The organism is Flectobacillus rivi (assembly GCF_030056655.1).
In the GTDB taxonomy this organism is placed as follows: Bacteria; Bacteroidota; Bacteroidia; order Cytophagales; family Spirosomataceae; genus Flectobacillus; species Flectobacillus rivi.
This window is the reverse complement of sequence record NZ_JASHIE010000003.1, coordinates 346,028-403,698: the sequence shown is the minus strand read 5'-3', so window position 1 is coordinate 403,698 and position 57,671 is coordinate 346,028. Positions and strand designations below refer to the sequence as shown.

General features: G+C 36.6%; 48 protein-coding genes (1 of these 48 cut by a window edge). 39 read left to right on the top strand and 9 right to left on the bottom strand.

Translation table 11 applies throughout. From position 1 onward, the window contains the following. Nucleotides 1–393 precede the first annotated feature (393 nt). Together QM481_RS06005 and QM481_RS06000 are read left to right on the top strand one after the other, a co-directional pair. Nucleotides 394–1,290 (top strand): SDR family oxidoreductase, encoded by an 897-nt coding sequence (locus tag QM481_RS06005; RefSeq protein ID WP_283381063.1) that lies wholly within the window; start codon nucleotides 394–396, stop codon nucleotides 1,288–1,290. Nucleotides 1,291–1,305: 15 nt separating this feature from the next. Beyond that, nucleotides 1,306–2,229 carry a helix-turn-helix domain-containing protein gene (locus QM481_RS06000; protein WP_283381062.1) on the top strand — a complete coding sequence of 308 codons (924 nt, stop codon included), beginning with the start codon at nucleotides 1,306–1,308 and terminating at the stop codon, nucleotides 2,227–2,229. Between the two features lie 379 nt (nucleotides 2,230–2,608). Here QM481_RS06000 and QM481_RS05995 read toward each other — a convergent pair whose 3' ends face one another. The 6 genes from QM481_RS05995 to QM481_RS05970 all read right to left on the bottom strand — a co-directional run bounded on the left by QM481_RS05995 (nucleotide 2,609) and on the right by QM481_RS05970 (nucleotide 8,683). Further along, nucleotides 2,609–3,145: an NADPH-dependent FMN reductase gene (locus tag QM481_RS05995; protein WP_283381061.1), complete on the bottom strand. Its 537-nt coding sequence runs from the start codon at nucleotides 3,143–3,145 to the stop codon at nucleotides 2,609–2,611. A 143-nt stretch (nucleotides 3,146–3,288) separates the two neighbouring features. Continuing rightward, complete coding sequence (locus QM481_RS05990; RefSeq protein ID WP_283381060.1) at nucleotides 3,289–3,696, bottom strand: type II toxin-antitoxin system VapC family toxin; 408 nt, start codon at nucleotides 3,694–3,696, stop codon at nucleotides 3,289–3,291. Continuing rightward, entirely contained in the window at nucleotides 3,678–3,941 is a 264-nt protein-coding gene (locus QM481_RS05985) for a hypothetical protein (RefSeq protein WP_205691005.1), read from the bottom strand. Before QM481_RS05985 ends, QM481_RS05990 begins: the two co-directional genes overlap by 19 nt. Nucleotides 3,942–4,067: 126 nt before the next feature. Continuing rightward, nucleotides 4,068–5,126, bottom strand: coding sequence for a serine hydrolase domain-containing protein (locus tag QM481_RS05980; RefSeq protein WP_283381059.1), 1,059 nt, complete (start codon nucleotides 5,124–5,126; stop codon nucleotides 4,068–4,070). Between the two features lie 8 nt (nucleotides 5,127–5,134). Then, complete coding sequence (locus QM481_RS05975) at nucleotides 5,135–6,727, bottom strand: hypothetical protein (RefSeq protein WP_283381058.1); 1,593 nt, start codon at nucleotides 6,725–6,727, stop codon at nucleotides 5,135–5,137. A 21-nt stretch (nucleotides 6,728–6,748) separates the two neighbouring features. Further along, nucleotides 6,749–8,683, bottom strand: a complete 1,935-nt coding sequence (locus QM481_RS05970) for a glycoside hydrolase family 127 protein (RefSeq protein ID WP_283381057.1) — start codon at nucleotides 8,681–8,683, stop codon at nucleotides 6,749–6,751. Nucleotides 8,684–8,901: 218 nt separating this feature from the next. Here QM481_RS05970 and QM481_RS05965 point away from each other — a divergent pair, with 218 nt between their 5' ends. The 17 genes from QM481_RS05965 to QM481_RS05885 all read left to right on the top strand — a co-directional run bounded on the left by QM481_RS05965 (nucleotide 8,902) and on the right by QM481_RS05885 (nucleotide 25,755). Then, a complete protein-coding gene (locus tag QM481_RS05965; RefSeq protein WP_283381056.1) occupies nucleotides 8,902–10,077 on the top strand; it encodes a patatin-like phospholipase family protein in 1,176 nt (391 codons plus the stop codon). A gap of 450 nt (nucleotides 10,078–10,527) precedes the next feature. Beyond that, nucleotides 10,528–11,277, top strand: a complete 750-nt coding sequence (locus QM481_RS05960) for a hypothetical protein (protein ID WP_283381055.1) — start codon at nucleotides 10,528–10,530, stop codon at nucleotides 11,275–11,277. A 270-nt stretch (nucleotides 11,278–11,547) separates the two neighbouring features. Then, a complete protein-coding gene (locus tag QM481_RS05955; RefSeq protein ID WP_283381054.1) occupies nucleotides 11,548–12,270 on the top strand; it encodes an SMI1/KNR4 family protein in 723 nt (240 codons plus the stop codon). A gap of 210 nt (nucleotides 12,271–12,480) precedes the next feature. Next, nucleotides 12,481–12,942: a hypothetical protein gene (locus QM481_RS05950; protein WP_283381053.1), complete on the top strand. Its 462-nt coding sequence runs from the start codon at nucleotides 12,481–12,483 to the stop codon at nucleotides 12,940–12,942. Nucleotides 12,943–13,066: 124 nt separating this feature from the next. After that, nucleotides 13,067–13,681, top strand: coding sequence for a hypothetical protein (locus QM481_RS05945; protein ID WP_283381052.1), 615 nt, complete (start codon nucleotides 13,067–13,069; stop codon nucleotides 13,679–13,681). Nucleotides 13,682–13,899: 218 nt separating this feature from the next. After that, nucleotides 13,900–14,586 (top strand): hypothetical protein, encoded by a 687-nt coding sequence (locus QM481_RS05940; RefSeq protein WP_283381051.1) that lies wholly within the window; start codon nucleotides 13,900–13,902, stop codon nucleotides 14,584–14,586. Between the two features lie 73 nt (nucleotides 14,587–14,659). Continuing rightward, on the top strand, nucleotides 14,660–15,301 hold the full coding sequence (locus QM481_RS05935; protein WP_283381050.1) for a hypothetical protein: 642 nt from the start codon (nucleotides 14,660–14,662) through the stop codon (nucleotides 15,299–15,301). Nucleotides 15,302–15,461: 160 nt separating this feature from the next. Then, nucleotides 15,462–15,986 (top strand): hypothetical protein, encoded by a 525-nt coding sequence (locus tag QM481_RS05930; RefSeq protein ID WP_283381049.1) that lies wholly within the window; start codon nucleotides 15,462–15,464, stop codon nucleotides 15,984–15,986. A 13-nt stretch (nucleotides 15,987–15,999) separates the two neighbouring features. Further along, nucleotides 16,000–16,866, top strand: coding sequence for a hypothetical protein (locus QM481_RS05925; protein ID WP_283381048.1), 867 nt, complete (start codon nucleotides 16,000–16,002; stop codon nucleotides 16,864–16,866). Beyond that, entirely contained in the window at nucleotides 16,863–17,708 is an 846-nt protein-coding gene (locus tag QM481_RS05920; RefSeq protein ID WP_283381047.1) for a hypothetical protein, read from the top strand. The genes QM481_RS05925 and QM481_RS05920 overlap by 4 nt, the downstream gene beginning before the upstream one ends. A 97-nt stretch (nucleotides 17,709–17,805) precedes the next feature. Next, complete coding sequence (locus tag QM481_RS05915; RefSeq protein WP_283381046.1) at nucleotides 17,806–18,849, top strand: DUF7638 domain-containing protein; 1,044 nt, start codon at nucleotides 17,806–17,808, stop codon at nucleotides 18,847–18,849. 528 nt (nucleotides 18,850–19,377) lie between these two features. Continuing rightward, the gene (locus tag QM481_RS05910; RefSeq protein ID WP_283381045.1) at nucleotides 19,378–20,013 is read left to right on the top strand and encodes a hypothetical protein; all 636 of its coding nucleotides are present in this window, start codon (nucleotides 19,378–19,380) and stop codon (nucleotides 20,011–20,013) included. A 239-nt stretch (nucleotides 20,014–20,252) separates the two neighbouring features. Further along, complete coding sequence (locus tag QM481_RS05905) at nucleotides 20,253–23,834, top strand: DEAD/DEAH box helicase (protein WP_283381044.1); 3,582 nt, start codon at nucleotides 20,253–20,255, stop codon at nucleotides 23,832–23,834. After that, nucleotides 23,821–24,405 (top strand): hypothetical protein, encoded by a 585-nt coding sequence (locus tag QM481_RS05900; RefSeq protein ID WP_283381043.1) that lies wholly within the window; start codon nucleotides 23,821–23,823, stop codon nucleotides 24,403–24,405. Before QM481_RS05905 ends, QM481_RS05900 begins: the two co-directional genes overlap by 14 nt. A gap of 234 nt (nucleotides 24,406–24,639) precedes the next feature. Then, on the top strand, nucleotides 24,640–24,879 hold the full coding sequence (locus tag QM481_RS05895) for a hypothetical protein (protein WP_283381042.1): 240 nt from the start codon (nucleotides 24,640–24,642) through the stop codon (nucleotides 24,877–24,879). Beyond that, on the top strand, nucleotides 24,879–25,415 hold the full coding sequence (locus QM481_RS05890; RefSeq protein ID WP_283381041.1) for a DnaJ domain-containing protein: 537 nt from the start codon (nucleotides 24,879–24,881) through the stop codon (nucleotides 25,413–25,415). The genes QM481_RS05895 and QM481_RS05890 overlap by 1 nt, the downstream gene beginning before the upstream one ends. Nucleotides 25,416–25,620: 205 nt before the next feature. Beyond that, on the top strand, nucleotides 25,621–25,755 hold the full coding sequence (locus tag QM481_RS05885; protein ID WP_283381040.1) for a hypothetical protein: 135 nt from the start codon (nucleotides 25,621–25,623) through the stop codon (nucleotides 25,753–25,755). A gap of 171 nt (nucleotides 25,756–25,926) precedes the next feature. On the opposite strand, the gene QM481_RS05880 is transcribed toward QM481_RS05885, so the two are convergent. Then, nucleotides 25,927–28,755 (bottom strand): glycosyl hydrolase, encoded by a 2,829-nt coding sequence (locus QM481_RS05880; protein WP_283381039.1) that lies wholly within the window; start codon nucleotides 28,753–28,755, stop codon nucleotides 25,927–25,929. A 483-nt stretch (nucleotides 28,756–29,238) separates the two neighbouring features. Between QM481_RS05880 and QM481_RS05875 the strand changes: the two genes are divergently transcribed. Next, entirely contained in the window at nucleotides 29,239–33,501 is a 4,263-nt protein-coding gene (locus tag QM481_RS05875; protein ID WP_283381038.1) for a T9SS type A sorting domain-containing protein, read from the top strand. Between the two features lie 308 nt (nucleotides 33,502–33,809). Here QM481_RS05875 and QM481_RS05870 read toward each other — a convergent pair whose 3' ends face one another. Together QM481_RS05870 and QM481_RS05865 are read right to left on the bottom strand one after the other, a co-directional pair. After that, the gene (locus QM481_RS05870) at nucleotides 33,810–34,247 is read right to left on the bottom strand and encodes an RDD family protein (RefSeq protein WP_166552768.1); all 438 of its coding nucleotides are present in this window, start codon (nucleotides 34,245–34,247) and stop codon (nucleotides 33,810–33,812) included. Between the two features lie 155 nt (nucleotides 34,248–34,402). Continuing rightward, on the bottom strand, nucleotides 34,403–35,053 hold the full coding sequence (locus QM481_RS05865) for a VOC family protein (protein ID WP_283381037.1): 651 nt from the start codon (nucleotides 35,051–35,053) through the stop codon (nucleotides 34,403–34,405). 141 nt (nucleotides 35,054–35,194) lie between these two features. Between QM481_RS05865 and QM481_RS05860 the strand changes: the two genes are divergently transcribed. The 19 genes from QM481_RS05860 to QM481_RS05770 form a co-directional block, all read left to right on the top strand. Then, nucleotides 35,195–35,872, top strand: coding sequence for a response regulator transcription factor (locus QM481_RS05860; protein ID WP_283381036.1), 678 nt, complete (start codon nucleotides 35,195–35,197; stop codon nucleotides 35,870–35,872). Then, on the top strand, nucleotides 35,869–37,236 hold the full coding sequence (locus tag QM481_RS05855; protein WP_283381035.1) for a HAMP domain-containing sensor histidine kinase: 1,368 nt from the start codon (nucleotides 35,869–35,871) through the stop codon (nucleotides 37,234–37,236). Before QM481_RS05860 ends, QM481_RS05855 begins: the two co-directional genes overlap by 4 nt. Nucleotides 37,237–37,582: 346 nt before the next feature. Then, a complete protein-coding gene (locus QM481_RS05850) occupies nucleotides 37,583–38,998 on the top strand; it encodes a TolC family protein (RefSeq protein ID WP_283381034.1) in 1,416 nt (471 codons plus the stop codon). Nucleotides 38,999–39,059: 61 nt separating this feature from the next. Next, a complete protein-coding gene (locus tag QM481_RS05845) occupies nucleotides 39,060–42,269 on the top strand; it encodes an efflux RND transporter permease subunit (protein WP_283381033.1) in 3,210 nt (1,069 codons plus the stop codon). A gap of 26 nt (nucleotides 42,270–42,295) precedes the next feature. Beyond that, the gene (locus QM481_RS05840; RefSeq protein WP_283381032.1) at nucleotides 42,296–43,393 is read left to right on the top strand and encodes an efflux RND transporter periplasmic adaptor subunit; all 1,098 of its coding nucleotides are present in this window, start codon (nucleotides 42,296–42,298) and stop codon (nucleotides 43,391–43,393) included. Between the two features lie 81 nt (nucleotides 43,394–43,474). Beyond that, nucleotides 43,475–44,023 carry a hypothetical protein gene (locus QM481_RS05835; RefSeq protein WP_283381031.1) on the top strand — a complete coding sequence of 183 codons (549 nt, stop codon included), beginning with the start codon at nucleotides 43,475–43,477 and terminating at the stop codon, nucleotides 44,021–44,023. A gap of 112 nt (nucleotides 44,024–44,135) precedes the next feature. Then, nucleotides 44,136–45,182, top strand: coding sequence for a c-type cytochrome (locus QM481_RS05830; protein WP_283381030.1), 1,047 nt, complete (start codon nucleotides 44,136–44,138; stop codon nucleotides 45,180–45,182). Between the two features lie 66 nt (nucleotides 45,183–45,248). After that, complete coding sequence (locus tag QM481_RS05825) at nucleotides 45,249–45,677, top strand: DsrE family protein (RefSeq protein ID WP_283381029.1); 429 nt, start codon at nucleotides 45,249–45,251, stop codon at nucleotides 45,675–45,677. Between the two features lie 371 nt (nucleotides 45,678–46,048). Then, complete coding sequence (locus QM481_RS05820; protein ID WP_283381028.1) at nucleotides 46,049–47,410, top strand: hypothetical protein; 1,362 nt, start codon at nucleotides 46,049–46,051, stop codon at nucleotides 47,408–47,410. 198 nt (nucleotides 47,411–47,608) lie between these two features. Next, nucleotides 47,609–47,818, top strand: coding sequence for a DUF6132 family protein (locus QM481_RS05815; protein ID WP_283381027.1), 210 nt, complete (start codon nucleotides 47,609–47,611; stop codon nucleotides 47,816–47,818). 103 nt (nucleotides 47,819–47,921) lie between these two features. Further along, entirely contained in the window at nucleotides 47,922–48,806 is an 885-nt protein-coding gene (locus tag QM481_RS05810; RefSeq protein WP_283381026.1) for an alpha/beta hydrolase, read from the top strand. Nucleotides 48,807–48,956: 150 nt separating this feature from the next. Continuing rightward, nucleotides 48,957–50,186, top strand: coding sequence for a hypothetical protein (locus QM481_RS05805; RefSeq protein ID WP_283381025.1), 1,230 nt, complete (start codon nucleotides 48,957–48,959; stop codon nucleotides 50,184–50,186). Nucleotides 50,187–50,400: 214 nt separating this feature from the next. Continuing rightward, a complete protein-coding gene (locus QM481_RS05800; RefSeq protein WP_166552774.1) occupies nucleotides 50,401–51,084 on the top strand; it encodes a response regulator transcription factor in 684 nt (227 codons plus the stop codon). After that, nucleotides 51,081–52,451 (top strand): HAMP domain-containing sensor histidine kinase, encoded by a 1,371-nt coding sequence (locus QM481_RS05795; RefSeq protein WP_283381024.1) that lies wholly within the window; start codon nucleotides 51,081–51,083, stop codon nucleotides 52,449–52,451. Before QM481_RS05800 ends, QM481_RS05795 begins: the two co-directional genes overlap by 4 nt. Before the next feature lie 152 nt (nucleotides 52,452–52,603). Continuing rightward, nucleotides 52,604–53,854, top strand: a complete 1,251-nt coding sequence (locus tag QM481_RS05790; protein ID WP_283381023.1) for a TolC family protein — start codon at nucleotides 52,604–52,606, stop codon at nucleotides 53,852–53,854. Continuing rightward, on the top strand, nucleotides 53,854–54,924 hold the full coding sequence (locus QM481_RS05785) for an efflux RND transporter periplasmic adaptor subunit (RefSeq protein ID WP_166552754.1): 1,071 nt from the start codon (nucleotides 53,854–53,856) through the stop codon (nucleotides 54,922–54,924). Before QM481_RS05790 ends, QM481_RS05785 begins: the two co-directional genes overlap by 1 nt. A 92-nt stretch (nucleotides 54,925–55,016) precedes the next feature. Then, nucleotides 55,017–56,387 carry a magnesium transporter gene (gene mgtE, locus QM481_RS05780; RefSeq protein WP_283381022.1) on the top strand — a complete coding sequence of 457 codons (1,371 nt, stop codon included), beginning with the start codon at nucleotides 55,017–55,019 and terminating at the stop codon, nucleotides 56,385–56,387. Next, on the top strand, nucleotides 56,384–56,683 hold the full coding sequence (locus QM481_RS05775; RefSeq protein WP_283368653.1) for a DUF190 domain-containing protein: 300 nt from the start codon (nucleotides 56,384–56,386) through the stop codon (nucleotides 56,681–56,683). Before mgtE ends, QM481_RS05775 begins: the two co-directional genes overlap by 4 nt. Before the next feature lie 60 nt (nucleotides 56,684–56,743). Continuing rightward, nucleotides 56,744–57,671, top strand: partial view of an efflux RND transporter permease subunit gene (locus QM481_RS05770; RefSeq protein WP_283381021.1) — the 5' end (the start) only. 2,192 nt of this gene lie beyond the right edge of the window; the window shows 928 of its 3,120 coding nt (coding positions 1–928); its start codon is at nucleotides 56,744–56,746; its stop codon lies beyond the right edge, outside the window.

The following is a 57,671-nucleotide window of genomic DNA, read 5'->3' as shown; positions in this document are numbered from 1 at the left end:
GTAGTGAATCTATTTCCTGACCTATTAAAAGAGCGCCGTAGGTGCGACAGATTTCTAGCTTTTAGCTTTCTGTCGCACCTACGGCGCTCAAAAAAGGTTTTTCTCAAGACTTATTGCTACCAAACTGTCGCTCCTACGGAGCTTTTACAAATGGAAACACGAAAATTTTCGTTTATTCAAGCTTAACTAGTTCCAGACTATGTCTCGGACTAGCAATTGCTTCAGTTTCAAAACTGTTTTAAAAAAATAAGTCCAAGACTATTCTGTTTATAGCATTCATCTATATCCTATTAACTAATAATACATTTTCGGTTACAACTATATGCGTTTTTGCTACATGATTCCATGGGGAAAACCTGAATTTTGGGAATCAATTTTAAAGCAAAAACTAACATGAAAGTATTCGTAACAGGAGCTACAGGATTTATTGGCTCGGCAGTCGTTAATGAACTATTAGGAGCAGGACATCAGGTTTTAGGACTCGCTCGTAATGAAACATCTGCACAAAAACTCATCAACGTAGGAGCGGAGGTTCATTATGGTGATTTGAATGATCTAGATAGTATTAAAAGTGGAGCGCAATCTGCTGATGGCATTATTCATTTGGGTTTTATTCATGATTTTACTCGATTTGCAGAAGTTTGTGCGATTGATAGACAGGTCATCGAAACCATCGGTGAAGCTATCATGGGGACAGAAAAACCTTTCCTTGTCACTTCAGGAACAGCAATTGTTGCTCAGCCAGAAATAGTTTCAGAACACCAGCGTATATCGCCTACAAGTCACAATCCAAGAATTGCTAGTGAAATAGCGGTCGATATCATTGCAGAAAAAGGCTGTAAGGTAGCTGTTGTCAGACTACCACCTTCGGTGCATGGCGAAGGAGATTTACACGGTTTTGTGCCGATTCTTGTTAATTTAGCGAGAGAAAAAGGAAAGGCTGGCGTGATAAATGGTGGACAGAATGTTTGGCCTGCGGTGCATCGTTTAGATGCCGCTCGCGCTTTTCGATTGGCCTTAGAAAGTTCTTGGCCAAGTGGGACACGTTTTCATGCTGTAGCAGAGCAAGGTATTGAGATGAAAACCATAGCAGGCTTAATTTCCCAGCATTTGGATGTCCCATTAGTGTCGTTATCGACAGAGGAGGCCGCAGAGTATTTTACTTGGTTTGTGCATTTTGCTTCGTTTAACAACCCCACTTCTAGTGAAATTACCAAAGCAATGTTAAATTGGGAGCCTACAGCTCCAAGTTTGATAGAAGATCTCGAAACAAAGGTTTATTTTCAGTAATAAAGTCTTAAAATCATGCAAAATACGTTGCCCAACAAGATAAAAACCATTTCGGAGTTTCATCAACTTCGAGGATTACCTCAGCCCAAACATCCTTTGATTAGCGTGGTTAGATTTGAGGAATTTCAGGCTTTACGTGAAAAAGGCACAGAAATCTTATTATTCGATTTTTATGCGATTTCATTGAAAAGAGGAATGAATCATCATTACAAATATGGGCAACGTAATTATGAATATGATTTTAATAATGGGATAATGTTCTACATGGCACCTAATCAATTGTTGAGTGTAGAAGTAGACGACCCTGCTAGTCGTCCTAACGGCTGGATGTTGATGATTCATCCTGATTTTATTTGGAATACCTCTCTGGCTACAAATATTAAGAAATACGACTTTTTTGACTACTCTGCCAATGAAGCACTTTTTCTTTCTGAGGATGAGGAGGCTACTCTTAATCAATTGATTGTCAACATACAAAAAGAGTATAATAACCCCATAGATACTTTTAGCCAAGCAATTATTATTTCTCAACTAGAGACACTTTTCAATTATTCTGAAAGGTTTTATCAGCGCCAGTTTATTACTAGACAAAAAGTAAATCATGAAATTTTGGTTAGACTTGAAGATATTTTGAATGAACAAATAAAGGATGAATATTTGCTTTCACAAGGTATTCCCACTGTTCAAGATATTTCCGAAAAACTGAACGTTTCGACAGGCTATCTACGGAATTTATTGAAGCAGCTGACAGGACTTAGTACCCAACAGCATATTCATGAAAAACTCATCAGTAAGGCTAAAGAAAAACTATCGACAACCAATCTGACAGTTTCTGAAATTGCCTATCATTTAGGCTTTGAACAACCACAGTCTTTTAGTCGATTATTTAAAAACAAAACAAATCAAAGTCCTTTAGAATTTCGAGAAAAATTTAATTAAACGTCAGTCCTAAATATCAAGGTAGAAAAGTGAGCCATAGGAGTAGCAAGGATTTTGACATCCATTTGGTGATTTGAGATTGAGTGATTAATTTTTAAATCTACGTTTCATCCGTAGAGACGCAATGCTTTGCGTCTAAAGATGTGTCATTTGGGAATATAGCATCAAAAACATGAGTCATCCCGAATTTTTAGAATTGGGATTATTCTCCAAGTTTTTATCAAAAAAGCGGTCGAAAAATATTTTTTCGACCGCTTTTTTGATGCTACTACGCTAGATATGACTTGGCTTAAGACGCAATCATTGCGTCTCTACTGGTGGAATACAAATTTTTACATAATCACTAAATCGCTAAATTCAGGATGGCTCATGTTTGTTTTTACCATTCAAGTTTGGCTTTTGTATCTGCCAAAATATCTTCCAACGCTTTACCCAATTCTCCGTTGACAATGCCATTTTCAGGGGTAAAGTTCTCGTAAAACTTAGGTAATGGAAAGGTATTGATAATTTCAGCACCAAACATAGGTAATATTTTAATGGCTAGTCCAAGGCTGTTTTGTCCCCCAAAACCGCCAGGAGAGGTGGACAAAAGTAGAATTTTCTTACCTTTCAAAAAGTCATATTGCACTCTTGATGACCAATCAATGAGACTTTTGAAAGCTGCTGTCATACTTCGATTGTGCTCTGCCATTGAGATAATCAAAAGATCTGCGAGTTGTACAGTCGAAATAAAATCCTGCACAACCGCAACGTATTGAGGTTCTTTTTCTATATCAACCGCGAAAGCAGGTAACGGAAAACTATTCAAATCCAGTAAGTTTATATCATGTCCCTCAAAGCTTGAGGCTACAAAATGGGCAAAAGCTTTATTGATAGAGGTTTTACTAATAGAAGCACCGAAAGCGACAATATTCATTTGATTGCGGTTTAAAGGGTTTATGGTTTAGTTTTCTCAAAAATACGATAGAAATTTCTAAATGTTCTATCTTGATGAATACATTTCGTCCTTTCCAACAAACCTGCGTCAGCAACAAATCAACGTGATACTGCTTTAGATATTTAGCTAGTTGCTAACTGATATTTACGAGGATTAATATATCTTAAGGTTGGAATTTTACCGAAGTCAGAATCATTATCAGAGAGTAAAATCAGGTCATAACACATAGCTGTTGAGGCGATAGTTGCATCTGGTAGTTTTGCCTTATACATTTTCCTAATCTCAATAGTCTGTTGCACAATTTCTTCCGATATCCAAAATTCTTGGCAAGCATCAATAAAAGTATTAATTGATGCCAAAAGGTTTTGATTTTTTGGTGCGAAACTCAAAAGTTCTATTCTAGTAATTACAGAAATGTATGCCTGTCCATTATCAAGCACACGATCAAGTAACGTAAGTCCGTGTTCTGAAAGAGTTTCCTCAAAATATTTAGATACAACATTTGTATCAATTAAATATCTCTTTCCCATTCGTTTCTGATATTGTCAAAATGCTTGTGAATTTCTTCTTTGTCTTTATCATCAATATTTTTCCAAGTCCCTCGTAAACTTCCTTTTAATGTACGAGCAGGAACTAGGTTACTTTCCACAGTAGTTTGGTCATTGACTACCTCCTCAGTAAACATGACAAAGACCTTTACTTTATGGGTAAATTTGGGCGTTTCAGTCAATATGATTTGCCCATTATCGTAAACTCCTTCTACGGCTGTAAGCATAATTGTTTCGTTTTAAGGTTACCCAAATATAACATTTTTTCACCATTGTTAATGTTATCCATCACAAACTTGCGTCAGTAACAAATCAACTTGATACTTTACTAGAAAACTCAAAAGAGGGCAGCATTATTTTTGAGAAAGCGCTTTTCTAGCATCTAAGGCAAGCTCATGACTAGTAAAAAATGGTAAAAACCCTTTTTTGAAGCCTGTAACATGGGTTAGGAAAAAGCCATAAACCCCATTGGTTTTATCAATCCATGGATACGCGCCTGCCCATGAAGGACTGCTTAGGAGAGTGGCTTCTCCTTGAGTATTCACTTCTTCTCGCCATTCACCTAAGCCATAAATATCTGTTTCTTTTCGACCTCTTGCCCGCTCGACAAATTCTCCAACTTGAACTTTTGCATTTTTTATTTGGTCAGATTGCATAAAGTCAATGGTTTTTTCAGATAAAATCCTTTTCCCTTTAAATACCCCTTTGTTGAAAATCATGGATAGAAAATTGGTATAGTCCTGAAGTGTCGAGCGAGCGCCACCGCCCAACATGGGCGCATGTCCTCCCGCTGAATCGACTGGGGTAAAATGGGTCTGAGTCATTTCGAGAGGATGAGCGATTTTTTCTTGAAATAATTTTTCCCAACTTTTACCTGTTGCTATTTCTGCCATTCTCCCTGCAACCTGCATTGCTAATCCTCCATACTTGAATTTTGTTCCTGATAAAGTATCGGCAGGTAATGGAAGAATGTTTTCAACAGAGCTCTTTAAGTCCTGCGATATATCGACAGGGTTGCCTTGAGGTTGATAATCAGGATAGCCAGCAGTATGTGATAGAAGTTGCGCTAAAGTCGCCTCACCTTTGGTATCCTTAAATTCGGGAAGCCAGTGGTTTACCTTATCTTCCCAATGTAATTTCCCTTCGTCGACCAAAACCGCAATCGTTGCGGCTGCCAACCATTTGCCAGCAGAGGCAATGAATACAACTCTATTTTTGTCATAATTTCCAAAATAGGCTTGGTAAATCTTTTTATTTTTTTGAAAAACAACGATTGAAGCACCATCATAATGACCACTGTCTACCCAAGTTTGAATTTTTTGTTGAATAGGTACAAAGCGCTTGGGTGTTTTCTGAGCAACAGCTGACCCAAAACACCCGCACAAGTAAAGAATAATAAGGATTTGTTTCATAGAGTGTCTTATTTTTCGATCCAAAAATTTTGTTCAATAGGCTCGGCAGATTGTACTTTTCCAGCAATGCCATATTGCCAAGCCACAACGGTTACTTTGATAGGCATTTTTGATTTTGGGGGAATTTTGGTGAAAATTAACTGCTGATTTTTGATGAATGCAGGACCTTCTTTTACATAAAAAAATACAGGAAGTCCCGCATTTGAAGTTGCTGTTAGAGATACAAAGCGCACCTTCTTTTTAACGTTAGACATAGCTTCAAAAGAAATCTTTTGTGCTATACCTTGTGTATTTTGTAAGGGAAATTTTAGCTCAAATTGCTGTACGGCTGATTTATAATTCTCATCACCTTCGTTATGTGCCAATAGCCAAATCACATTGCTCCGTTTTTTGTTGTTAAATCCCATGCGGTAAAAACTGATTTGGAAGGTAGTATCATCTAGTTTTTTGGCAGGACCACAAATACGGTCTATCATAATCGGTGTTTTGGCGTGATTGATGACAACTGTAGTTTTGGTAGTATCACTAAAAAAAGCTTTAAAACGAAAACTAATACCATCAAACAAAGGCTTGAAAGTTGGTTGATATTGAGCATGATTTTTGGATGGAATAAGTATTTTTTCTTGCTGAATTAAGCCCAAATATTGCATTTTTTTACTTCGAGCTTTTGCATAAAATGCTTCAGTGGCTTGGGCATGTTCTTTGTCAAAACACCAAGATGCTGTGTATCTATTTCCTGTAAATTGCGAATATGGACGTGCTGGAGCAATAGGCAAGGAGTCTTTTCTCCAACGGTCAATCAACCAACCATTTTGGGGATATACAGAACGTAGTGCTTCACCGTTTTTTTTCGGAAGTCGATATTTAACAGCTTTTTCAATAAATAATCCCACATAGTTGACCATGGATTCATTATAATCAAAATGCCCATGTCCAGCGTCTGCAAAGAAAGTAATAGGCGTTTTGGGATGTTTGGATACATATTGAAAACCTGGTTCGATTCGTTTTTCCCACCATTCGTATTCGCCCATAATAAACAGACTTGGCACGCCCTCAATCGTTCTATTTTCCCAATCTGGATTAGCTCTGCCATAGCCAGTTAGATTGGTTTGGGGGGTATCGCCATGAACAGAAACTATGGCTATAGTTCTGGCAGGATTCCACGCACCAAAATTCCAAGGGTAAGTCGCCATAGCTGAGTGCCCCAAGGGAATAATCGGAGCATTCGATAATTCGGTATATCCCGAAACTTTGGCAAGAGCATCCATCATGGTTTGAAAATGCTTTGGAGCATCTTTATGAAAATCGAAAGGAAATTCTAAAACTGGTGTAACCCAAACTTCGGCAAGACCTAACTTGGTAAGCTTTTTCCTGAAATTTTCGTTTTCTAACATGCCTTCTTCTATCATGTTGTGCATGCCGACCACTACGCCTTTCACTTCCTTACAATTCTCAGGAATCCACAGAAATGCTTGAGGATTGGCGTTGGTTTCCTCGCTAATGAGTCCTTCTACGGGAGCTGACCATTGCCAAACTTGTGCGTGTGTATGGGTAGAAAAACCGATAAATAGTAGAAAAAAAATGATGAGTATTTTTTTCATAAAAGAATGATAATCTAATAGTTATTCATGAATCATATCCCAGTACACCACATATCGTTCTCGATGAATATTGTATAGTGGTTGTAAAATAATGCCTTCAGCCTTTGTTTTGAAGGTCAAAGCCTCGTTGGGAACCTTCTCTATCGTCGATGTTATGTTTTGTGGATTTAAGTGTAAACTGGTAATAATATCCGCAGGAATATGGTATTGATATTTGTAATAGTCGTTGTACACACTCGGATCAGAATAGGGGGCAGGGCTGTTCATTTGGGCAGTACCCATTTTACCTGCTAGTACGATTGGACCATACATGATGGCAACTTTGTTGGCGTTATCGTTGGTGGATTTTAGACTAAGCTCCATCGGAAACTCCACTTCGATGATGTCGTTGACTTTCCATTTTTGTGATAAAGAAATGTATCCTCCTGCAAGATTTTTGAGTTTTTGTACCTTTCCATTTAATTTCACTACCACACTTTTAGCCCAAGACGGATAACGAATTTTGATTCCCAAAGGCTGTGTGGGTGCTGCTGTAATCGTGAATTTAGTTTGTCCATTTTGAGGGAAAATGGTTTCTTGTTTTAGGCTAAAGTTTTGTTCTTTCCAATTTAATTCGGAAGAAATAAATAAGTTGACAAGTACCGAATTGGCATCATGATAATAAATACCTTCACCATACTTCGCATGGTTTTCGAAGCCACTTCCCACACAGCACCAAAACGAATTTTCGGGAGTGCTATACACTTTATGCGCCCCTGCCAACATTGGAAGAAAGTAGGCCACCATGCCCGTAGCGGGGTCTTGTTGACCGAGTATATGATTGAATAGCGCTTTTTCGTAATAATCCGCATATTTGACATCACCCGTATGCGTGTATAAATGGCGTGTCAACTTGAGCATATTGTAGACATTGCAGGTTTCGCCAGTGTAGCCTGAAAGGTGTTTGGAAAGTTCGTCGGACTTAAAAAAATGTTCTTTGTCGCTATTACTTCCTGTGGCAAAAGAATGATGATTGATTACGGTATTCCAGAAAAATGCTGCTATGGTATCGGCATCGCCTTTTCCTACAATTTCATAATTGCGAGTCAGTCCTAATAGTTTGGGAATAAAAGTGTTGGCATGTTTGGGGTCAAGCACATCTTTTCCCTCTTTTAATGGGTCAATGGTTTCGTTGTGATAAAAGAACTCAGCCAGCCATTGAAATTCTTTTTTCCCCGTAATAGCATACAAATTATAGAAAGACTCATTAATCCCCCCGAACTCGTTACGAAGCATGATACGTCGTTGTTCAGGCGAAACAGGTTGGAGTTTTTTGTACGCCCATAAGCCCATCTTTTCTGCTATTGATAGCGCTTGTTTGCTGTCACAATACAAATATTGGTCTATTAGTCCTGCATAGATTTTGTGTAAAGTGTACCAAGGCGCCCACACGCTTTTACCAGCCAAATTTCGATTGATTAATTCTTGAGGAAAAGCACTCAAATAGCCCTCTTGATTCAAGGCGGTTTGCACTTCAGCGAGCCCTTTGACTAAAGAATCGGCTTTAAGTTTGTAATAATCATCACCCGTTTGAGCATACATCAATGCCAATCCAGATAACAAATGCCCAGTGGTATGACCTCTCAAATCACAATCGAGCGATTCCCATCCACCATATTTCTTCATGGCAAAATATCCACCTTCATTGGCAGTGTAAACACCTGCATTGTTTCTGAAACTATGAAGTAGTCGTTTGGTATCCAGTTGCTTAATCCATGCTTGTTCACGGAGCATATTTTCTTTAAAACGCCCATCTAACAAACGAATTTGATGTAAATCAAAAGCCTGAATAGGAGAGGATAACTGGTCGTGCAGGACAAACTTGCTATGGTGCTGACCGGGGTAGTGAGACTGAGCCTCAATGGAGTATGAAAAAAGCGAAGCTATTCCAAGAATAAAAAATCCTTTTCTGAACATAGTTACAAGGTTTATTTTCAGAAAAGATGAGTTGACGACCTATTTGATACTCTTTTTTCTTAAGAATTATCTTTCAAATGTGTTTTATGATCTAAAGATTTGTGTTTGAAAAAATGAGATAAATACTATTTTTTGCCAGATAATAAATATAATAAACCTAATTTGCTTGTTTGCGAGAATATTCCCACTTTCAGGTCGAACAATAACACACAAAATTTATGTCAACTGAATCAAAAATTAAAGCACGCCAAGCCCTCAATATTGCTCCAGAAAATAAGATAATTCTTAGTTTTGATGGAGGTGGAATACGAGGCATTTTTACCATTCAGCTCTTAAAAAAAATCGAAGAAATCGTAGGTGCTCCTATCTACGAATGGGTAGATATGGTGGCAGGCACCTCTACAGGAGCGATTATTGCGAGCTTGATTGCAAACAAAAAAACGGCGACAGAGATAGAAACACTGTATGAAGATTTAGCTGCTAATATTTTTAAAGAACGATTGTTGGGTAATCGTTACACAAATCCGCCTCAATTCGATAAAATCAATTATAGAGCTATTTGTAAAGATATTTTTGGTAATAAATCCTTAAAAAACCTAGGCGAATCGTCAGGGATAGATTTATTTTTTACTGCTAAAGATATGGTTGCGGGCGAAGAAACGTTTTTTACTTTTTTTAACAAAAATGAAAACTCTAAAGCGGTAGATACTTATCAGGATGCTCTGATGCGCGCTGTGGTGGAAGCCACCATGTCGGCACCCACGTATTTTCAACCTTTTGAGCGCTTTATCGATGGAGGTACAACCGTGTACAATAATCCAGTAATGGCGGCGCTGATGGAGGCATTTCATTATAATGGAAAAGAGAAATATAGTTCGGACAATACGACCGTTTTTAGTTTTGGCACTGCAAGCTTGTTTAGGTTTGTTCCCCTCGAAGAAATCGCTGAGCCCAAAGGACCAGATGTATTATTTTGGCTGGATTATGTAATGGATGAATCAAGCAAAGATGCGAGTGAAATGCAGGTGAATTTTCTGAGAAGTACACTTATGAAAGGACTAGATTTCCGAAGATTTCAACTTTCTTTGGATCGAAAGTCAATTGAGAAACTACCTAATAAATCACTCAAAAAACTAGACAATATCGATGCTAACTCTATACATCAATTGAGTGACCGAGAGCTAGCAAAAATTAATATGGCAGATGTGAAGATGTTGCCATTAATGAAGATATTGGGCGAAGCCGTAGCAGATTTTGTACATGATAAAAATGGTTTTAAGTCAGACCTTAGAGGTGAGAATAAGTTGGTGACGGGTATGGATAGTAATTATCGAGAAAAACTTAAAAAGCATCTTCAAAAGGCAAGTTGGATAGATCATTTACCAACAGCTTAAGAAAATTTAAACGACATTCTTCATTATACATATACATTTCTTCAAACGTCTTACCAAATGGATATGGTTGATAAATTACGTATATTGACTTTGATTGCTATTGTAAGCTCAAAATGGTAATAGATCAACAAATATATATCGGCACATTTAAGCACATTGCGAATAGACTGAATTGGAAACTGTATTTGGAAGAGGAGGATATGTTGAACTATAAAAATCTAACTAAACACCTGTCTGACAATATATTGAAAGAAGAGCTTCTTTCAATATATTGCATTAAGCCCAATTTTTATGGAATTTTCGTTCAAAAAAATGTTATCACCAAGTCATATCCCTTGGTTATCATTTTAAGCCTAACAAGAGACAACAAAACCGTTATTTTAACATGAAGAACAAACTACTTATTTTTTTCTAATTACTGGACTTCTAAGTTGTAATTTCCCTTCTGAATTGTCGCTGCTTGACAGCGTAAAATCAGCCGACAAGTTTTCAAGAGGCTTTATAGACAAATTAATTTCTGGACAATTGGAAAGTGCTTTCTCTGATATTGAACCTGAAAAACTAAATGACCAAGCAAGAATATTTATAACAAATGTAAGTCAAAATATTAATGGTGCAAAAGTGAAAAAATATTCAATAGTTGAAGAAAATGTAACGTCATTTTACTCTTCCTCTCATGATAAATTTACTAATTACCGACTAGGCTATGAATATGAATTTCAGAACGGAAATAATATTCTATTCATTATGACAATTAAAGAAACAGGAGGTAAATTCTCCATTTTAACCTTCGATGGACAAGTTCTTGAAATACCTCTTGCTGAACAGACCAAATTCTCGCTTGCTAATAAACCCGTTTTAAATTATGTTTTTCTCTTCTTTTTAATAGCTGTTCCAATTTTCATTTTGGTAACACTGGTTTTAATGCTACGAAGTAAAATAATTAGAAAAAGGAAAATTATTTGGGCGTTCATCATTCTATTTGTAAGTACTCCAACTTTTATATTAAACTGGAACACGGATGCTATTGATTTTAGACTATTCAATTTTGCACTTTTGGGTGCAGGATTTGTCAAACCGGCACTTTACTCCCCTTGGCTTTTATCAATTGGGATACCAATCGGTGGATTATTATACTGGTTGAAACGAGAAAACTTGCTGAGAGAATTTGAACAACAAAGCGAAGAGTATAATCAATAGAACGAAATAAAAGCTGTGATCCATGACTTGTCGAGCTGGCACTTATTACATCTACTTTAAATATTTCGGAAAGAAAAGTATTAAAATGTTTTTTTCAAGAATGTAGCTATAAACTTAAAAGTGTATTGATTCACATTCGAGATGAGCTATAACAAAATACAGAATAACAACCTATAAAGGTGAGAAGGTGGGACCTTGTGCGTCAAGTGAGATTCATATTGTATTGGACATTTAAGCATAGAAATGTAACAGTTTCTAAGCCCTCCCTTTATGCCATATAAAAACGATTTCCAGATAATGAACAATCAGTTGGACAACATAAAAGCTAAGCTTGAAAAACTACGACAATTGGATACGAATTTGGAGCTTTTTGGTTCTGAAAAACATAGGTATATCCTAAATCCAACCGTTCAGATAGACGTGATAAAACAGTTTGAAGCGAAGCATAAGATTACTTTACCGAGTGATTATGTTGCATTTTTGACTACACTCGGAAATGGAGGAGCAGGTCCATTTTATGGACTTGAACCTCTTGAAAATGCTGTTTTGGACGACTTGGACTACAAACATAAGGGCAGTGTGTTAAATCCAAGTAAACCATTCCCACACACTGACGCTTGGAATATGGAATTTGAACCTACTGTTAGTGAAGATGAAAATCAGGAGGAAAATGATAGACAATATGAAGAGTTTACAAATTTGTATTTTGATAGAGAACAAATTAATGGCGTTATTGCGATTTGTAATTATGGTTGCGGAATAAGTTTAAACTTAGTCGTCAATGGAAGAGAATATGGGAATGTTTGGACGGATGACAGAGGAAACGATGGTGGAATATATCCAACAATTCAACTTGGTGAAAAAAACAAAATCAAATTTTTAGATTGGTATGAATTGTGGTTGGATAAGTCAATTGCAGAGATGACTTTAAAATTTGACACTAAAGAAAATACAACTATTGGCGTAAAAAAACCTTGGTGGAAAATCTGGTAGAACTAAGGGAAATATAGTCGCTGACACTGACCTGTGGCTATGACTGTTTCGCAAAAAATTGAACGACAGGGGTTAATATTATCTTTAGAAATGTGAGGCTGTGTTCTCCCTATACCCTCAAAGCCTGTCTGTTATAAACCTTTTAATGACAACCCAACCATCGAAACCAAAAGACATATCGAAATTAACGAAGGCTATCAAGGTTTTAACTTGACAGAGTTTGCTATTGAGGTTGAAGAACGATCTAGCAACGACCAAATTGTTGACATCTTTATTCGTTCAAAGCAATTTTCCTTTGATTGTTTGCGTGACTGTGTAAAAGCTGAACCAGAAAAAGGTTATTTGAGACAAGCTTTTGCCATTGACAAAATTAAAATCAATGACTTCAAGAAAACGGACAAACAAGGCGTATTAAAATTTCTTTGTGACTTTATCAACGAACCAGATTGGGGTGATGATAGAAACGCATTTGCGAAACTGCTCGATAGGTATTTTGAAATCCAAAATGATTTTGGAGATAACTATTTTTATATTTTATCAAAGGACTGGTTTGACAAAAACGATGAAAGAGTCCTTGAACCCGAAAGTTGGGTTTATATCTATTACTTTTTGATTATTTCAATAGATAGGAAAGCAAACTCCTTGACATTGATAGAATGGACATACGATTAATTAATTACGAAAAAATGCCATTTCCTGATTATGATCTCAAGCTAGAGGATATTAGTATTTTATCTCGCTGTCATTCTATAAATATTAGCACTGAAATAACACCAATTTAAAATAACCTATAATTATGATAGACAAAGTATTTGCAATTTCTGGAAATAAAATTTCTTCATTTATTATTGATGAAAATTCTCTGAAGTTTTCTAGCCAAAACTTCAATACTTTTACCGCATTTCAAGATGCTTGGAATAAAAAACTATCTCTTGCGACAAAGGTCGAGGTGAAGTATGACTCCATAAAATCAATTAAAAAGGAGGAAAATGATGACGATGTGTATATAACATATAAAGCTATCGGCGGAATTTCAGTGGATTGTGTGTTTAGCTTTAAATACAAAAATGAGGATGAAGTTCTATTCAATTATTTTATTCGAGAACACTTTTATCAAAAGGTCGATGAAGCATTAACTCCATTTAAGGCTATTCAAAATTACTTAATTGGACTTTTCGCAACCGTTGGAGTAACTGTGTTTTCTTATTATGAAGCCATTGGTATAGCAAATGGAACAGTCGAAGAGGCACATAGTCGTAAGACGCGTCAGTTTAACAATATTATAGAGCTTCTTGGAGATAAAGGCGTAATTTTAATTGGAACGGGAGTCTCTTTATTCCTACTTTACAAAATTTGGACACGCTATAAAAATCCACCTAACCAAATCAAATTTGTTCCTCCAAATAGATAAATAGCAACTAAGAGTAGACTGCATGAACCTCAACTTTAGACTTACAGGACGGCGCAAAGATGATGGACAAACGGTAACAAAATTAATTATTTTGAGGTAGCAATGGGATACTGAGAAATACCACTATTAGTTTGTGGCGAGAGGATAGCAGCAAGTTGTTTTAAATCTCCACTGTAGCTAGTAACAAAATGTTATATCAATTTTAAAAGACCATATAAATGGGAAATTTTTTAGCACTTTCATCAATCATTGGTAAGACAAAAAACGAAGTAATTACCAGCTTGACAAATTATGCCATTTCTGTTAATGGTGGACTTCAAGAAGAAAGTAACATTGACTCATCTACTGACAACTGTTGCATCATCGACGAGGAAAATGGGAATGTGAGTGTTTTCTATCCAAATGGCTATTCAGAATGGGATGACAGTTCGGCTTATTTCTCAAAAGAATTAAATGCGACAGTATTCTCATTTCATATTCACGATGGAGATTTTTGGATGTATGTTTTGTATAATAATGGACAAATAATTGACCAATTCAATCCTATTCCAGATTATTGGGATGAAACCATTTCGGATGAAGAAATGGAAAGCTGGAAAGGGAATGCTAATATTCTTGCTCAATATTTAAAGAATGTAACACCAAGCGACATTGACAAATATTTAGTTAAGTGGGACTTGGAAGAAGAAACAGAAAAAGCATATTCTACAGACGAATATGGACAGGAAGAATGGCAACTAATAGACTTTATGAATAAATTAAGTTTGCCATATCCTGTTGATTTCGACGGTAATCCCAAAGGTCTAACTTTTAAGCTTTGGACAAAGCAACTCAAGCTTACAACTGTAAAAAATAAAAGCAATACGACAGCAATCAAGAATGAAAAACCTTGGTGGAAGTTTTGACAGTTTTTGCTGCAGATGACAAAAAACGGCTAGTAATATAGATACTCACTAAAAGAGAAAACAGGAATTAAAATTGAAAGAATTACAAAACATTTTGCCAATTGAACTTGAAGAAGCATTTTCATCTGCGGAATTTGAGAATGATGGTGGGTTAGAAATATGCTCTATTGAATACTTAGAAAATGAACTTCTTTTTAATTTTTCATTTTATTTAGACGAACTTGAAGAACGGCAAAGGCAGTATTGGCAACTTAAAGTAAACGGCTACATAGAAAGTAAAATTGATAATTTCGGCAACTTTATGACTTTTTATTCAGAGCATAATTTACTTGCAGAATTTCAAGATGTAGAAACTGAATTATACTTTAAAAGGAAAGGAGATTATCCAGAATTGTTACTAACAAGTATTTTCGAATTACATACAATTGTTTTCGACAACTTAATTCCAATTGAAAAATTTATTCAAGAAAGACAACTATTTCAGCTATGTAAATCAGAAACAGGACTTTTCGCAAAAGGACCAAAAAGTATTCTAAGCTTTTATTTTGACATGTTACAAAAAGCAGGAAAAGAACCTTACTATTTTGGTGAGCGAAAACCTCAATTTTGGAACGGACAAAAATGGGCAGAATATAATAGTGATTTAAAATTAGTTTTAAGTGGCGGAACATACATAATTGGAGAGGAATTTAATTTCATGAAACTGAATAGATAAAAATGTCTACCAAGACAAGGTTTGGCAGTATGGTGGCTTTCGTTCCTCACAGACAGTTTTGTACTACTAACTTGCTTTCGTTTGAGCTGGATTTTTTCAAATTTTACCAAAATGCAAAGCCCCAATCATTAGCTGTACTACCAATATAACATTGAAGATAATGCCTCCATTTTATGACATATACGGAATTTCCAAAAGTAGGGACAAAGAAACGATAGAGCTTTTCTTGAACTTTTATTGTCAGCGAGAATTAATTGAGAATTTCGAAGGAAAAGGTGTTGAGGTAGCAATCTATTCCAATGAAAAATATGGAGTGAAAGAAACCTATATACCAGTGAATACGCTGAGTGAGGTAATTGACTATGGATTAAGTCATCCAAATCTTGGGTTTGCTTTTTACATTGGAACAAAATCTAATTATAAAAAGGATATCGATGGAGTTATCTTGAAATTCACTTTTGATGATAAAATCATTTTCGGTATATCTATCGAAGAAAATAGTCTCACAGATGAAGGACAATTAATTGATAATTATGATAAAGCCCTTGAAATCCAGAAGGAGATTCAAGAACTTACCAACTCTACAAAGACATGTATCCAGTTTGAATATGCTCCTGCTGATGATGAGGAGGAGTTTGATAGTGATATTAAACATTGGCAAATTATGAACGAATCGAAACGATAGCCATAAGTACATTATGAAAAAATACACTCACTTCTACACTTTACTTTTATGGACACTTTCATTTTTCAAAGGGTTTTCGACTTCACAATTACCAGACCTACTGATTTATAAAGGAGATACCATTCCAATTTATGCAAATCCTCTCGAACAACTTTATGAGAAAAGTAGCTCACGCCCCAACTTTTTTGGAAGTAAGCATGAGTGTACTTCAACTAGCTGCTGGCGAGGTTATTATGCTGAATGGGAGATTATTAACAACGCAATTTATTTAACAGGTATTTTTAGTTGTTGCGAAGAGCATCGTGAAACTAAGGCAGACTTAAAAGCTTTGTTTGGCGAGAAGTGTATTAACGGTAAAGTCAAGGCAGTTTGGGTAACTGACACTTTTATTTCGCCACAAGGAAAACTGTTACATTACGTTCACATGGGTTATGGTTCCATATACGAAAAGGAATTAGAATTTCAGTTTAAAGAAGGGAAACTTTTGGGCATAAAATCTTATGATAATTCAAAATCTCGAACTTCTATTTACAAAGTAGACCACAAGAAATTATTTAAGTTCATTGACAGACAAATAAATTGGAGCATTTTACCAAAGAATAAAGGGAAAATAAGAGTATTTGTGCAGTTTTCGGCAAATATCTATGGATTGATAGATCGTGCAGAGGTGATTCGTGGTTATAACAAAGACTTCGATAAAGAAGCAATTAGAATTGTCAAGTCAATTCCCCAGTGGGATATTTTATATAGTCATGGTAAATTCATTCGTATGAATCATATATTGCCAGTTATATTTAACTATGAAAAGAAAGGGAATTATCGAGCTAAAAAAACTAAGAATTACCTATATTTTCACAGATCCTATAAAGCCATCCGATGATAAATCTAAGAGAACTAACCTTTTGGTTGTCGATTTTTGCCGCGTTGACATCATGCAAAAATGACAAAAGTAGTAATGAGTTTAAATTTCCGCCATTAACTGAAACATTGAAACTTGCGGAGCACTATTATTCTCCAGCAGGGATGACGACGCCACAAACGTACGTTGAAGCGGTTCGGAAGTTTGGTGAAAATATCGATGTAAATGATACCACAACTAGAGAAAATGTTTTTATAGATGACTTTAACGGTAGTGATACTTTATACAAATCTTTAAGAGAACATGATGGATTGAAATTATTGGTAGACAATACAAAATTAGTTTCGGTCAACCTTTATCAATGGGCATTTCCACCATTTATTTTTGAAGAGTTGCTAGAAGCAGAAAAGCCAAAATCAAAAAAACAAAAATTAATAGATAGCATAGTTTATCAGGCAAAACTAAAAACATGGAAGGATAATCAAACGATGGTCAAAGGCTATCCCGTTTATATAGTTAACCCCACTAATAAAACAATTAGGGTGGAGGAGCAAGACGGAAGGTTAATGATTATACAAGAAGCAAAAGATAAGAATGGCAACTGGAGACCTATTGAATTTTGGCAGTTTAGTAGTTGTGGAAATAGTTATGGAGGCGTCGCATTAAAACCTAATTCCTATATTTTTACAAAGATAGTTGCATACAGAGGAGAATTTGAAACAACCTTACGCTTAAAAATGCTCAATGATACTATTGTATATTACTCTGAACCGTTTAAAGGAAGTATCAATTTAACCCAGCTGGACACAGCCTTAATTAAACAAAATGTTAGTCCGCAAAACTTTTTCAATAAAAAGAAATAGAAAATAAAAACATTTGCCACACATGGTCTTAGGTGGTTAAATCAAGTACAGAGCCTCTGTCAAAATTTGATTAATATTAAAATAAACCATTTAACTAATGAAACTATTTGATAAAATATTCAATTCCAACAAGACAACGCAAACAGTTGACTTGACAACCATCACAAGGACAGAAGTTCTGGAAGGGTTTTCTATCCCAGGAATGATACACAATATTCATTATCACTTTACTGACTTACAGGTGTATAGTGACGGACTTATTAATTGTTGGGGAATGGTTGACCTATCTATGTTCCAAGACAAGTTAAATAAAGGCTGGGTTGTTCCCTCAATTCCAGACGGAGAAGCAATTTCTATTTATAATTTAGGTAACTGGAATATTGAGCAAGGAGAATGGCAACATACCAAGGAAACACTGTATGATTATGTTTACTCACTTATAAAACAACTTAATCCGACACTCGAAAATTTACAAAATTATAACGGCAGTGATTCAAAAAAGGTAGGCAATGTAAATGTTGCAAAGCATTCTACCTCGACAGCCCTACCTTATCATTATGATGACCCAAACTCATTTTTTCGAAAAAGAATTAATGGAGAAAAATTTCATTTCTTTTATCGAAATGATGATAACAAAACATATTTAGCAGAATTATCTATTTATAAAAGTGGATACATAGAGATTACAAATTTACCTAAGAAGAAAATACACAAACTAGAGGACTTAGATGCCTTAGCTCAGAATGGTACGCTAACAACAGATCTGAAAATCGGAGAAACGGTTTTAATTGTGAATTTAGGGTCATTTAAAGTCGTTTCGGGGAGCGGAATTGATATTAAATTCAAACTGAACGAGCTAGTTGATAAGTTCAACGAACTAAACGGTAGCGAAAATAGTATTGCCAAATGTGCGAGAATATTTGAGGTGTACAAACAAAACCCGACCAAAAAATTACGAGACGATTTAAAAGCGGCGTATGAAGCAGTTCCAGAACATCGAAGAATTTTCGTTGGGACAATGGATACAAAAGACTACGAAGTTCGTCAGGTAATTTATGGCGACATTGTGAAAAAAGAATGGGAGGAGGATTATGGGTATGAGTATCCGTATGACGATATGCCCAAACCAATAGATGAATAAGAGTAAGACCGCAAATAAGTTTTAATTATTTTACAAACTCTGTCGCTAGTGCTGGCTTCCAAGCCAGTACTCACTCAATCTAAGGATTCCGATCCTATTGGTAAGTATAATGGTTTCCTAGTCACAATTGAAGATTTTGAACAGGATGGAAATCAATTTTTATTTCTATATATTTGAATTGTACTTTAGCTACACCGCTAAATCTCGTCTATTGCTAACAAAAAAAATTGATACTATGCACTTACAAGAGACTCTACAAAATCACAGAAATTCACTTCATGAGCGACCAAACTACGCTGAGGATATGGCATTAAAATATATCTTGATAATAAAATCCATATAACTCGTATTGCAATTGGCGGTGTCTAAAGTTGGGGCACACCAAACTTTATTGCATTTCATAATTTTTAACTTCATATACAAAATAGTGGAGTATTTGAATGATTCGATAAGGTATTGTACCAATAATGAACTTTGGCATTCCCAATATCAAATCACTATACTCACTCACCCTTTAACTACAATTCTATGAAAACTTTAGCCATTACACTAGTGACAATATTTATTTCACTGACTTCATCATTAGGGCAAACCTCAAAGGACAGTTTGTTTGTCTTTATCGGAGAAAAAATTGAAGTGAAATACACACCTGAAAAGTCTTTGTCAGATACAGTAATTATGGGCAAAGATACTGTGATAACAGTGGGTATAAGTGTTGACAACAGATATAGAGCAAAATACAAAATATTACAAGTAATCAATGGTTCTTTCAGACAAGACACTATTACATTTTTTGCTTATGACCATTATGGCGAACCTGCATTTTCCAAGTTCAAGACAGTTCTTCTTTTTGTTTCTCCTCACAAAGGCGAGCTATATCATGAAAAATACCAATATTTTGATTTGTATTTGACGGCTGATAATAAATGGGCAAGTCCGTATTCGCGTAGATACACTAATGATTATTACAAAGACAAGGTTACTATTAGACCAGAGAAAATCTTTTTTAAAGAAGAAGTCTCGTCTCCAACTAGTCATTTATCAGAAGACCAACGAAAAACTTTGTTTCCTAAACCATATTTTGACATTAAGAATGGTAATGCAATCGCTATCTATGGCAATTATGTGGATGATTTAGTCAAACTCAAAAAACAGACAAATTGAAAGCGAAATGATATTATTGGAAGTCGTGGTTATCTGAGCGTTTAACCTTGCTGTAGCGAGTTGTTGAGGCGGAAACTCGCTACGGATAGCTTCGATAATATACGTATATTGACTTTGGTTAAGAAAATGCTTAGTATACTTCAAACCTTCGCTTATATTCCATATTGGTTGTATAGACGCAATAAGTTTTAATTATATTGCAGGTATAAACTTGTTTGCGTTACCTTAAAAAACAACCAATGCAAAAAAAATACACCGCAAATTATGCTTTCACTAACCCAAATTTTGTGATACAGAATTTGGTTGAAAACCCGATAAAGTCTGAATACTTATCGGTGTACTTTATCGTGAAAAACCTTTTGCAACGTGGCTTTCCGACAATTCTCTCAAAATATCTGCAAAACGAAATAGGCGAAATTCATAAACAAGGCGACTTTAAAGAACCGTTTTTGTTTATTGACACCGAAACACCGATTTGGCATAATACGATAAAAGGCGACACAGCAAATAACTATTTTCCCGCCAAAACATTTTTTGAAAAACTTATCCCTGAACACTTTGGCGAATATGCTTTTGTGCAATCTCTTATTTTGCCCGAAGTTGAGATTAACGAGTTAGTAGGTGAATACAATAAGGATTTTATCAATCAACAAGTTGATTTCTTTTTGCCACAAGTAAAATTAGTGATAGAAATTGACGGACAGCACCATAAAAATAATGATGTTACAAGAGCAAAAGACAACATTAGAGATACTTATTTGACATCAAAAGGCATTAAAACAGTCAGAATTACGACTACTGAACTAAAAAATTCTTCATTCAAGTCAAAAATCGATGAAATTATCAAGCATTTAGCAGAAAACGAAAAAAAACTTCTTTTCTACAAAAAAGCCTATGCCAAAATAAAAGACAACACTATTTCAGATTATGAATACCGTACAAAGTTTTTGCCAACTGCAATTATTCGTTTTCAACTATTAGTTTTAGACCTTCTAATAAACGATTACATTTCAAACAATGACACAGTTTGGAAATTTAACATTTTAGAAAGAGATATAAAAGGTTTTGCTGATTTAGCCATACAAGACTTGTTTTTGTGGCTTGAAAACCTTTGCCAACTTCGCAAGTTAGATTTTCAAAAGCCCAAAATTGAAATCAAAACATATAGCCAAGAAAGCAAAGTGACTTTTCATAAGGGCTTTATTCTTATTGATTTTAGCCTTTTCAAAAGATATACAGACGAAAACGAACTAAACTCCGAAAAAATTTATGTCAGAACCGACTATTTTGGTGCAGAAAAAAATTATTTTAGGGCAAGCACAGCCGAGCCACTCAAATATGAAATAGTAAGTGATAACGAGCAGGATAAAAGAGCTTTACGTTTTTTCTTACAAAATATCTTTGAAAAACCCGATTTTAGAGATGGGCAGTTCCCTATTATCGTAAATGCTTTGCAACGAAATGATACGATTGGACTTTTGCCCACAGGTGGCGGTAAATCAATCTGTTATCAATTACCTTGTTTGTTGCAACCAAGCATAAACTTTGTGGTTTGTCCCATCAAATCTTTGATGTACGACCAACAAGACAACTTAAATAACTCATTAGTAACCAATACCAATTTCATTTCAGGTGATTTAACTTCTGCGGAAAAAGAGAAAATCCAATTTGATTTTTCGCAAGGTAAATATTTGTTCATTTGGGTTTCCCCTGAACGATTTCAGATTAAGACGTTCAGAGAATACTTATCTTCTGTAATTGCTAACTTTTCTATTGCGTATGCAGTCATAGACGAAGTACACTGTCTATCGGAGTGGGGACACGATTTTAGAACTTCTTACTTGAATTTAGCCAACACGATAGAAAAATATTGTCCTGATACTAAATTTATTGGACTTACAGCGACAGCTTCTGTAAATGTATTAAAAGATGTAAAAATTGAGTTTAAATTAAAAGATGAAAACGTAAAAACTCTTTTAGATTACAGCCGAAAAGAGTTACATTTTGAAGTAATCAATGACGAAGGGCAAAAATGGAATGTTCTAAAAGATAAATTAGACGAACTAAACCGTACAGAAGATTTTTTAGATTTTCAGGATAAAGCAGGTTTAGCATTTACGCCTAATGTAAATGGTGAGTTTGGGTGCTACACTATTTCAAATAAAATAAATACGATTTACAAGAAAAAAGTAATGTGGTATTCTGGTGATACGCCAAGTTTTAGCACAAAAATTTTAGTTGATAACATAGTAGCAGGAAATGCCGAAAAGGTAAAAGAAAGAGTGCAAAAACATCTTGAAGATGAAGGTTTTGAAAAACATTTAATTGATAAATGTTTGAGTGAAAAACTTTACGAAGTAAAAGGCACTAAAAACCCAAAATGGTTTCAAGTTTTGATGGGGCAAGATTTGCCTGTAATGAATGAAAATGACTTTAAAAAATACAAAAAAGACGTTCAAAAATCATTTAAGAAAAATGATTTTCCGTTAATGATAGCCACCAAAGCCTTTGGAATGGGCATTGATAAACAAAATATTAATTATACATTTCATTATGGTTTGCCTAGTTCAGTAGAAGCCTTGTATCAAGAAGCAGGCAGAGCAGGCAGATGGGATAAAAACGACAAGAAAAACAAAGATAAGAAAGCCAAATGTTTTATATTTCATTCTCACGAAACTTTTGACAAACAAATAGTTGATGAAATTTTTGCACCCGAAACAAGTATTACACGAATTGCAGAAATTAACAAAGAGGTTGGTTTTACAGGGAAAGATATTTTTCGCATTATATTTTTGTTCTTGCAGGGACAAAGAGATATACAGGAAGATTTTATTATTATCAAATTTTTGATTGATACATATTATCAAGCCAATACAACCAAAAAGATATTTTGGAATAATGCTAAAAATGACTTGCGAACATACAGCCAAAGAGTGTTCAACAAAACTGTTTATGCAAACGAAAATGAAATACAAAAAGGCATTTACCGATTAAGTTTATTTGGCATAGTCAAAGATTGGACAACAGATTTTGTTACTCATTATGAAGTTGAATTTAACCAAATAACAGACAAAGATATACTAGATAGTTTGGCAAAGTATATTCACAAATACGAGCCATTGACTGATGTAAAAAGTAATGTACAAGCAGTTAATAAAACTACTATAACAGATAAATCAATATGGTATTTGTTGCAATGGACTTGGGACAATATCGTTTATACACGTAGACAATCCATAAAAACCTTGTCTGATTGGTGTTCCGAATTTGATAGTAGCGAAGCATTTAAGGCACGTATTGATACTTATTTTAAATTTACGGAAACGACTTTTATCATTCAGCACATTGCAGAAAACCCGAAAGAGTTTGAAAAATGTTTTGAATTGTTTTACAAAAAAGGCAAAATCCTAAACAAAAAAGAAATCGAAACTTTAAAAGACAGTTTAAGCCGTTTTTTAGAAAGTTATCGTTCAAATGTTGGCTTAAATTTGATTAGTGGTTTTATTCGTTTATTCCTTAATGATTACGAAGATACAGACGGAAAGCCACGTTTAGAAAATGCAATTTCACAATTCAAAGACTTGTTTTCAGCCAAAGAACAAGACATAATTATTGAGAAAATGATAGATTTAGGCTTGTATCTTTCAGAAGATAATAAGTACGAGTTAGCAAAATCAATTACAAAGTTCTACCCTGAAAAGTTGGAATTTTTGGCAGATAAATTTAATATTATGTACTTGCTTGGAGATGTTTTAACAGACAAGTTGAAAGCATTGAAAATAACAAACCAACGATTTTATGAACAACTTGCAAAAATTTGATAGCACTTTAGCAGAGTTTGACAAAGAAGTGTCAAAACTTAAATCTATTGGTGAAGTTCATCAAGAAATCAAGAAACTTGCTACTGAATACGAAACCGTTGTTTCTAAAATTCAGGACAGCAATAAAACTTTACAGTCTGTTTTGAAACAACACCAAGACTTTCAAAACGAGATTAAAAATAATATTACCGAAATTGAAAATCAGTACAGCAAAAACAAATCCGACATTCAAAGCCTTTTAACATCAAAACTTGATGAAATAAAGCAACAAAATAAGGCTTTTGAGAAAAGTGTAACCGAAATTGTAGAGAATTTACGAAAAGAAAATAAGCAATTTTATCGTGATTTTGAAGAAACGGTACGCATAAAACTTGCAGAAAATAAATCAGAAATAAAGCAACTCATTGAGCAAGAAACTATCAAACTCAAAGATATTTTTACATCTGAACTTGACAAACGAACAAGCGAAATTATCAACCGACAAAAAAGCCTACTTACAACAATTTGGTTAAGTTCGGGGACAATAATTTTAGTACTTATCTTTATCATTTACAGACTTTTGAAACACTAAAAGCGTGGAAAAAGAAAGGCTAACGCACAACATTGCATTTGGGTAAGTCGGGCAGAAGTTCTAAATTGAACTTTTGTGTTTTTTATTAACTTTTGTGCTTGTTGGGGCAATAGTGTTATCTAGTCCCGCCCTGCACAAATGTTTTTCCGTTGGCGGCAAGCATAAAATTATACCCATAACAAACGGCGAAGCTGAAAACCGATTAGAGTAGGCAGTTAAATAAAATTTAATCTTATGAGAACAGGAATGAAAGTCCTACTAATTTTTGGATTATTTATGATTTATGGAGCAATATCGCTGGCATTAAAAGGTGGAGATAGTAGCAGAGCAGGTGTTGGAGGTCCAATTGGGTTAATTGTTCTATTCGCTTGTTTTGCGGGAGCAAGGGCTATTTGGAAATATAATCCAGACAAGGATAATGAAAAACAGTCTGATGGGAAAGATAAACATCAACTTGATAAAAATAACTCTTGATGTTTAAGGATTATTATGCAATTCTTGAAATTGAAGAGAATGCAATACATGAGGAGGTTAAGTCTGCATTCAAAAAGCAGGCTTTGAAATGGCATCCGGACCGAAATATTGGTCTGGATACTACGATACAAATGCAAGAAATCAATGAAGCCTACTTAATTCTCAAAGATAGTGAAGCGAGGTACAGATACAATCGTGAGTATATGCGTTTCAAAGAATTTCAACAAAAAAGAGACGAACAACAAAAAAATAATTACGAAGAGAAATTTAGAGAAAAATACAAAGGAGATGGCACCCATACAAATAACTCCTCTGATCATTATAAAGTTTACGATGAAATATTAAATAATTGGATGAACAATGCTAAGCAACAAGCCATTGATTTAGCAAAGCAAACAATTGAAGACTTAAAAGGAATGACATCTGTTGGTGTAAGAGCTGTAGCAAAAGAAGCAAAAAATCAGTTTATTTACCAGATAATTGGTGGTTTGTTGCTTTTTTTTATATTTATGATAACAAAATCTTGCAATAATTGATGACAAAAAGAAATATCTGTCACCAACATAGGTAGCTGTTGCACAACTCATTTTTTCCTAAAAATACTCTTATAAAATATCATTCTATACCTCTTTTAAAGCGATTTAAAGGAGGTATGTTTGTAAAGGAAGGTCAAAGAACTCCATCCCATCCATAAATCCTCACCCCATCCAATCTACCAAAGCAATTACCCCCCCAAAAAAAATGGAAATAGACTTACACCAAAAGAAACTTTCCTTTTGCGATGAATACCAAATAAATGTTGATGGACAACCAACGTATTTTGCTGCTAGTAAGCCATTTCGTTGGCTTACGAAGATGAATATTTCACATCCGTAGTAAGTGTCTCACTGACCAACTTAAGCCAGCAAAACTCTCATATACTGCTTTGGATTATCATAAAAATAATAAAAGTAGTCCGCTGTGCTACCGCGAGTTGTCGAGTGGGACACTCGCCACGGATGGAAATTTGCAATTCACAATTCATCATTAACAATTCCGCCCTAACGCTTACTCAACTCGTTTTACTTCAATCAATCGCACTGGACCAACTAAACCTGATGGTTTTGGCGACCATTTTGAAGCGTCAAAAAGACCTTCCTTATTACGATTTTCGGCTAGTCTGGCCGCCATGTTGATGTTATAATACTTTTTCCAAGGCATTCCATTTTTGTCCATCCAAGCCATACGGTTCGCCATCAAATTCGAAACTTGTATTTCCAACGTGTTTTGGTCTTGTAATAGGTTCGAAGGAATCTCAACGGTGTATTGTGGTCCTATCAAAATTGCCACAGGTTTACCATTTATGATGACTCTCGCAGTTTCGTGTACTTCTCCCAAATCCAACATCCAGTGTTGCGCATTGCCAGATGGTTTAGCAAAAGTAGTTTTGTAGCTGGCTGTTCCCGAAAAACGATTCAATGCCTCCTCCGACCATGTAGTCCATGAGCTTAAGGTCGAAATCGTTCTGGTAGCAGGAAGTTCGGGACCGCCTTCTACGAAACTAACTTGCCAGTTGTCTTTAAGTTCCTGAGCTTTTTCTGCTGGTGCGAAAAACGGATATTCTTTTCCTTTGAGAAGATTTGGCGAAACTTTTACGATAATTGACTCATTGGGTTTGAGCGAAACAAATACAGAAGTCCCCGAGTCAGTTTTTTGTACTTTCCCAATGCCTGACTCGCCAGTCATCGGGTTGAAAATAGCAGTGCTAACGCCTTTTCGTTGTAGATTTACCCAACCAGAAAAGCTTATTTTATTCTTATTCCAAACGAAGTAGATGGTTTCGTTCCCCATTTTTTTACGAATAAAAGACAACCCTTGTTGAGATAAGGTTTCCTCTTTGACGCCGTGAAAAGCCAAGAGTTTTTCAAATGATTCTCCTACACTTATTTGTCCCAAGCCCACTTTAGCATTCTGAATCGATTCGTTTGTAGCCTGTAAGTGAATACTGTTTTTGATTTGAGAAAAAGTCTTTTGTTTTTCCTCCAAATTTCCCCAACCTGCTACCGATTCAGGTAGTGCGTCGATAAACAAAATCTTGGCACCTGCTTTTGCCAAGGCATTCAGTTTTTGCATGGTTGCCAAAGGTATATATGTACATTTGGGCACTAGAATCACCTTATAGTTGGCATTTACCGCTTGAATTTTTCCGCCAGAGGTGTTGAGCTTTTGTAGTTGACTGTCAGAGATAAAATCGTAAGTATAGCCTTTTTCTAACAAATTTTCAGCCAAATGAGAGAGTTCTGGCAAACCCAATTCTTTGCCTAAACCGTCGTAGTGACGCAACAGCGATTTGCTTGGTTTTGACCAACTATCCGAAATAGGGAAATAGACAAGCACATCATTGTCGGCAGTAGATTTTTGTAAAAATGACTGCACACGAGTAACATATTGATTGATACTGGCGAAGTCTTTCCACCAAGGATTGGCAGGTGTAAACTCCGTTGCGGCATAAAATAATCTACCAGGCCAAGGTTCATTTTCAGGAGAATAGGCAGTTCCATGATAAAAAATATGGTTAATACCCCCTAAAAACATCAAATCAATCGCCTTTTTTACGTCGGAAAGATTTGAGACAAAGTGCTCGTTGAGCCAAGTGGCAGTTTCAGAAGCAACGAGTTTTTTACCTGTCAAGTTAGCGGCGGAACTCGCAAATTTGAGTCTTGGTACTTCCATGCCCTCTGCTTCAGGAATGTCAGCAGCTACGTACAAATCCAAAATATTGGCAGGGGCACCATGACTTTGGTTACGGATAATCTTATGGTTTTTATGCGACCAAAAACTCCATACACCCATGTACTTTTCCAAGATTAAGTCAGAAATCGTTTCACGATAATCACATAGAATACGAGCATTTTTTTCTGGGGTGTCTTTTCCGAAAAGCGCAGGTAGAAAATTCCTTAAATCATAGCCTCTGCGTTTTTGAAACTCATTGAACATATCAGGCGTCCAATCGCTTTCGCCTTTAGCATCGTCGACCTCATAAGAATCGTTGAAATAACCTCGGAGGTAGCTGATATCGGCATTTTTGAACGCTTTGTCAAAATAAGTAAGATAGTTTTGGATAGCTTTGGTCGAAAAATGGTCAATCACTTCGCCTTCGCCACCAGGTCCAGCACGCTCAACTTGTTTGCCATGCAATCCCATGAATAAAGCCAATAATTTCCATTCTCCTTGGGGAGCAGTCCAGTTTAATTTTCCATTTTTGTCAACCTTATCGGTCAGATTCAAAATTTCATTTTTATCAGAATAAGCCATCAAAACCTGTAACGGAATTGGGTGCTCAAAACGGATTTGCTCAACAAAATCTTTCTGTAAGTTGGGGTTGAGATAATAAGGTTCTTTTAGGTCTTTGAGATTTAAAGACTTATTTCCTGCCTGAAGTAAAGGCTTTTGGATATATGTCACTGATTCGGATAGCGTTTGACCTTCCTTCAAAGTCCAAGATTTTTCGGCAACATATTTACAAGCATCATCAAGACTTACCCACGGTCCACCAAAAGGCCAGCCAGAGGCATTAGCCAAGTCGACCCCCATGCCCAATCGCTTACTTTCAGAAAGTGTATGTTCAAACACCTTCACCCAATCAGGAGAAAGGTAATTGATGAATTCCTTTTCTTGATTTTGGACACCATAAATAACCGTAACCTCAGTACCTCCAAGTCCCACTTGTTTGTATTTTTCTAAGGCTGCTGTTAATCCTTTGGGCGTCACTTGACTACCATTCCACCACCAACGTGTCCAAGGTTTGGTTTCAGGAGTAATAGCAGGCCATTGAGTTTGGGCATGGCTCATGATACCAAGCCCCAGAAGAGGTAAGATAAGTGTTTTTTTAAGCATAAGTTTATTATTTAATAAATCAGGTTTTCTTTGGGCACAAACAGCGTACATACAAAATTTTGTACACTATTTACCACCTCTAATCTAAAAGGATAAGAAAGGGTATTTCTAATGAAAGTAGGGAAGGATAAAAGCTGTAAAGAAAATGAGTTTGAGTGATGTTATAGAAATAATTGTGGTTAGTGAAGAAATTAGATATTTTATGTACTTTTATGGTATGTTTTATCGCTAGTCTAATTTATAAAATTTAATGGATTTTTCTCTGGTTTAGGTATCGCCATAATGGTTTCTATTACTCTATTTCGCTACACCATTTATCTGCAAGTATTTACACTGCATTAGGTGAAAGATATAAGGAATTAGAAAATCGTTTTACCTCAGTGTAGTCCAAAAACAATGTAATCCACATATATGCGCAAATTTCTACTAATACAGCTATTCATATTTGGCTGTTTTCTACAGGTTTTTTCACAAAGCCTAGTTATGACAAAAATGCTCCAACCTGCTCAGAGTACTCTTTGTGCAGGGGCGAAATTTATCATCGCTTACCAAAAAACAGGTAATTTTAACTCTGATAATAAGATTAACCTACAGTTTGTTGACTATTACAGCAGTAGTAGAGTAATCCTAAATATCGATACTAAAGATTCTTCTGGTTATTTGGTAGGAGTGTTTCCTGATTTCTTACGAATTCCTGAGTTAAACTACTATCTTTCTGATAGTTATAGCTCTATGACATTGCGAATTGCATCTACTTCACCTGCAGTGGTCTCTGCACCATTGGTTTCATATTCGACTTTCTCACTTGGAATTCGCCCGAGTATCAGAATAGATACAACAAGTACAACTATTGCGCGAGACAAAGTTTTACAACTCAGAATATCTGGCAGTGCTACAAGTCCATTTTCAATTACGACCTCTGAAGGTACAGTGTATTCAGTGAGAAATTATTGGCTATCGTTCGCAGATGAAAGGGTAAATACTTACCCTAATAAATCAGGCGATTTTTATATTAAAGAGGTTTCAAATATTTGTGGGATAGGAACGTCCCAAGGAAAGGTAAAGCTTTCAGTTTCGGATAATTCATTGTATATCTCCAATTTATCCAGTACAACATATTGTACAGATGGTAATATCAAGCTCAGTATTGAAAAAAGAGGAACATGGAATGCAGATAATAAATTCATGATTCGATTTATAACTAGCAATAACCCTGCTCAGTATTATGATGTGGAGGCAAAAGAATCAGATGGGATTGTTTCTGCAAAAATTCCTGGACTAGTACCACGTACCAGTTTTAATTTAAGTGTGGTGGCTACAAGCCCTTTCACTATTTCACCTGCTCATACAACATCAGTGAATGTAAATGAAGGCGCAAAAATTGATATTCAGTCCGACGCAAAGACTGTTAGATATGGTAGTTTGGCTTATCTCAATCTCAATTCTAGTGGTCTTTCACCTATCAATTTTGAGTTGACGGACGGGTTTAAATACAATATCGGTTACACAGGATCCATTACCTCAATTCCTATTTACCCTACCAAAACTTTAGATTATAAAATTAACAAGTTCACAAGTGAATGTAATACTGGGGAAGGTGTTAACGTAAGTAAAGTGACGGTAACGGATGCTATTAAAGTTGAAGAAATATTAACTAAATCGGTTTGTCCTTCAGGGGTGTTTAAAGTGAGATTCTCTAGTCAGCCAGTAATGGAGGTCAATACACCCATAAATATGGCTCTTTTGTTTAGCGATGGAAATAAAACAGCACTTACAGGGAAGGTGACAGAGGCTGGTTTAGCGGAGTTTACTTTTCCGAGTTCAAACCCGAATGAAGGCAAAACCTTTACTTTTGGTCTTTTCCCCAATCCGTTAATAGGTTCAACATTCGAGTACGGAGCTACTCGATGTCTTTTCAAATCAATCCCCAAATTTGCCTACAGTAATACTAGTAACCCTTATATCATTGAAAAACCAAGCTGGGCTTATGGCAGTCTTGGTTTTTCAGGAGGAGGAAGTATTGAATATGAAGATAATTTTGGTAAAAAATCTACACTCTTTATGCCCGAAGGTGGTGTAGCCTATTTTAATTTCAAAGTCTATGCCTCAGATAATATGACATATAAAGTCAATAAGGTATCGAATGAATGTGGGGTGAATAATGATATAAAACTGAGTTTGGATATTCAAGTTTTAAACCCTGTAAAAAGTCTAAAACTCCTAGCTCCATTTGGTCAAGGTTCAACCATTTGTGCTGGGTCTACACAGGAGTTAACCTTACAGCGGTATGGTACTTTCGATGCTGGTGCAAGATTTTATTTGGATTATTTAGATGATTCAGGTTTTATAGTTGAGGCTGGCGTTGGTGAGTTTATTAATGATAAGTTGTCATGGATAGTACCCTCAAAGTATTCCACTATCAATTTACAGGTAAGAGCCTCTGCTCCCTACACTACGGGCGAGAGGTATCTTGTGGAGGTTGGGGATATTCCGACTTATTCTGGACCAAAAGAAATTAATGCCATTGTGTCTAATAGCAATTATTACAGCGGGACGTTAAGATTGGATAACAAGCTGTACACTACAGCTGTGTTTGCTAATGGACAGAGAGTATCGGGATATGGAGGTTACTTAGGTTATTCCTTTGATGTAGTGAACTCTGGTAGTTTTGCAATCAAAAAACTGACGAATGGCTGTGCCACAAAAGATGTTGATATCAAAATAAATGTGAGATTGGCTGACAGAGTAGTTGAGTTTAGAGGCATCAACTACAATGTTACTGCATGTGCTGGTAAAAAAATAGAGCTTAGATATACCGAGATAATGACCAGACCATCAAACCGTGTGGCAAGTTATAAGTTAATGCTCTTTAAAGCGGATGAAACCTTATATTCTAAGCAAGCTATTCTGACAGGAATCAAACAGAGTCCTTTTGAAGTAACTTTACCCCAAGACCTAGCAGAGGTTAATTACAAGTTCCGATTAGTTGATGAGTCAGATTCACTCTTGTATAGTTACGCAAAAGAAATTCGAATTCAAAAGGCTCCTAATGTATCTGTTGTTTTGGCTAATAATCAAAAAGATATTGAGCTGAGTTATGGTGAGTCGATTCAACTTAGTATTGTCGATAATGGAAATTCAACTTTTGAAGGTGTTATAAGAGGAAAGACTGGCGAGGCATATCCTATTGATTACTCTAATTATAGTTACATCAAACTTTCACCTAGTTACTCTACAGTTTATACTCTACCTTCAGTTTCAAATCAGTGTGGAGTACAAGATTTGAATTTTTCTCTTAATGTACGAGTGAAGCCTCAAATTAACTGGTCAGTTATAAACCAAAGTTCGATTGGCTTAAACAATATCTGTCGTAATGATAAGCTTCAGATTAATTTAGCTTCTTATGGGGATGTGGATACTACACAACTTTATAAAGTGTCACTTTTTACGTCTGAAAGTGGCGCTTCTGTATACTATGAAATCGCAAAGATTAAACCTTATGGTCGATACTCTTTATCAATTCCAGCCAATGTTCCACTTGGTTCTTACGCGATGGTTTTACAAAATATTTCAACGCAAAAAGTTGATTTTAGGGGTTCGTGGTATGGTACTTTACTAGAGGTGCCAGAACTTACCATCGCAGGTAATGTCACCACAGTAGCCAATCAGTCAGTTATTTTGACTGTGAAGTCTACAAGTACTGCAGAAGGATACTATTTGTTTAGTAGCAATCCAGCGTTTGAATTAAGTAATGGATCGATTGGCAAAATCACGAATTGGAGTAAGCAAACAGGTTTTATAAGTTTTGTATCCCAAAAATCTGAGACAATTACCTTAAAATCAGTATCTAATCAATGTGGTGTTGCTTCAGGTAAGGGTTCTGCAACTATTACTGTTTTACCTGAATCTGCCAAGTATATTTTAACCTTGGGTTCAACCTTGAATAATGGTTATAGCTACCTTTGTGCAGGAACAGAAACAAATGTAGGTTTCAAATTAGTAGGTATTACTGGTGCAAATCCTAGTCTTGGACTTGAAATGTCAGATAGCTCAGGGGTTAATTTTAAGGAGATTGAGATACTTGGAGCCTCATATACAACAAATACCATATCCTTTAAAATTCCGAATAACACTCCTGCTGGACAAAACTACCGTTTTAGAGTAATTTCAAAAGAAAGTGGAATAAGCTCAACTACGAGTGTTAACCCTCTCGAAGTAATAAAATCTCCTTCAGCCTCATTTGATACCACCGTGTATTATTTCTCACCAGAAAAGAAGGTTGATTTAAAAGTAAAATTGATGGGTAGTTTTCCTGTAAGTTTTAAATTAGGTACAGATGAATTAAACGCAAAAGACTTTAGCGCACCATCCTCGCCATATACTGTTACTTTGAATCCTACGAGTCCAACTAAGTTTAGATTGTTCAAAGTATCTGACTATTACTGTAGCACAGGAATCATCGGTTCAAACTCAACGGTTAGTCTGGAAATAGTCACTGGCTTCGAAGACATCCAAAAGCTGGGTGTCACTGTTGGACCAAATCCAGCGACAGATTTTGTTATGATTAATACCGATGAAAATGGTATTAAGGCTGAATTAGTTGATGTTGCAGGAAATGTGGTTTCTGAAACAAAATTGCAGTCTGGCAGTAATCAACTTGACCTCAAAAACTACCCGAATGGGATGTATCTGTTGCGCATTAGCAAAGATCAGAAGGTGGGAATATTTAAGTTGATGAAGTTCTAAGTACGTTATTTGTTAATTGTATATTAGTTATTTGAAGGAGGGTATATTCAAAAAATTAAATCTTTCCTTATACTTAATTGATGTTTTCAGAATAGCGTAAACCTGAGTTATCCCGAGCTTTAGCATTGGGATTATTCTCCAAGTTTTTATCACAAAAGGCGTTCGAAAAACTAATTTCGAACGCCTTTTGTGGTGCTATTATGCTAGAAATGACTTGGCTTAAGACGCAATCATTGCGTCTCTACTGATGGAATACAAATTTTTGTATAATCACTCATTCTCTCAATCTCAATTCTCTCAATTTGAGATTATTTCCAAAACTTATAGTTACCCATCGTAACGGTTGTACCAGCAAATCTGTCGCCAATACGTTGTACTTTTTTGGAATAAATAGCAGAAATAATGGCGCCTAATCCAAGTGTTAGATAAAAATCGAATATCACACCAAGCCATCTGAAAAAAGCATGTTTGGGCTCAATCATTTTCCCGTTGAGTAGCCTTACCCTAAGCCCACAAATGAATTTTCCTAGGGTAAACCCAAAGGAGAGATATTCGAAGAATAGTTCATACAGTACACAAAATGGAATAAACAAAATCATCTCTTGAAGACCCGTAAATAATCCATCATGAGGTACGATAGCGTCTCGGTTGAGAAAGTCATAAAACTTACCAAAACAGTAATTTAGAAAGATAAGGTCAATGAGTCTAGCAAGTGCGCGAAGTAAGATTATTTTAGTTTTTTGCATGGGTTATTTATTAAACAAATCGGTAGGTCCATCATCATGGTGCTATCAATGCTATGTAGTCTTGATAAATGAGATTTCGTGATAAGATTTTAGAAATTAGACAAAACGATTTCTTTTTTCATCAGAAACCAATAGACTTTTGCTTACGAACTGAACTAAAAATCCAACCTATGTATTTGATTCTCTACCGTAAATTTAATCGAAACGCTATTCTTTTGTGCAGGATGTTGGGTAGGGTACCAATTTCTTCCTGTTCTGGACAAAATTAATAAACCATTGTGGTCACCTAAGGCTGTAAAGTCAGAAAGAATTGGACCTTTTTCAAAATAGTTCAATCCATATTCTTGAATTAATTCTTCTGCAAGAGTCAAAGGCTCATCACTTACCAAGCCAATTTCACTAACACATCGAATTAAATTGCTTGAAAAGCTCTCTGAACTATGATCATTCAGGTCTTTACGGGCAATAAATTCTAAAATATTGCCATTATTGTCATAAAAATAGACAGCCTGAGCATTCCAATCTTCAAACTTTGTAATAGATTGCTCGTTGGTATCTAGAATTACTTCAACTTTGCTTTGTAACCAACTTAAGGCTGATTCTACTTGGTTTTGTGGAATGTTGAAAGCAAAATGATAAATTGTGTTAAAGGATAGGTTTTCGGTAAAACGTATTAGCGAAGTTCCAACCCTGAAAGTCACTTCATGTTGATTTTTTGTTACTACTTCAAAATCGAGAAGCTCTTGGTAAAAAGCAGTAGTTTTTTCAAGATTGTTAGTGAGAAGCTCAATAGAAATAATGTCCATTTTTTGAAAAAGTTTGGGGAGGTTGTTTACCTATTTTAAACCTTTTAGCAGGTAAATCGTTCCAAGAACTCAGGAAAGGTTTTTTACTTTCGTGCTCCTTTTTATGATGTTTTTACAAAATTTACACTCAATCAACAAGTTATGCATGTATTACTAGTGGAAGATGACCCCAAATTGGCAGGGTTTATTCAGAAAGGTTTTTCTAGCGAAAATATTAATTTAGATATAGCTTACGACGGTTTGATTGGTCAAAGAATTTTGTCACAAAAGCCCTACGACGTAGTAATTTTGGACGTAAATCTACCAAGTATCAATGGATTTGAGCTTTGTAAGTTTGTTAAAAATAATTGGGCATCTACTCCCGTGATGATGCTAACCGCATTGAGTACCATCGAAGATAAAGAGATAGGATTCAATGCTGGTGCTGATGATTATTTGGCAAAACCCTTTGAGTTTAAAGAGCTGTTACTGAGAGTTAAGGCGCTTGGTCGTCGGAATATGTTTGTTTCTAAACCAAGCAAGATTCTGGAAATTGCTGATTTGAAATTGAATCTGGATACGCAAGAGGTAACTCGTTCAGGTAAAAAGATTGAACTTACCAAACGTGAATACGATTTGCTGGAATATCTGCTACTCAATAAAGGCAAAGTCGTAAGTAGGGTAGATATCTTGGAAAAAGTCTGGGACTTAAATTTTGATACAAATACCAACGTCATCGATGTGTATATTACGTATCTGAGAAGGAAGTTAGATAAAGATTTTGAACCAAAACTGCTTCATACTATTATCGGTAGAGGCTATTCCCTACGAGAAGAATGACCATTAAGCAACGAATCATCATTGCCTTCCTCTTTGTAGTGTCGGCTATTCTCATCTTATTTTCTTTGTATGTGTATTATTCTTATGAAAGCTACAGAGAAAATTTGATGCACGACCGTCTGATTTCGAGAACGGAGGCCACAAAACGCTTTGTAAAAAGTCTGAGTCGATTCAAAAAGGAGTTTTTTTTTCCTTTGAGCGAGCAATACGAGGCAGTGTATGATGACAAAAATAAAATCGTTTATACATCAGATGCCAATCATGATTATTTTCCTGAAACAAGTCTTCTTAACCAAATTAGGGCAGAAAAAAAAGTCTATTTTACCTATAAAAATACTCGCTTGGGTTATCCTAAAGAAGGCTTAGGAATTTCCTATTGGCAAAATGGAAGAATATTTGTAGTTATCGTCACCGCCTACGATTTGCATGGACATAACATGAGCGATACATTACGGTACTCCATTTTGATTGGCAATCTCCTAGCGTGGATTATTATTAGTTTGACGGGGTATTTTTTTTCAAAAAGAGCTATGCAACCTTTCGACCGCCTCAATGCTCAGTTGGGAGAAGCGGCCATTTCTGACTTTGGTTTTCGTATCAAAAACTTTGAAAATGAATATAATGAAGCTTCTGTTTTAGCGGATGCTATCAATCAATTATTAGAAAAAATTCAAAAACTGGGAGAAAACCAAAAACGCTTTATTTCGTACGCTTCACACGAATTACGAACCCCTTTAACCGTAACCAAAGGGGTATTACAGACTTCTCTAGCGTATGACCAAAGTGAAGACGCCCAGAAAAACAGTATTCAAGAAGCCCTTACGCAAGTGGATAGAGCCATTGATTTGTCCAATAACTTGTTGTATTTGACAGAAGTAGAATCTATTTCATCCCCGATTTTTATGCACTCAATCAATATCCTCGAATTACTTATGGATACCATTGATGTGATTAATCAGAAATACCCCAAACAACCACTTAATTTCAAAATTGACGATTCCTTCACCGAGTCAGAGGAGGGGGAACTTGTCAATGGAATGTTCCATTTGCTTCGTTCAGCGCTCATTAATGTGTTGGATAATGCCTGTAAGTATTCAAACAAGAAACCTATATCTGTTATCCTTTCTAAGGAATCTCATTTCTTAAAAGTTGAAATCAAGGATCAAGGTATTGGCATTTCGAAGGAAGATATTCAAAATGTATTTTTGCCAATGATGCGTGGTAAAAACAGTACACATATTCAAGGCTCAGGCATTGGGTTGACTTTGGTTAAGAAAATTATTGAAATCCATAAAGGTAAATTCGATATTCAATCAGAAATTAATCAAGGCACCTGCGTATGTATTTTACTGCCCATTGTATAAAATGAGGTTGTTCGTTAATTGTTTATTAGTTAATAGATTTTTGTTCAACAAACTTGAAATAACTAGTTCAAGACTTAGTCTTTGACTTATTTTTTTTTAATAGTTTTGAAACCGAAGTGGTCACTAGCGTTTGTTTAAAATTCCAAAAGCATAAAAATGTAATCCTGTAGAGACGTAATATTTTACGTCTCCAAACAAAATATCCGTCTCCAATACTTCCATCTGCCCATTTCCCCATCCTAAAACCACACAATCTTCCCCTATTTCTTTAATCTCTTTTTAATGTCTCTCTCAGAAGGCTCTTAGTCGTGGCATATACCTTTGATTCATAAACCAATCAGAGATTATGGATAAAAGAGTATTTGTCTATTGGGGAATAGGTATGCTAATGTGCTGTACGATAGGATATTCTCAAAATAGTCCCAACAATTTAAGTATTCAACAAGCCGTCGAAACAGCAACTGCCAACTATCCAACGATACGTGCCAAGATGTTGGCAATAGATGCAAACGAACGTGATGCTGAAGCCAAGAAGTTGAACTATACGATGCCTTCGGTAGTGTTTCAGGCGCAAACCTTGTTTGCGAGTTCTAATCAGGTAAGAGGAACTTATTTTTCGAATGAGGGTGCCGCTATTCCGTCTTCGGGGACTACCAATATCGATGGATTTGCTTCAGAGCCTGTATTTAGCAGCTTTACCACCATTTTGACCAGCTATAAATTAGCCACTTTTGGAAAAAAAGAAGCCGATTTGAAAGTAGCTAATGCCAGTATTCAGCAGGCAAAGTTGGATTACGAAAAGGAAGTCTATGTACATAAAGCAAAAGTATCGGATGCTTATATTCTGAGTTTGGTATTCCAAGAGGCTACCAAAATTCAACAAAAAAATCTGGAACGAGCACAGGCTTTTTACCAAACGATCAAAGCCAATGCCATCGCGGGCTTACGTGCAGGGGTAGATACTTCTTTGGCTGTTGCAGATATTGCCAAAGCTAAAATCTTGCTGATAGAAAGTCAAAAACTGGCAGAGCAGCAAAAAGTGAGATTGGCAGAATTATTAGGTTTACCACAAAACCAATACCAGTTACTCGATACCAAATTGGATGGTACTCAGCCCTTTGCTTTAGCCAATAATTCTTCCGATAATCTTAGTAATCACCCTGTTCTTAGGTTTTTCGAAGCACGCATAAATACCTCAACGCTCAAAATCAATAGTATCCAAAAATCGTATTTGCCTGCCATTATGGCTCGTGGTGCGGTATGGGCAAAGGGTTCGGGGATTGAAGATCACCTGGGTGCCGATGGCAATTATGTCTATAATCAGTCGCTTTCGGGACTTGGCTTTAGAGCCTATAATTATATGTTGGGATTGACTACCGTCTGGAATATGTCTGATATTTTCAGAATCAAAAAAGAAGCATCTGCCCAACATTCACTTAGTCAGGTTTATCAGAAAGAAAGAGATGAAGCAACTATCAAAATTCAATCAGAAGTAGCACAGTCGGCTATCGAATACCAAAAAGCAAAGGAAGTTTTTGAACAAATTCCATTGCAATTGACCTCAGCCAAAGCTGCTTATGCTCAGGCACAGTCACGCTACCAAGCGGGTTTGGGGACTATTCTGGAAGTTACTCAAACCCAAATGATTCTAAATCGTGCTGAAATAGACGAAATCGTGGCACGAAATAATGTTTGGAGGGCTGTGCTGCATCAATATGCTTCAAAAGGTGAACTAAGTGTTTTTCTCAATCAATTTAACTAAAGAATTCGAGCGATAGGGTTTTGATAATTTCAATCACCTATCAACTCAATGATGATAAAATATGGACAAATTACTCACAGGAGCCTTATCGAAACCCATAACTGTCATTGTGGCAATTCTTGGGCTGACGATTTTTTCGATTTTGGCTTTATTCAAAATACCCATTGATATTTTCCCCAAACTGAATTTACCAACAATTTATATTGCACAACCTTATGGAGGAATGACGCCCGCCCAGTTGGAGGGCTTCATTTCTACCCGTTACCAAAACCAAATGTTGTATGTATCGGGGGTAAAGGATATTGAGGTAAGAAATGTACAAGGGCTATGTATTGTGAAGTTGACTTTTTACGAAAATGTAAACATGGCGCAGGCGGCAGGGGAGGTTGCTAACCACGTAAACCGCTCTTTAAATTATATGCCACCAGGGACAGTTCCCCCAACAGTAGTACGATTTGATGCGACTAATTTGCCTGTAGGTCAGTTAGTTTTTAGTAGTAAAAAAGCAAATTTGAATGAGCTACAAGATTTGGCGTCTACCAAAATTCGTCCATTGTTTTCTCAAATTCCTGGGGCTTCTTCACCTTCACCTTTTGGCGGTAACGAACGTACTGTTGTGGTTAGAGTAGATCCCGAAGCAATGCGTAGTTATCAGTTAACACCTGATGAAATTGTGCAGTCGGTGGTTAAAAATAACCAAATTTCTCCTGCTGGGAACGTGCGTGTGGGCGACTATACCTATATGACGCCAATCAACTCGGTGATGAAACACGTAGAGGATTTTTTGAATGTGCCAATCAAAAGATTAACGGGTACTACCGTTTTCTTGCGAGATGTGGCTTCTGTTGAAGATGCCGCCGATGTCACTGTAGGATATGCTTTAGTAGATGGTAAACGTTCCGTGTATATTCCTCTTACCAAGACTTCAGATGCCTCAACGATGAGTGTAGTAAGAGCATTGAAGGCAAAAATGCCAGAAATGCAATCACTTTTACCCGACTATGTAGAGCTAAAATATGTCTTTGACCAGTCGGTGTATGTGACCAATGCTGTCGAAAGTTTAGGAACAGAAGGTTTGATTGGGGCATTACTGACGGGCTTGGTGGTATTACTTTTCTTGGGGGATTTAAGGAGCTCGCTTGTGGTTATCATCACGATTCCAACCTCATTGCTAGTCGCAATTTTGGCACTGAATTTAGTAGGTGAAACTATCAACATCATGACCTTGTCTGGACTTGCTTTGGCCATCGGGATTTTGGTTGACCAAGCTACCGTAGTAATCGAAAATATTCACCAACATTTGGAAATGGGCAAGTCTAAAGCTTGGGCTATTTTGGATGCCACACGTGAAGTTTCGTTTCCTTTGGTCTTGATTACACTTTGTATTTTAGCTGTTTTTGCCCCTGCATTATTGATGACAGGCGTTCCTAAAGGAATGTTTATGCCTTTGTCGTTGGCGGTGGGTTTTTCGATGATTGCCTCATTTATTTTTTCCCAAACACTGGTGCCAGTATTGGCAAACTGGTGGCTAAAAGGACATGACCATGCTAGTAAGCATGAAAAGAAAATATTGAATGATTTGGATAGTCCACACGAAGAGGCTATGGAAGAGTACGAAGAAAAACATCCAGAAAAAACTTCAGGATTTGAGAAGTTCAAATTGGGTTATCTACGACTCTTAGAAAGTTTGATGAATCAGAAAAAGGCTTTAATTCTCGGCTACCTTGTTGTGACGATTGGTGTTGTTGTGGTTGGTTTTATGAAAATTGGAAAAGATATGATGCCCAAACTCAACCACTCTCACCAATTTCAGGTAAGAATTATTGGACAACAAGGTAAACGCATTGAACGTACCGAATTAGCCGTAAAACAGGTCATAGGCATCATTAAAAGCATTGTTCAAGATAAAAACATAGAGATTTCATCGGCATTTGTAGGTATGACGCCGTCTAGTTATGGAACAAGTTCCTTGTACGTATTCAATGCAGGTCCTCACGAGGCGACGCTCCAAGTCAATATTGCGAAGGAATACGAAATGACTTCATTGGATAACCTAAAAGATGAAATTCGTAAAAAGGTGCGTGAACAATTATCAGGTGTAAATGTGTCTTTTGAGCCTATTGATTTAACGGATAAAATTATGAGCCAAGGTTCGTTAACGCCGATTGAGGTGAGAATAGGAGGAAAGGATTTGAAAGATGGGCAAAAGTATGCCAATCAACTAATCACTGAATTAAAGAAGATTTCGTACCTCCGTGATATTCGTATCAACCAACCATTGAACTATCCAAGTTTTGATATTAAAATAGATCGAGTTCGTTTAGCTCAGTTTGGACTAACGGCCGATATGGTATCCAAATCGGTAGTAGCAGCTACCTCTTCGAGCCGTTTTACAGCCAAAAACTTTTGGTTAGACGAGAAGAAAGGATATGCGTATCAAGTACAAGTAGCTTTACCTGAGTACGAAATGTCTTCGGTACAGGATATGGAAAATATTCCACTGATTTCAGGACAATTAAGACCAACCTTGGGAGATGTTGCTACGATTACGCCAACAACTATTCCTGGAGAATATGACCGAGTAGGTCCTCGACGCATCGTCACCGTTTCGGCGAATATTCATCAGGTAGATTTGGGTACAGCGACTGTCGATGTTAATCGTGCTATTGCTCAAGCAGGCGAAACTCCCAAAGGAACTATCGTAGAATTGAAAGGAATGGCAAAGCTTTTAGAAGAAACGCTTCAAAGCTTAAGTTCTGGCTTGGCACTAGCTATTGTGGTGATTTTCTTGTTACTAGCGGCTAATTACCAGTCATTTAAGGTGTCAGGCGTGGTATTAGTGACAATACCTGCTGTATTGGCGGGTTCGATTTTGATTCTTTTGGCAACTGGAAGCACGCTCAATCTGCAATCCTATATGGGCATTATTATGTCGGTGGGGGTATCGGTTGCGAATGCACTTTTATTGGTAACTAATGCCGAAACACTTCGATTAAGCTACAAAGATTCCTATCAAGCTGCCAAAGTAGCAGGAGCCGTTCGTTTGCGACCGATTTTGATGACTTCTATCGCCATGGTCGTAGGGATGATTCCGATGGCAAGTGGTATGAGTGAGTCAGGTGAGCAAAGTGCACCATTGGGACGAGCAGTTATTGGAGGTTTGGTTGCGTCAACTTTTGCTGCCTTGTTGGTATTGCCTGTTGTATTTGCAGCCGTTCAGAAAAATAGCTCGTTAGTATCACCTTCGTTAAATCCTGAGGATAAAAATTAGTATTCAGATTCAAAATATTGAACGTTATGAAACTCTCACATCTTATCATATTAGCGGCTTTGACAAGCCAACTTTTATTGGATTCTTGCACCCAATCCAAATCAGAACCTATCAGCTCTAATACCGAAGAGCAAGTGATATATCCTGCTATTAAGGTAGAAAGCGCTAAACCTAGCCAAGAATTACAAATTCCTGGCGAATTAGAAAGCTACTTTGAAACAGACCTTTTTCCTAAAGTAAACGGATATATCAAAAGAATTCATGTGGATATTGGCGACCGTGTGAGTACTGGGCAAGTATTGGCCGTACTTGATGCTCCCGAACTAAGTTTGCAATTAGCGGAGGCTACAGCCAAAATGCGTTCGGCTGAGTCGCAGCTCAATACGAGCAAATCGGTGTATAAAAGGTTGCAAAAAGCCAATCAAACTCCTGGGACGGTTTCGCCGAATGATTTGGATATTGCTCATTCAAAGATTGTGTCGGATAGTTTGACTTGGTTAGGAACAAAAGCTGTTTATCAGTCTATTCAAGTAATGACAGAATATCTATCCATCAAAGCGCCATTTGATGGCGTAGTTGCCGAACGTCGTTTGTCGCCTGGGGCTTTTGTTGGACCCAATGATAAAAGTGCTGTTGCTATTTTTAAAATCAAACAAGAAAATAGACTTCGTTTAAGAATTCCAGTGCCTGAACGATACATCAGTGCCATTCGTTTGAATCAGCCTATCTCTTTTTCAGTAATGAATTTGCCAGACAAGCAGTTTACAGGAAAAGTAAGTCGTATATCACATAACGTTAACAAACAAACTCGCTCTGAACTCATCGAAATTGATGTTCAGAATCCTCAATTGCAGTTGGTATCTGGTACCTATACACAAGTGACTTTGCCTTTTCAGCGCAATACGACTAGCCTTACTGTACCTAGTTCGGCAGTAGCCACTACCTTAGAAAAATGCTTTGTCGTAAAGGTAGAAAACGGAATAGCTTCGTGGGTTGAAGTTAAAAAAGGTATAGAAGCTGAGGGAAAAGTAGAAATTTTTGGTGACATCAAATCTGGCGATACGGTGCTCAAAACGGCATCTGACGAAATACCGAATGGCGTAGCTGTAAAAACGAAATTATAAGAAAAGCACTGGTCGAGTAATCTGTTTAGTAAAAATGACCAGTGCTCGAAATACTTACCAACAATTTAATAAAACAAAACTATGAGAACCATTATTTCACTTTTGCTTTTAAGCCTATTGACATTTCAGACTAAAGCTGGAAAACAACCCAAAGGCAATCATATTTCAAGAGTTTTGGGTAATAGTAAAGATATTGCCTTGCCAAATATTGCCACGCAGGACATCCGTTCGGTGGACTGGAAAGCGAGTAAAGGGGCGATAGAAGTACATATCAAAGATGGGCAAACTCAAATATTGGATATACATCATTTTTGGGGTTATCAGCAAGAAGATAAAGACGTGTATCGTTTTTTTGAAGGTAATTTTTACAAGGTTGAACAATTAGGAAAACTAGTGGTGTATTCACAAGAAAACTATGTGGGTGATACCAACAATACCCTCTATTATTTTAGTGAAACGCCTGATTCTCCGATTTTATGGATGTCTCGCCAAAATTTAAAAATGGTTTTTCATGATAAAAGTTGTGTGCTTGAACAACTTGAAAAACTTCCTTGGACAAAACCTATTGCTGCTTATTCTAAAAAAGATAAAAGCTTTATGATAGAGAATTGGTTGGAAGATTGTCAATAGTTTGGGCATTTGTGACAGATGTTACAGAATACCACAAATCACTCTGCTAACTTTGAAATACATTGATTGATTAAATAAGATATTTCTAAATTCACTCATTTAGTTTAAAGTTATGCAGAGCAATATCGAAAATTCTTTGGGTTTTTCTACCAAAATGATGCTAGGACTGGTTTCAGTTCTAGTTGTTTTGGTTTTTACGGTTTTAGGTTTAGTGATAAACGAAAAACCCTCAAATATTTCCAACTCAACAGACTCACTTTTAGTAAAAAACTATCAAGCGCCCGATTCCAATTTCACACACTTATGGGAAGCCCCTGCCGATTGGCGATTAGCTCAACTCGATAAAAATCAGTGTGATTTGATTCACTATGGGAAAGATTTGATTGCCAATACTGCTGAATATTTAGGCCCCAATGGCACAGTCTCTCATATTTCAAATGGAATGAATTGTCAAAATTGCCATTTGAATGCGGGTACTAAGGCATGGGGAAATAACTATTTCGCGGTGGCATCTACCTATCCCAAAATTCGTGCTCGTTCGGGAAAACTTGAATCGAAAGAGAAACGAATTAATGATTGTTTTGAGAGAAGTTTGAATGGAAAAGCATTGGATTCGACTAGTAAAGAAATGCGTGCAATGGTGGCATATATGGACTGGATAGGCTCCGACGTAGAGAAAAAACATACACCAAAGGGCACGGGTATTTTTAAATTAAAACTACTCAAGCGGGCTGCTGACCCTACAAAAGGTGAGGAAGTTTACACCCAAAAATGCCAAAGTTGTCACCAGACAAATGGGCAAGGAATATTGGCTGAAGGAGGGAAGAAATTTACTTATCCTCCGCTTTGGGGCAAAAACAGTTATAATGATGGCGCAGGTTTGTATCGCTTGTCCAACTTGGCTGGCTATGTCAAATACAATATGCCCTTAGGTGTTACTTACCAGAATACTCAACTGAGCGACGAGGAGGCTTGGGATGTTGCTGCGTATATCAACTCACAAACCAGACCGCATAAAGATTTGAGTCAAGATTGGCCTAAAATTGCAGATAAGCCATTTGATCATCCTTTTGGACCCTATACTGACCCTTTTTCAGAACTGCAACATAAATACGGTCCTTTCAAAGCTATTAAAGACTGGAAGAAGAAAAGAAATTAGTTAACTTTAAGTGCTTCTGTTCACAAGCTAGTCTTCAATATTTTAAACTCAAATTACTCTATAACAATGAAAAAAATACTTTTTTGGGCATTGGCATTCTGGTGCATAGCAAGCCTTCCCTCGTTTTCACAAAAAACTAAAAAAATGAACGAACACGCTATCGTATTTCATCTGGCAACGCCCGACACTGCGGCTTATCGAGCATTGACCAAACAATTAAATAACGTTTTGGAGGTTTGGCCAACCGCCAAGTTAGAGGTCGTTGTACACAATAAGGGTATTGGATTTATGAAAAAAGAAGGGAACGTTCTCACTTCTCAAATAGAAGCACTCACCCAAAAAGGCGTTGTTTTTGCGGTTTGTGAAAATACCATGAAATCCCAGAAAATAACTAAAGACCAAATTCTAACTGTCGCTCAATACGTTCCTGTTGCACTAATCGAATTAGCACTCAAACAAGAGGAAGGTTGGTCGTATATAAAGGCAGGGTTTTAAGCTATTGCGGATTGGGGATTTCTGATTTCGGAAATATGAGAGGTTGCCTCTACAACAACATTCTTGAGAAAAATCTTCTTTGAGCGCCGTAGGTGCGACAGAAAACAAACTATCTTGCTTTCTATCGCACCTACGGCGCTCTTTTAATCGTTCAAGTACATGATTCTTTACTACCAAACTGTCGCTCCTACGGAGCTACTGTTAAAGTGGTGCCTCTTGAGAATTCTCAAGTAAAAAGGCATATTATTAACGCATAATGCCTACAGCTCTGCGCCTACAGCAGAATCTTCCTAAAATTTCTTCTGTAACAAATATCACTTTTTACCATTTTTCTCTTTGATAATTTTGGGCATACTTAATCACTTAGATGTATGCGTAATATTTTTCAAATAGTCATTTTCTTTATTTTTCCATTGGTCTTACAGGCACAAACGGATAGTAGTTTTGTCGGAGCATTGTCCAAAGGGAATATTACATGTCAGGTAAGAGTGATGTCCATTTCGACTTGGAATAAGGACGATCTCAGCGATTATTCGGCTGGCGCTATTGGACTTACGCTTGGCTATCAAACTTTATCATTCAAGGGTTTTCGATTGGCTATCTCTGGTAGTTTGACACAACAGATATATGCTCCTAACTTTTCGATTCCTGACCTTAAGAGTCTTCAGTTAAATCGTTATGAGTGGGGGATGTTTGATTTTACCAATCCTAACAATAAGGATATGCTTTTGCGTTTACAGGAACTTAATTTGCAGTATCGCACCAAGAAGGTCCAAGCATTGGTGGGTAATTATATCCCTCAAAATATCTTCTTAAATGCCCAAGATGGACGTATGAGTCCAACTTTGGTGCAAGGGCTTTCCTTTAAATATATTCCAAGTAGTAAGTGGCAAATTGGTCTTGAAGCTATCACAGGAATGAATCCGAGGTCGGCAGTAAAATGGGTTTCTGTGGCAAATTCCTTTGGGATTTATCCTGTAGGATTAAATCCAGATGGTACCAAATCGCAATATGCGGGTCATACCACCACCAAGGGTATAGGTATTGCTGAGGTGATGTTTAAACCAAATGCAAAGTGGCAAATCTTGGCGAGTGATATTTTAGTCGAAAATGTTTTTCATACGGCCTATCTCAAAACAGAATACCGCAAATCTATTTGGAACAACCAACAGCTAATGTTGGGAGGATTGCTAGCAACACAGCGACAGCTTGGCAATGGTGGGAGCGAGGTAGCTAGTCAGGTATATTTTACCAAAGAAAATAAGCCCATTATTATAAATGTCAGATTAGGTTTGAAAGATAAAAAATGGGAAGGCTCACTCAATTTCGGGCGTATTACCGCACAAGGACGTTATCAGATGCCGCGTGAATGGGGCGTAGAGCAATTTTATACTTTTATTCCCAGAGAGCGCAATGAAGGTTCAGGAGATGTATGGGCGTATACCGCCAAATATGCTTATGCTTTCTCCAAAAATTGGAAGCTTGAGACTGCCTATGGGTATTATAACATGCCAGATGTAAAAGATACTCGACTGAATAAATATGGCGTTCCAGATTATTCGCATACGATGCTTAATGTGCAGTATAATTTTCAGGGAAATTTGAAAGGACTAACACTGCAAGCGCTTGGCATATACAAAGCAAATCAGGGCTTGGTCTATGACAATCTCAAATATGTCCAAAACAAAGTGGATATGAGCCAGTTGAATTTGGCGGTTAATTATAAATGGTAAGTGATTTGAAAATTAGAGAATTTGAAGATTTGAAAATTGATTCATAAATAATTAATAGTCAATAATTTAATTTTTTAATGGGGCTTTTCTAGGAGTTTTGTTTTGTTCAGAGGCATTCCCATCATCCGCATTTTAACGTAGTGGCAACCCTTGCGGTTGCCATCACTACTAATTCACAATACAAAATTGACACATGGTATGGAAAATAAAATGAGATTTTCACCTAACAAATGGAAAGTATTTGGCGCCTTAATCGGTGCTATTGGAGGATATTTTTATTGGTCAGAAATAGGTTGTTTGACTGGTACTTGTCCCCTCAAATCGCAATGGCAAACGATGGTGCCGTATGGTGCAATACTCGGTTTTACGATTTCTGGAATCATAACTGATATTTTGAAAAAGAAATGAAAGCCTACAAAAATGGCTTGAGGCAAATGGGGAAAGAGGATTGTTATGATTTATCCTTAAATTGTGCAAAAAATACCTTCTTTTCACATTTATTCTATTCATTATGTTATTATCCAAAAAACTTAAACTTGTGCTTGTAGGCGTGTTTTCACTGCTTACGTCAGTATCTTTCGCTTCGACCGTTGATAGTTTGGATGTTCCTAGCGCTGCCATGAACAAAACTTACAAGGCAGCAGTGGTACTACCTAACTCCTATGCCAAAAACAAAGCTTCTTATCCTGTGCTTTATTTGCTTCATGGCGGAGGCGGGCATTTTAGGGACTGGCTAACGTCTACGCCTGATAAAATGCTGGTCAAAAACTTAGCAGACCAATACAATATGATTATCGTAATGCCCGAAGGCGAAACTTTTGGCTGGTATTTAGATAGTCCTTACGATGCCACAAACAAATTTGAAACCTATATTACCAAAGAAGTCATTCAAAAAATTGATAATACCTACAGAACGGTTAAGGATAAAAAAGGAAGAGTTATCACAGGTTTATCGATGGGTGGTCACGGTGCCATGTATTTGTCTACTCGCCATCCCGAATTGTTTGCTGCCGCAGGAACGATGAGTGGTGCTATGGATATGAATTATACCAAATTCAAGATCAATGAGGCTTTTACCCAATCGCTCAAAGATAGATTCCAGAAATTACTTGGTACTTCGGATGTAAGTCAGGAAGTGTTTTTCAAAAATTCTGTAGTGAATATGGCGGAAACAATTAAAGCCAATAATCTGCCAGTGACAATTGATTGTGGTGTCGATGATTTTTTGATAGAAGTAAATCGTGAATTGCATCGACGTTTAGTCTACAACGGAACACCACACGATTACACTGAGCGCCCAGGAGCACATACGTGGGAGTATTGGCAAAATTCTTTGCCGTATCATGTATTGTTTTTTCATAAAGTTTTAAAAACAAATGGTGTAACTGTAGAATAGAAAAACGTATAACCGCCTCAAAGATTTGCTTTTGAGGCGGTTTGCGTTATCATCGGTTTCATTTGCCCATTTGAAAATATTCTACTACCTTCAAGCACATAAAATACGTTTACTAATTCCTATTTTAATAATTTCTACCCAACATCTACCATGAGAACAAACACCAGCCTATCATTTATCAGTCTACTATTGCTGTTATTTTCATTTAAAACTAGCTTTGGACAATATGGTATTCGAGCCGACGGAGTAGTTTATGTCAAGAACCGAGAAGCGCCTATCAAAGGATCAATCAAGTTTACAGATCACTACACCAAAGTGTCGATTTTAAAAGAAAACGAGCAATATACAACCTTGCCAATTTCACAAATCGATTCAGTCAAAACGGAAGGCAAGTACCTATTTGTAGTCAAAGAGTTTAAAGAAAATCCAATTTTATTAGAAGCGAGCGTCATTGCACCTGTGTCACTATTTTTCAGTAGAAAATTACAGTTGTATTTTTATTCAAAAGGTAAAGAAGTCGTCCTGATTCCTAAAGAAAAACTTCGAGGATATTTGCTCGTCTTTTTTCCTGATTTTTCTTACACTCCCAAATTGAGATCAGCAGGCTATCAGAAAATAAAATACAAGGAAGAGTACCTGTCGCAGTTAGTTACTACCTACAACGAGGAGATTTATCCAAAATATTATCCTAAGGTTTACCCGTTGCCGAGTCAGAGATTAAAGGCTTCTATTTCGCCTTACTTGGGTGTTGCAACAAGTGTACATAGCCTTTCATATTCGCATACAACTGATCTGCTTCATTATGACATCAATGCTCAACCACAATTTGGAATCAATGCTGAATTTGAAGGAAGAAGTAGAACCTCATTTGGTGTGGATGTTTTTTGGACAAAAATCTATGGCGAAATACCCTATAAATTAGGAGTGCCCTACACCAGTATGGAAGAAAAATATCAATACAATAGTGTAGGAAAATTTGATATTTCTGGCATAGGTATAGATACCAAATTTAAGTATGCATTGAGTGACTTGAACAATACCAAACATCAGTTTAAGATATTTATTGGACCATCATTTTTTGTTCCAATGGAGGGCAAAATAACAGCTTATAGTACAATTCCACGTTATGTGGCTCCCGATGTAATTTATAAACCAGAATTATATAGAGAAGATACAAAACCGAATTTGAATGTTTTTTACGGGCTCAATATTGGGGTAGATAGTCGATGGAAAATGACTCCAAAATATGATTTGCACGTAGAAGCTAAAGCAAAATATTTACAAATGCCAAGGTTTGATTCCAGACTGATAGGGGCATCTATAAGCTTTCAAACCAGCACTTTTCAGCTTGATTTAGCAATGTTCCTTTCAAAACGATAGAATCACGATTGTAGATTTCAGGTTGTATTTCTTCAATTTTTGAAAAGAATAAACTATACTTCCGAAATCCAACATCCGACATCTGAAATAATTACTTCTAGCGGGCTTTCAAAAGAAGTAAAAAAACGCTTGTTTATCCAAAAAATTAATTAATCCAACGGGTATTCAAGCGTTTCTCCTTACTTTCGTAGTCAAATAAAAGGCATTAAACATGATGGATATTCTAGTAATTGAAGACGATTTAAGAGTTTCGGAGCTAATCAAGCGAGGTTTGGAGGAGCAAGGTTTTTCGGCTACAGTAGCGTACGACGGTGTTATGGGGAAAAAATTAGCCCTTCAGCATCCTTATGAGTTGATTATTACAGATATTATTTTGCCTAAGATGGATGGTCTCGAATTGTGCAAGCAATTGCGAGAAGCAAACCTCGAAATTCCTATTATCATGCTCACTGCCTTGGGTACAACCGACGACAAACTCGAAGGCTTTGATGCTGGTGCTGATGATTATTTGGTAAAGCCATTTGAAATAAGAGAACTGATGGCACGTATTCGGGTGCTTCTCAAACGTCAAAGCAAAACTCCACAGACTTACAGCAATGTGCTCAAATACGATGAGTTAGAATTGAATCTCCAAAACAAAACGGTGAAAAGGGGAGAAGTAGATATCGATTTAACTCCCAAGGAATTTAAGTTGCTAGAATATTTACTTCAAAATCCAGAAAGAGTCCTTTCTAGAACTGAAATTGCAGAAAAAGTTTGGGATACTCATTTTGACACGGGTACAAATTTTATCGATGTGTATATCAATTACCTGAGAAAAAAGATTGATAAAAGTTTTGAGAAAAAATTGATTCACACCAAATCAGGCATGGGCTTTATTCTTAAATCAGACTTATGAAAATTCGGACCAAAATTAGCCTTTTGTTTATCTTTTTATCAGTCATTATTTTGTTCGCTTTTGCGAGCCTAATATACCTTTCTGCTAAAAGAGATAGAGAAGTCCAGTTTTTTACCAGACTCAAAAAAGAGGCTGTAACAAAGGCCAATCTCTTTTTTGATGCCCAAGTAAGTGCTAAAACCCTTCAAAGAATCTATAAAAACAATCGCCAGACTATCAGTGAAGTGGAGGTAGCGATTTATGATTCTACCTTTAACTTGGTATATCATGATGCCTCAGAACTGGATTTTGTGAAGGAAACCAAAGAAATGATGCACGCCGTTTTTAGTAATGGACAAGTGCGTCTACAGAAAAACAATTGGGACATTATTGGTATTAAATACAAGTACGAAGGGAAAAAATATCTAGTAACAGCTGCCGCTTATGACCAGTTTGGCTACAATAAATTGCAGACACTTTTTGAAAGTACCATTGCATTTTTTGTGCTTTCAATCATCATGATTTACATCATCGCTTATTTCTTTGCGCTTCATGTGCTTGACCCTATCAGAGAAATGACCGATAAAGCCAAACAAATTTCAGGTACCAATCTGGATCTTCGATTGGTGACTACACCAGATAAGGATGAATTGACAGAATTAGCTGAAACTTTCAATCAAATGCTAAACCGATTGGAAAATTCGTTTGATGCCCAAAAAAGCTTCGTCTCCAATATCTCGCATGAATTACGTACTCCACTGGCAGCCATCGTGGCAGAACTGGAACTAACCAGCGAAAAGGAACGTACAAATACCGAGTATAAATTGGCTATCCATAATGCCCTCAACGACGCCCGAAAAATGGTACGTTTGTCTAATAGCCTCCTCGATTTTGCCAAAGCAAGTTACGACCCGTCTGAAATATCATTTCGTCTTGTTAGAATTGATGAGCTGATTTTGGATGCTTGTTTGTTGATTCAAAAATCAAATCCAGATTATAAGATTGATATTCATTTTGAAGAAGATTTTGAAGATGATAACCAAATCTCAGTCAACGCCAACGAATATCTGCTTAAAACGGCTTTTGTGAATTTGATGGAAAATGGCTGTAAGTTTTCTCCTGAAAAACAAATGTTGGTAGCTATCTTTTTTGACAAAAATGGCATTTTAGTTTCTTTCGAAGATCATGGGATTGGTATTTCAGAAAAAGACTTGGAAAGACTTTTTACGCCATTTTTTAGAGGAGAAAACAAAAGCCATGCCGATGGAAACGGCATAGGACTATCACTTACCAAACGTATCGTAGAACTACATGGCGGTACTATACAGGTAAGGTCTATAAAAACTCAAGGAACAACATTTCTTGTTCATTTACCATATACCTATTAATTTCATCTATACCTTTTAGTGAAACAACTTATAATTCTTCTATTTTATCGCACTTTTCTAATAATTTTCTAATTTTTTTCTATTAGAGCTCTAACAGCCTTTCTTAATCGTAAAATATAGTTTTGTACCGCTATACGATGACCCTCAAAGCAATGATGAAGAGAATAAAAATAGTCCTTTTACTCTCGCTGGTAGTCGGCAAAGGTTATGCTCAAAATGTGATAAGCCTAACACATGCCCTCAAAACTGCCACCGAGCAAAACCCCTATATGAAGGTGGGAGCTTTAGGGGTTGACGCATCCAGAGCCGATATTGTGACGGCTAAGTTGCGCCCCAACCCAATACTCAATAATCAGTCTTTACAGGCTCTTAGGCCTTCACAACTCGCCAATAATCCCAAATTGCTTACAGGTGAAAGTATGCAAACTTGGTGGCAGTTGACCAAAGAGTTTCAGTTGAGCGGGCAACGTAAAAATCGCATCGATTATGCTAACCAAAATGTCAAATTAGCGGAAAAAGAATACGCCGAATTTCAACGAGGTCTTTATACAGACGTTGCGTTCAAATGGGTTGAAGCTTGGAACACAAGAAAGCAAATCGATTTGTTAAAAACAGCTGTAAATAATATCGATACTTTGGTAACGATTAATAGCTATCGTTTCAAAAAACAAATTATTACTGAAACCGAGCTTTATCGTACTCAATTGATTGCCAAGCAATATAAAATTCAGATTTCTGAGCTAAATCAGGAGTTAAGACAGCAATTGAACGAACTGCAATTGATGATTGGTGCCAAAGAAAATTTGTCTATTTCAACTAGTGCTGATCTTGGTGTTGATAGTTTTCTGAAAGTAGATTCCTTGCTGGCCGATGCCTACGCAAGTAGAACAGATTTACAATATTTTCAAACGAGACAAGGCGTAATGGAGTCGAATATCAAGTTGCAACAATCTTTGGCTTTTCCTAAAACAGAGGCAGGGTTTATTTATAACCCACAAAATACATTGCCATATTTCGGGATTTATGCCACTGTAGAATTGCCATTTTTTGATAGAAATCAAGGCGAAATCAAAAAGGCAAAAGTACAACGAGAACAAGCGATTACACAAATTGAAGCCGTACAGAATACCATCCGAACTGAAGTTCAAAACGCAAGTTTGCAAAGAGAAACTAATCAAAATAACCTGAAGAGTTATGCTTTGATTACTGAACAAGCCGATCAAATCTTGAAAAATGTTCGCTATTCTTATTCGGTCGGAGGCACTACAATTATCGACTTTTTGGAAGCACAAAGAAGTTGGCTTGAAACGCAGCAACAATATACCAATCTATTGCATAAGTATCACCAAAGCCAAATTCAGCTATTAAGTGTTACAGGTTTAATCAACAAATTGGCACAATAATGAAAAGAATCTTATTCATAGTATCTCTAGTTTCGCTTTCAATTTGGGGGTGCAAAAAAGAAACAAAGAATACCAACAACGATATTCAGTCGCCATCGGTATCAAAGGATGGTGTTACCATTTCGATTCCAGATAAACAAAGTGCTGCATTTTTCAAAACAGAAACGGTAGCTAGTTCGCTTATTTCGGCAGACTTAACGGCCCCTGCGCAAGTAGTGGCAACAGTAGTGGCTGATAAAGTGGTTTTGTTTAGCAATCCTGATTTAACATCAGATTATACCGAACTCTTGAATCACCAGTCTGCCATTGCTCAACGCAAAGCGGTGGTATTGCAAAAACAATCTGTAATTGCTCAGAAAGACGCTATTATCAAACAAAAGCAAATTGAAATTGAGCGTTTTGAAGACTTGAAAGCCCATGGTTCGGCAACAGGCAAGGACGTTTCGGATGCTCGTACAGATAAGTTGTTGGCAGAAAGTGAAAAGTCAATCGCACAATCAGAAAAAGCCAGTGCCGAAGCTGATTTGATTGCCGAACGCAGTTTGATTATTGAGCATAGTACCAATCTGAAAGTGGCAGGATTTGACCCAGAAACCTTGATAGATTCGCCTGTAGGAAATGGGTGGATTATCGCAGATGTTTCTGAAAACCAGATTCTTAAAATCCATAAAGGTGCAAAATGCCAAATTAGATTTACGGCCTATCCTGAAGAAAATCATGTGGGTATCGTCAATGGTATTGCAGATGTAATGGATAATACCAGCCACATGACTAAGGTAAGAATCTTGATCAATAACAAACAAGCCAAATTCCGTTCAGGGATGTTTGCGTTGGTTTCATTTGGGATTAGTGAAGGTCATTTTATCAGTGTAGATAAAAATGCGTTGATTACCGTTCAAGGTAAAAACTTTGTTTTTGTGAAAAAGGACAACAAAAGCTTTGAACGCAGAGAGGTACACACTGGACAACAAATTGGCGATCGTGTAATCATTTTTAGTGGTTTGCAAAACAACGAACAGGTAGTAAATACGGGTGCTATTCAGCTCAAAGGCTTGTCGTTTGGATATTAGAGGTGGCTCTTAGCTTGAATGTTTAAGTTAAAAGCTTGTTGAACGGGGTTTTTATAAAAGGTATAATTTGATTTTTCTCCCCAACACCACGTATGACTTTTAGAGAAAAAATCTTGAAGAATGACTTTTCAGACTTGTTGTTTAAGAGAGGTCATAAAAATTATGTGCATCCATCAAAAGTAGCGCAGTTGTTTGAAACCCTGCCTTTTGAAAATGCACTGAAAGCATATTTAGCTTTTGATGAGGAGAGTCAAGTCAATGTTTTTGCGTATCTCGATACTGTTTTACAACAAGATTTGTTAGAAAATTTTTCGAGCAATAAAGCAAGTCATCTTCTTAGCAAACTCAACTCTGATGATAGAATGATGTTTTTATCGTCTTTGAAAGATTGGGAACAAACGCGCTATATTAATTTGCTCAATCAAAGTCAAAAGGAACTAACTCATAATTTGTTAGGCTATCCCAAAGACAGCGTTGCGCGTATTATGAATACCAATGCCGTAACTATTCAGCAAAACAAAAGCGTATCGGAAGCCATTGATTATATCCGTCAAAATTATACAGATAGCGAAACCGCAGATGTGATTTTTGTCGTAGACGAAAAAAATAAATTGATAGACGACGTACCAATTCGCCGATTGGTATTCAATGAGCCAGACCAACGAATAGGGGAACTTTTAGACCACTTTTGTCCAAGTTTGACTATTCAAGAAAATCAAGAAAGTGCAGTAAGTATGTTTAAGGAATACGACAGAGTGACATTGCCTGTCGTAAACGAACAAAATGTGCTCTTGGGAGTGGTTACGATTGATGATATTTTGGACGTAGCCGAAAGAGAAAATACCAAGGATATTCAGAAAATAGGTGGTTTGGAGGAGTTGGATTATCCTTATGTGCGTACACCTTTCTGGGACTTGATTAAAAAACGAGCAGGCTGGTTGATTGTGTTATTTTTGGGTGAAATGCTTACTGCCTCTGCTATGGGGCATTTTGAAGCAGAGATTGCCAAAGCTGTGGTTTTAGCACTTTTTGTACCCCTCATTATTTCGAGTGGAGGCAATAGTGGTTCACAGGCAGCCACTTTGATTATTAGAGCGATGGCATTAAAAGAAATTACCCTCAAAGATTGGTGGTATGTAGCTCGTCGAGAATTATTTTCGGGCTTGACCCTTGGCTTAGTGCTAGGTGCTATTGGCTTTATTCGAATTGCTTTGTGGCAAAATATGGGCATTTTTGATTACGGTCAGCATTGGGTATTGGTAGGCTGGACAATCTTTTTCTCGCTGATTGGTATCGTGCTTTGGGGTACACTGACTGGCTCATTGATTCCGATGTTCTTGAAAAAACTTAAACTTGACCCAGCTACTTCATCAGCACCATTTGTCGCAACATTGGTCGATGTCACTGGTTTAGTAATCTATTTCTCAATCGCTTCCATCATTCTTAAAGGTGCAATACTATGACACAGGTACAGATTTTCATAGATAAAGACGACCTCCTAGGTTCAAAATATGTGTATGATGTTATTCTTAAACATCTCATAGGGCATAATGTGGCAGGCGCTACTGTATTTGAAGGTTGGATGGGTTTTGGGAAAAACCATATTCTCAAGAAACCACACGATTTGTTGTCATTCGACCATCCACCTCTGATGATTTCTTTTGTAGATGAGGATGAAAAAGTAGAGGAGGCGCTAACTTCTTTAAGAGAAATTTATAAAGGAGGATTGATTGTAAAATCAAAAGTTGAAGTAGTGTAGCTTCAAAAGGTCAAATTAAGTAATTCAATTGGATAAACTTCCGAAATTCTATATTCCAAGATGGTAAAAAAGTTAATCATATTTTCATTAAATAACCGCTGGGTAGTAACTGGTATTGGTATTTTGGTGATGCTTGTCGGCTATTGGTGTTTTACTCAACTCAAGATTGAAGCATATCCAGATATTGCAGATACCAATGTAATTATCGTAGCCAAATACGAAGGACGAGCAACCGAAGAAGTTGAGCAACAAGTAACAGTGCCAATCGAGCGTGCTTTGCAGAATACGCCAAACGTATTAGACCGCCGTAGTCGTACAATTTTTGGTTTGTCGGTAGTACAATTGACTTTCCAAGATGGTACAGATGATTACTTTGCTCGCCAGCAGGTAATGGAGCGCTTAGCTACGGTTGGCTTGCCTGATGGTGTTCAGCCAGAATTGGCACCGCTTTCAACGGCAGTAGGAGAGATTTTTAGATATGTGGTTGAAGCGCCAGCAACGTATTCTCCGACACAATTGAGAGATTTACAAGATTGGGTGATTAAGCCTTATTTATTACAAACTAAAGGTGTTGCTGACGTAGTAACTTTTGGGGGACCTCTCAAGCAGTTTCATATTTTGACCAACCCTGATAACCTTCGTAAATACAAACTCAGTATTTCTGATATTGAAGAGGCGGTTTCAAAAAATAATCAAAACTCAGGAGGTAATATCCTCGAACGTGGAGGACAAGGTTTTGCAGTGCGTGGATTAGGTACGATTAAGACTGAAAAGGACATTGAAAATATCGTATTAAAGTCTGAAAATGGCGTGCCTATTTATATCAGAGATGTGGCTTCGGTTGAGATAGCTCCGCCGCCACCAAGTGGTATTTTGGGTTATAATATTCCTGCTGAAAAAGTAGCAGTAAATAGTGGAGTAGAGGGTATTATTTTGTTGCGTCGTTATGAAAACCCAAGTGAGTCCTTGAAGGATTTACGAGAAAAAT

Bases quoted from the DNA above. Each gene is read 5' to 3' on its own strand.
- QM481_RS06005 (WP_283381063.1), top strand. From the start codon at position 394: ATGAAAGTATTCGTAACAGGAGCTACAGGATTTATTGGCTCGGCAGTC.
- QM481_RS06000 (WP_283381062.1), top strand. From the start codon at position 1,306: ATGCAAAATACGTTGCCCAACAAGATAAAAACCATTTCGGAGTTTCAT.
- QM481_RS05995 (WP_283381061.1), bottom strand. From the start codon at position 3,145: ATGAATATTGTCGCTTTCGGTGCTTCTATTAGTAAAACCTCTATCAAT.
- QM481_RS05990 (WP_283381060.1), bottom strand. From the start codon at position 3,696: ATGGGAAAGAGATATTTAATTGATACAAATGTTGTATCTAAATATTTT.
- QM481_RS05985 (WP_205691005.1), bottom strand. From the start codon at position 3,941: ATGCTTACAGCCGTAGAAGGAGTTTACGATAATGGGCAAATCATATTG.
- QM481_RS05980 (WP_283381059.1), bottom strand. From the start codon at position 5,126: ATGAAACAAATCCTTATTATTCTTTACTTGTGCGGGTGTTTTGGGTCA.
- QM481_RS05975 (WP_283381058.1), bottom strand. From the start codon at position 6,727: ATGAAAAAAATACTCATCATTTTTTTTCTACTATTTATCGGTTTTTCT.
- QM481_RS05970 (WP_283381057.1), bottom strand. From the start codon at position 8,683: ATGTTCAGAAAAGGATTTTTTATTCTTGGAATAGCTTCGCTTTTTTCA.
- QM481_RS05965 (WP_283381056.1), top strand. From the start codon at position 8,902: ATGTCAACTGAATCAAAAATTAAAGCACGCCAAGCCCTCAATATTGCT.
- QM481_RS05955 (WP_283381054.1), top strand. From the start codon at position 11,548: ATGCCATATAAAAACGATTTCCAGATAATGAACAATCAGTTGGACAAC.
- QM481_RS05945 (WP_283381052.1), top strand. From the start codon at position 13,067: ATGATAGACAAAGTATTTGCAATTTCTGGAAATAAAATTTCTTCATTT.
- QM481_RS05940 (WP_283381051.1), top strand. From the start codon at position 13,900: ATGGGAAATTTTTTAGCACTTTCATCAATCATTGGTAAGACAAAAAAC.
- QM481_RS05930 (WP_283381049.1), top strand. From the start codon at position 15,462: ATGCCTCCATTTTATGACATATACGGAATTTCCAAAAGTAGGGACAAA.
- QM481_RS05925 (WP_283381048.1), top strand. From the start codon at position 16,000: ATGAAAAAATACACTCACTTCTACACTTTACTTTTATGGACACTTTCA.
- QM481_RS05920 (WP_283381047.1), top strand. From the start codon at position 16,863: ATGATAAATCTAAGAGAACTAACCTTTTGGTTGTCGATTTTTGCCGCG.
- QM481_RS05915 (WP_283381046.1), top strand. From the start codon at position 17,806: ATGAAACTATTTGATAAAATATTCAATTCCAACAAGACAACGCAAACA.
- QM481_RS05910 (WP_283381045.1), top strand. From the start codon at position 19,378: ATGAAAACTTTAGCCATTACACTAGTGACAATATTTATTTCACTGACT.
- QM481_RS05905 (WP_283381044.1), top strand. From the start codon at position 20,253: ATGCAAAAAAAATACACCGCAAATTATGCTTTCACTAACCCAAATTTT.
- QM481_RS05895 (WP_283381042.1), top strand. From the start codon at position 24,640: ATGAGAACAGGAATGAAAGTCCTACTAATTTTTGGATTATTTATGATT.
- QM481_RS05890 (WP_283381041.1), top strand. From the start codon at position 24,879: ATGTTTAAGGATTATTATGCAATTCTTGAAATTGAAGAGAATGCAATA.
- QM481_RS05885 (WP_283381040.1), top strand. From the start codon at position 25,621: ATGGAAATAGACTTACACCAAAAGAAACTTTCCTTTTGCGATGAATAC.
- QM481_RS05880 (WP_283381039.1), bottom strand. From the start codon at position 28,755: ATGCTTAAAAAAACACTTATCTTACCTCTTCTGGGGCTTGGTATCATG.
- QM481_RS05875 (WP_283381038.1), top strand. From the start codon at position 29,239: ATGACAAAAATGCTCCAACCTGCTCAGAGTACTCTTTGTGCAGGGGCG.
- QM481_RS05870 (WP_166552768.1), bottom strand. From the start codon at position 34,247: ATGCAAAAAACTAAAATAATCTTACTTCGCGCACTTGCTAGACTCATT.
- QM481_RS05865 (WP_283381037.1), bottom strand. From the start codon at position 35,053: ATGGACATTATTTCTATTGAGCTTCTCACTAACAATCTTGAAAAAACT.
- QM481_RS05860 (WP_283381036.1), top strand. From the start codon at position 35,195: ATGCATGTATTACTAGTGGAAGATGACCCCAAATTGGCAGGGTTTATT.
- QM481_RS05855 (WP_283381035.1), top strand. From the start codon at position 35,869: ATGACCATTAAGCAACGAATCATCATTGCCTTCCTCTTTGTAGTGTCG.
- QM481_RS05850 (WP_283381034.1), top strand. From the start codon at position 37,583: ATGGATAAAAGAGTATTTGTCTATTGGGGAATAGGTATGCTAATGTGC.
- QM481_RS05845 (WP_283381033.1), top strand. From the start codon at position 39,060: ATGGACAAATTACTCACAGGAGCCTTATCGAAACCCATAACTGTCATT.
- QM481_RS05840 (WP_283381032.1), top strand. From the start codon at position 42,296: ATGAAACTCTCACATCTTATCATATTAGCGGCTTTGACAAGCCAACTT.
- QM481_RS05835 (WP_283381031.1), top strand. From the start codon at position 43,475: ATGAGAACCATTATTTCACTTTTGCTTTTAAGCCTATTGACATTTCAG.
- QM481_RS05830 (WP_283381030.1), top strand. From the start codon at position 44,136: ATGCAGAGCAATATCGAAAATTCTTTGGGTTTTTCTACCAAAATGATG.
- QM481_RS05825 (WP_283381029.1), top strand. From the start codon at position 45,249: ATGAAAAAAATACTTTTTTGGGCATTGGCATTCTGGTGCATAGCAAGC.
- QM481_RS05820 (WP_283381028.1), top strand. From the start codon at position 46,049: ATGCGTAATATTTTTCAAATAGTCATTTTCTTTATTTTTCCATTGGTC.
- QM481_RS05815 (WP_283381027.1), top strand. From the start codon at position 47,609: ATGGAAAATAAAATGAGATTTTCACCTAACAAATGGAAAGTATTTGGC.
- QM481_RS05810 (WP_283381026.1), top strand. From the start codon at position 47,922: ATGTTATTATCCAAAAAACTTAAACTTGTGCTTGTAGGCGTGTTTTCA.
- QM481_RS05805 (WP_283381025.1), top strand. From the start codon at position 48,957: ATGAGAACAAACACCAGCCTATCATTTATCAGTCTACTATTGCTGTTA.
- QM481_RS05800 (WP_166552774.1), top strand. From the start codon at position 50,401: ATGGATATTCTAGTAATTGAAGACGATTTAAGAGTTTCGGAGCTAATC.
- QM481_RS05795 (WP_283381024.1), top strand. From the start codon at position 51,081: ATGAAAATTCGGACCAAAATTAGCCTTTTGTTTATCTTTTTATCAGTC.
- QM481_RS05790 (WP_283381023.1), top strand. From the start codon at position 52,604: ATGATGAAGAGAATAAAAATAGTCCTTTTACTCTCGCTGGTAGTCGGC.
- QM481_RS05785 (WP_166552754.1), top strand. From the start codon at position 53,854: ATGAAAAGAATCTTATTCATAGTATCTCTAGTTTCGCTTTCAATTTGG.
- mgtE (WP_283381022.1), top strand. From the start codon at position 55,017: ATGACTTTTAGAGAAAAAATCTTGAAGAATGACTTTTCAGACTTGTTG.
- QM481_RS05775 (WP_283368653.1), top strand. From the start codon at position 56,384: ATGACACAGGTACAGATTTTCATAGATAAAGACGACCTCCTAGGTTCA.